59 protein-coding genes and 1 pseudogene (1 of these 60 only partly in view) are annotated in these 56,298 nt (G+C 54.8%); 32 read left to right on the top strand and 28 right to left on the bottom strand.

The features are described 5' to 3' along the window. From pcaD to Q0816_RS21945, 9 genes are all read left to right on the top strand, one after another. Nucleotides 1–216, top strand: partial view of a 3-oxoadipate enol-lactonase gene (gene pcaD, locus Q0816_RS21985; RefSeq protein ID WP_298854670.1) — the 3' end only. The gene continues 573 nt to the left of window position 1, outside the view; 216 of the gene's 789 nt are visible here — the last part of the coding sequence; the start codon falls outside the window, past its left edge; the stop codon is at nt 214–216. Continuing rightward, a complete protein-coding gene (gene pcaC, locus Q0816_RS21980; protein ID WP_298854667.1) occupies nt 209–586 on the top strand; it encodes a 4-carboxymuconolactone decarboxylase in 378 nt (125 codons plus the stop codon). The genes pcaD and pcaC overlap by 8 nt, the downstream gene beginning before the upstream one ends. A 47-nt stretch (nt 587–633) precedes the next feature. Continuing rightward, complete coding sequence (gene pcaH, locus Q0816_RS21975; RefSeq protein ID WP_298854665.1) at nt 634–1,362, top strand: protocatechuate 3,4-dioxygenase subunit beta; 729 nt, start codon at nt 634–636, stop codon at nt 1,360–1,362. Further along, nucleotides 1,362–1,982 (top strand): protocatechuate 3,4-dioxygenase subunit alpha, encoded by a 621-nt coding sequence (gene pcaG / locus Q0816_RS21970; protein ID WP_298854663.1) that lies wholly within the window; start codon nt 1,362–1,364, stop codon nt 1,980–1,982. Before pcaH ends, pcaG begins: the two co-directional genes overlap by 1 nt. 69 nt (nt 1,983–2,051) lie before the next feature. Next, nucleotides 2,052–2,921, top strand: coding sequence for a 3-keto-5-aminohexanoate cleavage protein (locus tag Q0816_RS21965; protein ID WP_298854661.1), 870 nt, complete (start codon nt 2,052–2,054; stop codon nt 2,919–2,921). Further along, nucleotides 2,918–3,994, top strand: a complete 1,077-nt coding sequence (locus Q0816_RS21960; protein ID WP_298854659.1) for a 3-carboxy-cis,cis-muconate cycloisomerase — start codon at nt 2,918–2,920, stop codon at nt 3,992–3,994. The genes Q0816_RS21965 and Q0816_RS21960 overlap by 4 nt, the downstream gene beginning before the upstream one ends. A 69-nt stretch (nt 3,995–4,063) precedes the next feature. Further along, entirely contained in the window at nt 4,064–5,083 is a 1,020-nt protein-coding gene (locus Q0816_RS21955; protein ID WP_298854657.1) for a TRAP transporter substrate-binding protein, read from the top strand. Nucleotides 5,084–5,136: 53 nt separating this feature from the next. Beyond that, the gene (locus Q0816_RS21950; protein WP_298854655.1) at nt 5,137–5,772 is read left to right on the top strand and encodes a TRAP transporter small permease; all 636 of its coding nucleotides are present in this window, start codon (nt 5,137–5,139) and stop codon (nt 5,770–5,772) included. 3 nt (nt 5,773–5,775) lie between these two features. Then, a complete protein-coding gene (locus tag Q0816_RS21945; protein ID WP_298854653.1) occupies nt 5,776–7,125 on the top strand; it encodes a TRAP transporter large permease in 1,350 nt (449 codons plus the stop codon). Nucleotides 7,126–7,573: 448 nt separating this feature from the next. Here the strand turns inward: Q0816_RS21945 and Q0816_RS21940 are convergent, their stop codons facing one another. The 10 genes from Q0816_RS21940 to Q0816_RS21895 all read right to left on the bottom strand — a co-directional run bounded on the left by Q0816_RS21940 (nt 7,574) and on the right by Q0816_RS21895 (nt 17,242). Next, entirely contained in the window at nt 7,574–8,362 is a 789-nt protein-coding gene (locus Q0816_RS21940; protein WP_298854651.1) for a crotonase/enoyl-CoA hydratase family protein, read from the bottom strand. Beyond that, nucleotides 8,359–9,216 (bottom strand): hydroxymethylglutaryl-CoA lyase, encoded by an 858-nt coding sequence (locus Q0816_RS21935; RefSeq protein ID WP_298854649.1) that lies wholly within the window; start codon nt 9,214–9,216, stop codon nt 8,359–8,361. Before Q0816_RS21935 ends, Q0816_RS21940 begins: the two co-directional genes overlap by 4 nt. Nucleotides 9,217–9,263: 47 nt before the next feature. Further along, a complete protein-coding gene (locus tag Q0816_RS21930; RefSeq protein WP_298854647.1) occupies nt 9,264–11,189 on the bottom strand; it encodes an acyl CoA:acetate/3-ketoacid CoA transferase in 1,926 nt (641 codons plus the stop codon). A gap of 15 nt (nt 11,190–11,204) precedes the next feature. Continuing rightward, on the bottom strand, nt 11,205–11,987 hold the full coding sequence (locus Q0816_RS21925; RefSeq protein WP_298854645.1) for a 3-hydroxybutyrate dehydrogenase: 783 nt from the start codon (nt 11,985–11,987) through the stop codon (nt 11,205–11,207). Nucleotides 11,988–12,002: 15 nt separating this feature from the next. Then, nucleotides 12,003–13,145 (bottom strand): CoA transferase, encoded by a 1,143-nt coding sequence (locus Q0816_RS21920; protein WP_298854643.1) that lies wholly within the window; start codon nt 13,143–13,145, stop codon nt 12,003–12,005. Nucleotides 13,146–13,170: 25 nt separating this feature from the next. Next, a complete protein-coding gene (locus tag Q0816_RS21915; protein ID WP_298854641.1) occupies nt 13,171–14,457 on the bottom strand; it encodes a TRAP transporter large permease in 1,287 nt (428 codons plus the stop codon). A gap of 12 nt (nt 14,458–14,469) precedes the next feature. After that, entirely contained in the window at nt 14,470–14,985 is a 516-nt protein-coding gene (locus tag Q0816_RS21910) for a TRAP transporter small permease (RefSeq protein WP_298854639.1), read from the bottom strand. 67 nt (nt 14,986–15,052) lie between these two features. Beyond that, nucleotides 15,053–16,072 carry a TRAP transporter substrate-binding protein DctP gene (gene dctP, locus Q0816_RS21905; protein ID WP_298854637.1) on the bottom strand — a complete coding sequence of 340 codons (1,020 nt, stop codon included), beginning with the start codon at nt 16,070–16,072 and terminating at the stop codon, nt 15,053–15,055. Nucleotides 16,073–16,125: 53 nt separating this feature from the next. Then, on the bottom strand, nt 16,126–16,506 hold the full coding sequence (locus Q0816_RS21900; RefSeq protein ID WP_298854635.1) for a cupin domain-containing protein: 381 nt from the start codon (nt 16,504–16,506) through the stop codon (nt 16,126–16,128). Between the two features lie 25 nt (nt 16,507–16,531). Then, complete coding sequence (locus Q0816_RS21895) at nt 16,532–17,242, bottom strand: IclR family transcriptional regulator (protein WP_298854633.1); 711 nt, start codon at nt 17,240–17,242, stop codon at nt 16,532–16,534. A gap of 42 nt (nt 17,243–17,284) precedes the next feature. Here Q0816_RS21895 and Q0816_RS21890 point away from each other — a divergent pair, with 42 nt between their 5' ends. Next, a complete protein-coding gene (locus Q0816_RS21890; protein WP_298854631.1) occupies nt 17,285–17,710 on the top strand; it encodes a hypothetical protein in 426 nt (141 codons plus the stop codon). 133 nt (nt 17,711–17,843) lie between these two features. Here the strand turns inward: Q0816_RS21890 and Q0816_RS21885 are convergent, their stop codons facing one another. After that, nucleotides 17,844–18,020 carry a hypothetical protein gene (locus Q0816_RS21885; protein ID WP_298854629.1) on the bottom strand — a complete coding sequence of 59 codons (177 nt, stop codon included), beginning with the start codon at nt 18,018–18,020 and terminating at the stop codon, nt 17,844–17,846. On the opposite strand from Q0816_RS21885, the gene Q0816_RS21880 reads away from it, so the two are divergent. The 5 genes from Q0816_RS21880 to Q0816_RS21860 all read left to right on the top strand — a co-directional run bounded on the left by Q0816_RS21880 (nt 17,937) and on the right by Q0816_RS21860 (nt 22,576). Then, nucleotides 17,937–18,602 carry a VOC family protein gene (locus Q0816_RS21880; RefSeq protein ID WP_367180560.1) on the top strand — a complete coding sequence of 222 codons (666 nt, stop codon included), beginning with the start codon at nt 17,937–17,939 and terminating at the stop codon, nt 18,600–18,602. The genes Q0816_RS21885 and Q0816_RS21880 overlap by 84 nt on opposite strands. A gap of 33 nt (nt 18,603–18,635) precedes the next feature. Beyond that, a complete protein-coding gene (locus Q0816_RS21875; protein WP_298854625.1) occupies nt 18,636–19,406 on the top strand; it encodes a nuclear transport factor 2 family protein in 771 nt (256 codons plus the stop codon). Between the two features lie 60 nt (nt 19,407–19,466). Continuing rightward, nucleotides 19,467–20,330, top strand: a complete 864-nt coding sequence (locus Q0816_RS21870; RefSeq protein WP_298854623.1) for a protein-ADP-ribose hydrolase — start codon at nt 19,467–19,469, stop codon at nt 20,328–20,330. Then, nucleotides 20,321–21,175 carry a hypothetical protein gene (locus Q0816_RS21865; protein WP_298854621.1) on the top strand — a complete coding sequence of 285 codons (855 nt, stop codon included), beginning with the start codon at nt 20,321–20,323 and terminating at the stop codon, nt 21,173–21,175. The genes Q0816_RS21870 and Q0816_RS21865 overlap by 10 nt, the downstream gene beginning before the upstream one ends. A 186-nt stretch (nt 21,176–21,361) precedes the next feature. Beyond that, a complete protein-coding gene (locus tag Q0816_RS21860) occupies nt 21,362–22,576 on the top strand; it encodes a cytochrome P450 (RefSeq protein ID WP_298854619.1) in 1,215 nt (404 codons plus the stop codon). An 84-nt stretch (nt 22,577–22,660) separates the two neighbouring features. Here the strand turns inward: Q0816_RS21860 and Q0816_RS21855 are convergent, their stop codons facing one another. Genes Q0816_RS21855 through Q0816_RS21815 form a run of 9 tightly spaced genes read right to left on the bottom strand, consistent with a single transcriptional unit; the run spans nt 22,661 to nt 31,423 of the window. Continuing rightward, complete coding sequence (locus Q0816_RS21855; protein ID WP_298854616.1) at nt 22,661–23,047, bottom strand: nuclear transport factor 2 family protein; 387 nt, start codon at nt 23,045–23,047, stop codon at nt 22,661–22,663. 9 nt (nt 23,048–23,056) lie between these two features. Then, on the bottom strand, nt 23,057–24,502 hold the full coding sequence (locus Q0816_RS21850; RefSeq protein ID WP_298854614.1) for an aldehyde dehydrogenase: 1,446 nt from the start codon (nt 24,500–24,502) through the stop codon (nt 23,057–23,059). Nucleotides 24,503–24,535: 33 nt separating this feature from the next. Then, the gene (locus Q0816_RS21845) at nt 24,536–25,315 is read right to left on the bottom strand and encodes a coniferyl-alcohol dehydrogenase (RefSeq protein WP_298854612.1); all 780 of its coding nucleotides are present in this window, start codon (nt 25,313–25,315) and stop codon (nt 24,536–24,538) included. A gap of 13 nt (nt 25,316–25,328) precedes the next feature. Further along, nucleotides 25,329–26,330 (bottom strand): branched-chain amino acid ABC transporter permease, encoded by a 1,002-nt coding sequence (locus Q0816_RS21840; protein WP_298854610.1) that lies wholly within the window; start codon nt 26,328–26,330, stop codon nt 25,329–25,331. Further along, nucleotides 26,327–27,217, bottom strand: a complete 891-nt coding sequence (locus Q0816_RS21835; RefSeq protein ID WP_298854608.1) for a branched-chain amino acid ABC transporter permease — start codon at nt 27,215–27,217, stop codon at nt 26,327–26,329. Before Q0816_RS21835 ends, Q0816_RS21840 begins: the two co-directional genes overlap by 4 nt. After that, the gene (locus Q0816_RS21830) at nt 27,218–27,928 is read right to left on the bottom strand and encodes an ABC transporter ATP-binding protein (protein WP_298854606.1); all 711 of its coding nucleotides are present in this window, start codon (nt 27,926–27,928) and stop codon (nt 27,218–27,220) included. After that, a complete protein-coding gene (locus tag Q0816_RS21825) occupies nt 27,925–28,656 on the bottom strand; it encodes an ABC transporter ATP-binding protein (RefSeq protein WP_298854604.1) in 732 nt (243 codons plus the stop codon). Before Q0816_RS21825 ends, Q0816_RS21830 begins: the two co-directional genes overlap by 4 nt. 8 nt (nt 28,657–28,664) lie before the next feature. Beyond that, the gene (locus tag Q0816_RS21820) at nt 28,665–29,951 is read right to left on the bottom strand and encodes an ABC transporter substrate-binding protein (protein WP_298854602.1); all 1,287 of its coding nucleotides are present in this window, start codon (nt 29,949–29,951) and stop codon (nt 28,665–28,667) included. A gap of 26 nt (nt 29,952–29,977) precedes the next feature. Next, on the bottom strand, nt 29,978–31,423 hold the full coding sequence (locus tag Q0816_RS21815) for an aldehyde dehydrogenase (RefSeq protein ID WP_298854601.1): 1,446 nt from the start codon (nt 31,421–31,423) through the stop codon (nt 29,978–29,980). A 140-nt stretch (nt 31,424–31,563) separates the two neighbouring features. On the opposite strand from Q0816_RS21815, the gene Q0816_RS21810 reads away from it, so the two are divergent. Further along, the gene (locus Q0816_RS21810; RefSeq protein ID WP_282153373.1) at nt 31,564–32,379 is read left to right on the top strand and encodes an AraC family transcriptional regulator; all 816 of its coding nucleotides are present in this window, start codon (nt 31,564–31,566) and stop codon (nt 32,377–32,379) included. Nucleotides 32,380–32,390: 11 nt separating this feature from the next. On the opposite strand, the gene Q0816_RS21805 is transcribed toward Q0816_RS21810, so the two are convergent. Next, a complete protein-coding gene (locus Q0816_RS21805; RefSeq protein WP_298854591.1) occupies nt 32,391–33,278 on the bottom strand; it encodes a LysR family transcriptional regulator in 888 nt (295 codons plus the stop codon). A gap of 234 nt (nt 33,279–33,512) precedes the next feature. On the opposite strand from Q0816_RS21805, the gene Q0816_RS21800 reads away from it, so the two are divergent. Continuing rightward, nucleotides 33,513–33,947: a recombinase family protein gene (locus Q0816_RS21800; protein ID WP_298854589.1), complete on the top strand. Its 435-nt coding sequence runs from the start codon at nt 33,513–33,515 to the stop codon at nt 33,945–33,947. After that, a complete protein-coding gene (locus Q0816_RS21795) occupies nt 33,944–34,624 on the top strand; it encodes an IS6 family transposase (RefSeq protein WP_298854587.1) in 681 nt (226 codons plus the stop codon). The genes Q0816_RS21800 and Q0816_RS21795 overlap by 4 nt, the downstream gene beginning before the upstream one ends. A 203-nt stretch (nt 34,625–34,827) precedes the next feature. Here Q0816_RS21795 and Q0816_RS21790 read toward each other — a convergent pair whose 3' ends face one another. Then, the gene (locus tag Q0816_RS21790) at nt 34,828–35,910 is read right to left on the bottom strand and encodes an AraC family transcriptional regulator (RefSeq protein WP_298854585.1); all 1,083 of its coding nucleotides are present in this window, start codon (nt 35,908–35,910) and stop codon (nt 34,828–34,830) included. Nucleotides 35,911–36,350: 440 nt separating this feature from the next. Between Q0816_RS21790 and Q0816_RS21785 the strand changes: the two genes are divergently transcribed. The 3 genes from Q0816_RS21785 to Q0816_RS21775 are packed head-to-tail and all read left to right on the top strand — an operon-like array spanning nt 36,351 to nt 39,298. After that, complete coding sequence (locus tag Q0816_RS21785; protein WP_298854583.1) at nt 36,351–37,442, top strand: DUF1214 domain-containing protein; 1,092 nt, start codon at nt 36,351–36,353, stop codon at nt 37,440–37,442. Nucleotides 37,443–37,458: 16 nt separating this feature from the next. Then, nucleotides 37,459–38,469 carry a DUF1254 domain-containing protein gene (locus Q0816_RS21780; RefSeq protein WP_298854581.1) on the top strand — a complete coding sequence of 337 codons (1,011 nt, stop codon included), beginning with the start codon at nt 37,459–37,461 and terminating at the stop codon, nt 38,467–38,469. Nucleotides 38,470–38,509: 40 nt separating this feature from the next. Beyond that, nucleotides 38,510–39,298, top strand: a complete 789-nt coding sequence (locus Q0816_RS21775; protein WP_298854579.1) for a transporter — start codon at nt 38,510–38,512, stop codon at nt 39,296–39,298. A 255-nt stretch (nt 39,299–39,553) separates the two neighbouring features. Here Q0816_RS21775 and Q0816_RS21770 read toward each other — a convergent pair whose 3' ends face one another. Next, complete coding sequence (locus Q0816_RS21770) at nt 39,554–40,351, bottom strand: alpha/beta hydrolase (RefSeq protein ID WP_298854577.1); 798 nt, start codon at nt 40,349–40,351, stop codon at nt 39,554–39,556. A gap of 678 nt (nt 40,352–41,029) precedes the next feature. Between Q0816_RS21770 and Q0816_RS21765 the strand changes: the two genes are divergently transcribed. The 4 genes from Q0816_RS21765 to Q0816_RS21750 all read left to right on the top strand — a co-directional run bounded on the left by Q0816_RS21765 (nt 41,030) and on the right by Q0816_RS21750 (nt 43,946). Continuing rightward, on the top strand, nt 41,030–41,710 hold the full coding sequence (locus tag Q0816_RS21765) for an IS6 family transposase (protein ID WP_298854574.1): 681 nt from the start codon (nt 41,030–41,032) through the stop codon (nt 41,708–41,710). A 169-nt stretch (nt 41,711–41,879) separates the two neighbouring features. Continuing rightward, nucleotides 41,880–42,554, top strand: a complete 675-nt coding sequence (locus Q0816_RS21760; protein ID WP_298854572.1) for a phosphatidylserine decarboxylase — start codon at nt 41,880–41,882, stop codon at nt 42,552–42,554. A 12-nt stretch (nt 42,555–42,566) separates the two neighbouring features. Then, on the top strand, nt 42,567–43,313 hold the full coding sequence (pssA, locus tag Q0816_RS21755) for a CDP-diacylglycerol--serine O-phosphatidyltransferase (protein WP_298854570.1): 747 nt from the start codon (nt 42,567–42,569) through the stop codon (nt 43,311–43,313). Nucleotides 43,314–43,322: 9 nt separating this feature from the next. After that, complete coding sequence (locus Q0816_RS21750) at nt 43,323–43,946, top strand: methyltransferase domain-containing protein (protein WP_298854568.1); 624 nt, start codon at nt 43,323–43,325, stop codon at nt 43,944–43,946. A 44-nt stretch (nt 43,947–43,990) separates the two neighbouring features. Here the strand turns inward: Q0816_RS21750 and Q0816_RS21745 are convergent. From Q0816_RS21745 to Q0816_RS21725, 5 genes and pseudogenes are all read right to left on the bottom strand, one after another. Beyond that, nucleotides 43,991–44,080, bottom strand: a pseudogene (locus Q0816_RS21745) (IS6 family transposase); the annotation flags it as partial. Between the two features lie 9 nt (nt 44,081–44,089). Further along, a complete protein-coding gene (locus Q0816_RS21740; RefSeq protein ID WP_298854566.1) occupies nt 44,090–44,335 on the bottom strand; it encodes a hypothetical protein in 246 nt (81 codons plus the stop codon). Nucleotides 44,336–44,425: 90 nt separating this feature from the next. Continuing rightward, nucleotides 44,426–44,965 (bottom strand): GNAT family N-acetyltransferase, encoded by a 540-nt coding sequence (locus tag Q0816_RS21735; RefSeq protein WP_298854564.1) that lies wholly within the window; start codon nt 44,963–44,965, stop codon nt 44,426–44,428. A gap of 4 nt (nt 44,966–44,969) precedes the next feature. After that, nucleotides 44,970–45,416 carry a hypothetical protein gene (locus tag Q0816_RS21730; protein ID WP_298854562.1) on the bottom strand — a complete coding sequence of 149 codons (447 nt, stop codon included), beginning with the start codon at nt 45,414–45,416 and terminating at the stop codon, nt 44,970–44,972. 129 nt (nt 45,417–45,545) lie between these two features. Beyond that, nucleotides 45,546–48,089, bottom strand: coding sequence for a serine hydrolase (locus Q0816_RS21725; protein WP_298854560.1), 2,544 nt, complete (start codon nt 48,087–48,089; stop codon nt 45,546–45,548). 765 nt (nt 48,090–48,854) lie between these two features. Between Q0816_RS21725 and Q0816_RS21720 the strand changes: the two genes are divergently transcribed. The 7 genes from Q0816_RS21720 to Q0816_RS21690 all read left to right on the top strand — a co-directional run bounded on the left by Q0816_RS21720 (nt 48,855) and on the right by Q0816_RS21690 (nt 56,261). Next, a complete protein-coding gene (locus Q0816_RS21720; protein ID WP_298854558.1) occupies nt 48,855–49,910 on the top strand; it encodes a tyrosine-type recombinase/integrase in 1,056 nt (351 codons plus the stop codon). A gap of 428 nt (nt 49,911–50,338) precedes the next feature. Beyond that, nucleotides 50,339–51,523: a plasmid partitioning protein RepA gene (gene repA / locus Q0816_RS21715; protein WP_298854556.1), complete on the top strand. Its 1,185-nt coding sequence runs from the start codon at nt 50,339–50,341 to the stop codon at nt 51,521–51,523. Next, nucleotides 51,523–52,536, top strand: a complete 1,014-nt coding sequence (gene repB / locus Q0816_RS21710; protein WP_298854555.1) for a plasmid partitioning protein RepB — start codon at nt 51,523–51,525, stop codon at nt 52,534–52,536. Before repA ends, repB begins: the two co-directional genes overlap by 1 nt. A gap of 194 nt (nt 52,537–52,730) precedes the next feature. Then, nucleotides 52,731–53,813: a helix-turn-helix domain-containing protein gene (locus Q0816_RS21705; RefSeq protein WP_298854553.1), complete on the top strand. Its 1,083-nt coding sequence runs from the start codon at nt 52,731–52,733 to the stop codon at nt 53,811–53,813. 320 nt (nt 53,814–54,133) lie between these two features. After that, a complete protein-coding gene (locus Q0816_RS21700) occupies nt 54,134–54,484 on the top strand; it encodes a hypothetical protein (RefSeq protein WP_298854551.1) in 351 nt (116 codons plus the stop codon). Further along, nucleotides 54,481–55,023, top strand: a complete 543-nt coding sequence (locus Q0816_RS21695; RefSeq protein ID WP_298854549.1) for an RES domain-containing protein — start codon at nt 54,481–54,483, stop codon at nt 55,021–55,023. Before Q0816_RS21700 ends, Q0816_RS21695 begins: the two co-directional genes overlap by 4 nt. A gap of 491 nt (nt 55,024–55,514) precedes the next feature. Then, complete coding sequence (locus tag Q0816_RS21690) at nt 55,515–56,261, top strand: DEAD/DEAH box helicase (RefSeq protein ID WP_298854547.1); 747 nt, start codon at nt 55,515–55,517, stop codon at nt 56,259–56,261. Nucleotides 56,262–56,298: the final 37 nt, after the last annotated feature.

The raw sequence follows: 56,298 nt of genomic DNA, 5'->3' as shown, positions 1-56,298 counted from the left end.
AGCGATGCCAGCGCAGACCTGCGTCTTCCCGTTCTCGCGATTTGTGGATCGGAAGATCTGGCAAGCCCGCCAGAGATTGTTCGCGGTACCGCTTCGCTGATCCCGGGGGCGCGGTATAGTGAGATTGCAGGGGTAGGACATCTGCCCTGTGTTGAAGCCCCTGAACAGTTTGCTACTTTGATCGGCAATTTCATCAAGGAGACATTGCATGGCTGACCGGTATCAACGAGGAATGGAAGTCCGGCGATCGGTTCTTGGCGATGCCCATGTTGACCGCGCCGAAGCCAGCAAAACTCCGTTTGATGAGCCATTTCAGGCCTTAATCACCGAAGGAGCCTGGGGTATGGTCTGGGCATCGGACGGAATTTCGGACCGGGAGCGGTCGATGCTGACGCTGGCATTGCTGGCAGCGCTGGGAAATTTCGAAGAGATACCAATGCATATTCGCGCCACCGCCACTACCGGCGCCAGCAAACAGGATGTGTTGGAGGCGTTCCAGCACGTGGCTGTTTACGCGGGTGTGCCACGCGCAAACCACGCGCTGAAGTTGGCCAAACAGACCTATGACGAAATGGAACAAAACTGATCCGGAAGACGCGCGAACGTTTCCGCAGCTATATGGAGAAGGCAGACATGGTGAAACCAGGCGAATTCTACCAGCGTGATCGTGAATGGCAGCCCCCTGCCTATGTTCAGCACTACAAAACCTCGGTCGCACGCTCCCCGAAACAGGCGCTGATCAGCCTGCAGAATTCGATGAGCGAGATCACCGGCCCGGTCTTCGGCCATGACGACGTTGATCCGATCGACAACGATCTGCTGTCGAACTATGCCAAACCCGATGAAAGCCCGATTGGCGAGCGGATCGTCCTTCACGGGCGGGTTCTGGATGAAAACGGACGACCGCTGCCCAATACGCTGGTCGAGATGTGGCAGGCAAACGCAGGTGGACGGTATCGGCACAAGAAAGACACCTATCTTGCGCCTATCGACCCGAATTTTGGTGGCTGCGGGCGCACGATCACGGATGAAAACGGCTACTACTATTTCCGGACCGTCAAACCGGGTGCTTATCCGTGGCGCAACTGGGTCAACAACTGGCGGCCCGCTCATATCCACATGTCGATCTTTGGAACAGCATTCGCACAGCGCCTGATTACGCAATGCTACTTCGAGGGCGACCCGCTGATCCATCAATGCCCGATCGTCAAAACCATACCCGACCCGGATGCAATTGAGCGCCTGATCGCGCCGCTGGATCTGAATGCGACGATCCCGCTGGATACCATCGTCTACAAGTTCGACATCGTTTTGCGTGGACGCCGCTCAACCCTGTTTGAAAACCGTCTGGAGGGAAACTGATGCCGCAAGAGCTGAACTATCTCAAGGAAACCCCATCCCAGACTGCCGGTCCCTATGTTCATATCGGGCTTGCCCCCGGCGCGGCAGGGTTTGACATCTACAAAAGTGAGTTGGGCTGGGACATTGCAGGCCCCAACGCCAGGGGTGAGCGTATCCGCATTGAGGGCGTGGTCATCGACGGTACTGGCAGCCCGGTCAAGGATGTACTGATCGAGGCGTGGCAGGCCAATGCTGATGGTATCTATGCCCATCCTGAACATCCCGGGGAGGTGGAAGACGGGTTTCGCGGCTGGGGCCGTGTGATCACGGACTTCGAAACCGGCGAATGGGGTTTTGATACAGTAAAACCCGGTCCGGTTGCTGGACGCTCGGGCACGAAGATGGCCCCGCACATCAATCTCTGGATTGTAGCGCGAGGCATCAATATCGGCCTCAATACCCGCCTGTATTTCAACGACGAGGTTGAGGCCAATGCCGCTGATCCCGTAATCAACCTGGTTGAATGGGAAAAACGCCGCAAAACACTAATTGCTCAACGAATCGATCGGGATGGGCAGACCGTTTACCGGTTTGATGTTTGCTTGCAGGGCGAGAACGAGACCGTCTTCTTCGACATCTGAGCAATCGGCCTGCCCCTGCTCTCTCCCCTCATGCTTCGGGGCAGGCCACTTTTCACAAGGGAAGTGAACATGAGCAAACCCTGTATCATCTGCGTTGCGATTACTGGTTCATTGCCAACCAAGGCCAATAATCCCGCTGTTCCAATCTCGATTGAAGAGCAGATCGAAAGCACGCATGCAGCTTTTGAGGCGGGCGCCACCATCGCCCATTGCCATGTCCGAAACGACGATGGCACGCCTACAAGTGACCCGGAACGGTTTGCCAGATTGGTCGAAGGTCTTAACCAGCACTGTCCTGGCCTGATCATCCAGCTATCCACCGGTGGCCGGTCTGGAGCTGGTCAGGAACGTGGTGGGATGCTTCCGCTGCGCCCTGACATGGCATCTCTTTCTGTCGGCTCGAACAATTTTCCGACGCGCGTTTATGAAAACGCCCCTGATCTGGTGAACTGGCTGGCGTCTGAAATGCAGACCTACGGCGTAACGCCCGAAGTCGAGGCGTTCGATCTGTCGCATATCGTCCAGGCCATAAAGTTGCATCAGGATGGCAATCTATATGGAAAGTTGTACGTTCAGTTCGTCATGGGCGTGAAGAATGCGATGCCTGCGGACAAGGACGTCTTTGATTTCTACGTTAAAACCATGCAGGACCGGGCACCGGATGCGGAGTGGTGTGCGGCCGGTATTGGGCCCAACCAGATCATCGTCAACGAATGGGCCATTGCAGCGGGAGGGCATACCCGCACGGGTCTCGAGGACAACGTCCGCATCGACAAGTCCACTCTTGCGCCTTCGAACGCCGCTCTGGTGGAAAGAGCGGTTGACCTGTGCAACAAGTATGAACGTCCAGTTGCGACCTGGCGGCAGGCCCGAGACATACTGAACGTCCCTTTGCGATCTGAATTCAACTCGTCAGTAGCCAACTCGAGTCAAACATGACCCAGAGCGCCAGTATATTTGACCATTCTTGGTTGAGCGCATTGTTTGCCGACGCCGAGATAGATGCGGCACTTGGTGCCGATGCGCAACTGGGCACAATGCGCGAAATCGAGGCCGCTTATTCCCGGGCACTCGGTGAATGCGGTCTGCGTGACGCGAAACTGGCCGAGCGTGCAGCGCAGCACGTTCTGTCGGCGGAACTTGATGAGGCCGGACTAAAAGAGGGCACCGCACGCGACGGGCTTGTGATCCCTGAGCTTGTACACCAACTCAAGGCAGATGCGCCGGACGATATCAAGCCAGTCATTCACAGCGGATTGACGTCACAAGATGTGATCGACACCGCGCTGGTACTGAACCTCCGGGACGCCATTGCAATTCTGGCAGACCGCTTGCAATCGGTCTCTTCGGCGATTGAGGAACTGGAAGTGACCTTCGGTGAGAATCCGTTGGCCGGGCGAACACGAATGCAATTGGCGCTGGAAATAACCGTGTCCGACAGGCTGAAAACCTGGAGGACACCGATTGAAACCCATCTGAAACGTTTGGCGGAAATCGAAACGCGCCTGATCCGATTGCAGCTCGGCGGCGCCGTAGGCGACCGAGCCTCCTGGGCCGAACATTCTCAGCAGATCGCCGACAGCATGGCGCGCGCCCTGCATCTGCCCTCGCCCGGCCGATCATGGCACACCGACCGTACTGCAATTGCGGAGTTTTCCGGCTGGCTGTCCCTGATAACGGGCACATTGGGAAAAATGGGGCAGGACATTGTGCTTATGGCGCAGCAAGGCGTTGACGACATCCGTCTCAAAAGCGGTGGCAGTTCGTCTGTCATGCCGCACAAGCACAACCCTGTCTTAGCCGAATTGCTGGTAACTCTGGCGCGTTTCAATGCCACGCTGTTGCCGGGCATGCACCACGCCGTGGTTCACGAGCAAGAACGTTCCGGCACCGCTTGGGCGTTGGAATGGATGTTGTTGCCGCAAATGGTTGTGGCAACTGGCCGTGCCTTGTTGGTCGCAGCCGAAGTTGTGCGGGACATCACTGAAATGGGATCCAAGCCGAAAAGCTGATCCTGTGTAACCAGCCGTAGCTCTGACACAAGCTGCGCAGACGCAAACTGTAAGAAATAGGAGGAGCCAATGAACCGAGTTCTGAAAACGACAATTGCGGCACTGGTGCTGGCGAGTGCAGCGACCACGGCGATGTCGCAAGAAGTAACAATCCGAGTTCATCACTTCATGTCACAGAAAGCACCGCTTCATTCGAAGTTTCTGGTGCCTTTCTCGGAACAAGTCGCAGAAGCGAGCGATGGCCGGATCAAGGTAGAGATCTTTGACAGCATGTCGCTGGGCGGGCGTCCGGGGGATCTTTATGATCAGGCAGTTGACGGCGCAGTTGAAGCGGTTCTGACCCTGCCCGGCTATACTTCGGGCCGGTTCAATCGGGCCGAAGTATTCGAATTGCCATTCATCATGCAGGATTCAGTCGCGACATCGAAAGCGTTCTACGATTTGATCGAGACTGAATTACAGGACGGCGAATTCGAAGAGGCGAAAATCCTGGCTGGCTGGGTCCATGGGCCGGGGGTCATTCACAGCGAAGAGCCCATAGCCAAACTGGAAGATCTGGCAGGGAAGGAGATGCGAGGACCAACCCGGCTGGTCACAGATCTGTTGGGAGAACTGGGCGCAACACCGGTCGGAATGCCATTGCCCAAAATACCCGAGAACATGTCCAAAGGCGTGATTTCAGGTGCCGTTATCCCTTGGGAAGTAGTGCCATCCATCAAACTACAGGAACTGGTACCGAACCACACCGAATTGTCAGGAGATCGGGCGCTTTACACTGCGGTTTTTGTTCTGGCGATGAACTGGGATGTTTACGAGGGATTGCCCGACGATCTGCGTGCAATCCTGGATGAGCAAACTGGCAAAGCGCTGTCCGAATTTGCCGGCCAGGTCATGGTCGACGCGGATGCAGGAGGCCGGGGTACAGCTGAAGCCAACAACATCATCAAACTGGATGAGGCTGAAGTCGCGCGTTGGATCGAAGCAGCGCAGCCTGTTTATGATCGTTGGGTCGAGCGGGCCTCAGGCGAAGGATTCGATGGGCAGGCCGCCATTGATCAGGCCAGAGATCTGATCTCTGACAACCAATAGAACACTGATCGGCCCTGCCCGGCAGGGCCGCTGTTTCCTACCGGAAATTTCTTATGACACTCTTTGAACGCACAGAGCATGGTATGACGAAACTCGCAGCAGGGTTGGCTCTGCTGGGGGGCATGGGCCTGATCTTTGCCACCGTTGCCACTTGTCTGAGTATCCTGCTCAAGCTTCTGCGCAGGGCATTGGATTCTGTTGCAGGTTCTACTGTGATTGGAGAGAACCTGCCTTGGCTGCGTCCGATCCTTGGCGAAGAGGAGCTTGTGACATATGGTGTGGGTTTTGCGCTGTTTGCCGCCCTGCCCTGGGTGATGATCCGCAAGGGGCACATCAAGGTAGATCTGTTCGAGCCGGTTTTTGGCAAGCGATTCAACAAGGTGCTGGATCTTTTGGGGGATACCCTTCTGGCAGCGATAGCATATCTCATTCTGACGCGACAATGGTTTTTGATCTTCAAAAAAGCACGAGGCTCAAAGGAGTCGCTGGCTGAGCTTTTGGTTCAGGGCAATTTCTCTGAAATCGCGGAACGGGTGCGCAGCAGCCAGGAATCTCAGATATTGGGATTGCCGCTCTGGCCCACGTATGTGGTGGCCGAGATATGTATCCTGATCTTTTTCATAGTCGCGCTATTCTGCGTCTGGCGCAGTTTTCGGGCGTTATTTAACTCACACGCGGCGAGGGTCTGAGGCATGCTGGAGCTCCTGACCGCCACGTTCACCGATCTGCAGATCGGCCTGCTGAGCTTTGGGGTTTTGCTTGTCCTGATCGCATTTCGAATTCCATTGGCTGCAGCCATGTTTGCGGTCGGCTTGCTTGGAACCTATCTGGTCGCTGGCAACATGCGGATGATGGACAGCCAGCTCAAGACTTTCGCCTATGGCACGTTGACCAATTACTCGCTTTCTATCATTCCGCTGTTCCTGTTGATGAGCGAGTTTGCCATGCGCGGGGGTATGTCGTCCGCCTTGTTCAAAGCCGCAGAGGCCTGGCTGGGTCACAAGAAAGGAGGCCTTGCGATGGCAGCAATCGGCGCGTCAGCCGGGTTTGGTGCCGTCTGCGGATCTTCTCTTGCCACGGCGTCGTCAATGGGTCGCGTTGCGCTGCCCGAACTACATCGCGCCGGGTATTCCGGCGCACTGTCAACTGGTGCGCTGGCTGCGGGTGGAACGCTTGGCATTTTGATCCCGCCCTCGGTCGTGCTGGTCGTCTATGCGATTTTGGCGGAAGAGAATATCGAGAAGCTCTTTACCGCCGCATTTGTCCCCGGCATCCTCGCCATGCTGGGTTACATGCTGACGGTCGCCATTTACACGAGGATGGTTCCGGGCTCGGCAGGTAGTATCGAAAGGTTGCCGTACAAAGACCGGTTTCGGGCGTTGATACCTGTCTGGCCGGTGATCGTTATTTTTACCCTGGTGATCGGTGGGATTTACACCGGGGCTTTTTCGCCGACCGCCGCGGCGGCCGTCGGAGTTGCCGGCACCGCATTGGTTGCGTGGTTCAAGCGGGCCCTGACATGGGAAGCGGTAAGAGACTCCTTGCTTTCAACGGCCCAGACCTCGGCAATGATCTTCTTCATCATTTTGGCGGCAGGTGTATTCAATTCCTTCCTGTCTTCCGCGCAGGTGCCACAAACGCTTGCGGCATACTTCTTCGAAGCGCAGGTCAGTCCCTGGACAATCCTGATCGGAATGCTTTTGCTCTATCTTGTGTTGGGCACGGTGATGGACTCGCTTGCGATGATCTTCCTCACGGTTCCAATATTCATTCCGATCATAACGCAGCTGGATTTTGGCATCCCTCCGGCAGAAGTGGGAATCTGGTTCGGAATTCTGGTTCTGATGTCGGCGGAAATCGGGTTGATCACACCACCTGTTGGCATGAACCTGTTTGTGATCAATGCGATGTCAAAAGGCGTCGGGATCGGACAGACGTATCGTGGTGCACTGCCTTTTGTTTTGTCGGATATTATTCGGATCACAGTTCTGGTGGCGTTCCCGTCGATTACGATGTTTATGGTCCGCTTGTTCTTTTCCTAAACGCGTGAATGTGAAAATCTCATGATACCCAAGGGGGAACTCTGAACGGGTGACTCTGACGATGATCAGGTTTCGAAATGGTTAACGCCAGTCGCACGGGCCAGATTATCCAGCGCACGTTTTATCGAACATCTGCGGCCCAAGAACTATGTAGCTTCTAACCCGGCGATGCTGCAACATAGTCGAAAACAAGTTTCACTTTCCTGACGTCATCCGGTTGGCAGCTTGCATTCCTGCTGACGTATTCACCTTCGAGAGTGTGCGTTGTGCGAGAATCGAAGTGCCGCGTACGACGATCGCCCGAAAGATTTTTCAATTCCATGCTAAAGCGTTCTTTGAATGAATGACCTTTTGGCAAGAAAATGGAAACTATTTTTGGGTTGTCATTACCAGACCGGCACCAGAAATGTCTGCACCTTCGCAACCCCATCATTGCTCGACTGGGCGATCAGTTGACCCAGCGCGCGTTGCGCTTTTCGAGGAAGGCGTCGATTCCCTCCGCAGCCTCCTCGGTTTCCCAAGTGTCAGCAAGCCGCCGAATGGTGTCGTCTATTACCCTATCGTCAATACGCGGGCCGAGTGCACGGGCCAGATTCTTGGCTGCGCCCACCGCCCCGGGTGCCACCGATAGATACGGTTTGACTTGCGCTTCGACTGCCGCATCCAGTTCATCGGCATTCACTGACGCAGCCACCACCCCCAGTGCGACCGCTTCGTCCGCTTTGAATATCCGGGCTGACATGAATACACGGCGGGCCATGCCTTCACCCAGTCGAGCAAGTACATATGGCCCGATCGTGGCAGGTATCAGGCCCAGCCGCGTTTCTGTCAGGCCGAATTTCGTGGCGGCATCGGTGATGGCAACATCACAAACACAAACCATGCCGATACCGCCGCCAAACGCGCCACCGTGGATCCGGCCAATCAGGGGTTTGGGCATTACATTCAGGGCATTCAGCATTTCGGCAAGCTTGCGTGCCTCGTGCATACGGGTTTCGCGATCCGCCTTGATCTGATCCATCATCCACCCAAGATCGCCACCTGCACAAAACACGTTGCCCTCGCCCGACAGCACGACCGCGCGAATATCCGGGTCAGAGCCAGTGTTTTGCGCCAGTATGGTCAACTCAGCGATCATCTGTGCTGACAGGGCGTTGCGCTTGTCCGGCCGGTTCATCCTGACATACAGAACATTCCGCTCGTCCCGTTCGACGTTCAGAGTTTCGAAATCGTTCATGTGCTGCTCCTCAGTGTCTTTGCGAATGTTGCGGCTTCGGTCAGTCGTGCCCTATCAAGCCCGGTTTCAAATCCGCGCCGCGCCATCAGATCGGCCACAAGCTCGGTCGCCACATTGCCCTTTGCGCCAGGCGCGTATGGGCAGCCACCAAGCCCACCGACCGCCGCGTCGAACACCCTGAGGCCGCGCTCAAGACACAGATCAATATTGTCCAGCGCCCGCCCCTTGGTATCGTGGAAATGACCGGCCAGTCGCCCTGCCGACACCGCGTCCAGAACGCGCGTTAGCATCGCATCGGTGGTTTCCGGTCTTGCCGCTCCGATGGTGTCACCCAGACTGATCTCATAACATCCCATGTCAGCGAGCGATTTTGCCACCCGCGCCACTTTGGCCGGGTCAACCGGACCGTCATAGGGGCAATCGGTCACACACGAGACATAGCCGCGCACGGGAATTCCGGCATCCTTTGCCGTGTCGACAACCGGTGCGAACCGTTCCAGGCTTTCGGCAATCGAACAATTGATATTCTTCTGGCTAAAGCCTTCGGACGCAGATGCAAAAATAGCAATTTCATCGGCATTGGCATCCAGCGCGACGGCCATGCCGCGCATGTTCGGGGTGAGAACCGCATAGGAAACGCCTGACTTGCGCGAGATACCTGCCATGACCTCGGCGGCATCGCCCATCTGAGGCACCCATTTCGGGCTGACAAAGCTTGTCACCTCAATCTTGCTTAAACCACAATCGGAAAGGGCATTGACCAGTTTGATCTTGTCCGCCGTGGAAATCTGCTTTTTCTCGTTTTGCAGCCCGTCACGCGGCCCCATTTCAAAAATAGTGACTGGTTCTGACATGAACGCGCGCTCCGTCTATTTGGTATGATCCGGGATGCGACCGAAGCTTATCCGCCGGTCTTCAGGTGTTTCTTGGCCTGATCCTGATTTTGAAAAATGTGCGGTTTCGCATCCCGGAACAGTTTTTCGCCAAGCTTCATTCGCATGAATGCTGAGCTCGAATACCGGGTGACCGAGCGATAGTATTTCTCTTCCAGCGCTCGCACCATGTCAGCGTACTCGCTTTCGATATCCTCATCGATGACGGTGCCGTCATAGCTTACGATGGTATCAACCTGTTGCAGCAACCCTTCGCACAATTCAGTGACCCGGCCGCGGATCGCCTGCACATCCGCAGGCCATTTGATCCGCAACTTGCCGAGGTTGATAAACAGGCGATTGTCCGCCTCCAGCACGATCCGTTGGGGCATATCGAGATGCAGCAAATCTTCACGCAATTTCATTGGATCGGGAGCGAAGATGCGTTCGTCCATCTGGACCAATTCGCCTATCTCGGGACAAAAATCCATATGAGCCAGAATGTCCCGCTCCAGATCGATGCCAGGAGCGATTTCGGTCAAGGTCAGCGCGCCTTTGCGCAGCTCGAACACGCAGCGTTCGGTTACATAGAACACCGTCCTGCGCCCATCCGAGGCCTGTCGGCCCGAAAAGGTAATCTGACCGACGTCGCCGCGAAACTTGCGTGCCTTGCCTTCCTGGAGGATCGCAAGCTTGCCGTCTTCCAGTGCGATCTGCAGCCCACCTGCGGTAAAGGTTCCGGCGAATACCACTTTGTGAGCATTCTGGCTTATGTTGATGAACCCACCGGCGCCGGCCAAACGCGGGCCAAAACGGGACACGTTGACGTTGCCCGCCGCGTCCGCCTCGGCCATGCCAAGCACCGCCAGATCCAGACCACCGCCATCGTAGAAATCGAACTGTGTGTTCTGCGGGATGATCGCATCAGTGTTGACGGCGGCGCCGAAATCCAGCCCCGAGGCTGGCTGGCCGCCAATTACCCCCGGCTCGGCGGTCAGCGTTACATGCCGCAGCAGATTCTCCTCGCCGGCCACCGCCGCCACGCCCTCTGGCATACCGATGCCCAGATTGACAACACCGCCGATCGGAAGCTCGAATGCGCAGCGCCGGGCAATGATTTTGCGCGCATCCTGCGGCATCGTCTCTACCGCGCCCGCAGGGGCCCGCAATTGCCCGGCAAATTGCGGCGAATAGTCGGTTGCATAGGTCTGCACATGGTTTTCGGGTCGCGCCACAACCACCGCATCGACAAGAGCCGAAGGCAGCACCACCTTGCGCGGTTCCAGCGAGTTGTCTTCTGCCAGACGTTCGACCTGAACGATCACGACGCCCCCTGAGTTGCGCACGGCCATGGCCTGCGACAACGAGTCGATGGTTAACGCCTCACGTTCGAGCGTGACGTTGCCAAGCGAATCCGCTGTGGTGCCGCGCAGGAACGCAACGTCGATCGGCATACCGTGGTAGAACAACAACTCGCGCCCGGCGATCCTGATGCGTTCGACCAGAGCCTCGGTGGTTGTTGCGTTAATCTGGCCACCTTCCAATTCGGGGTCGACAAAGGTGCCCAGACCGACATGGGTCAGCGTACCGGGCTTGCCCGCCGCAATGTCCCGGAACAGGTGGCTGATCACCCCCTGGGGAAGATTGTATGCTTCAATCCGGTTTTCGACCGCAAGCCTGGCCACTTTCGGGATCAACCCCCAGTGACCTCCGATGACCCGTTTGAGCAGCCCCTCATGGCCCAAGCGGTTCAATCCCCGATCACGTCCGTCGCCCTGACCAGCCGCAAACAGCAGCGTCAGATCGCGCGGTGCGCCATCGTCAAGGAACCGCTGCTCGAGCGCCAGCAAAAGCTCGTCCGGGACCCCAATCCCGACAAACCCCGAAGTCGTGACCACATCGCCCGAATTCACCAACGCTGCGGCTGCTTTTGGAGTGATGACCTTGTCTACCAATGGCTTTCTCCAGATTTAATGTGCCGTCCAGCCTCCATCGACCGGCAGGGCAGCGCCAGTTAGCGAACGGGCTGCGTCAGAGCACAGGAATACCGTCAATGCGCCCAGCTCGGCCGTGCCGACAAATTTCTTGGTGGGTTGTGCAGCCAGCATCACATCGCGGATCACCTCGTCTTCACTGATCCCTCTTGCCTCAGCCGTGGCAGGTATCTGTTTTTCGACAAGCGGAGTACGCACGTAGCCCGGGCAAATCGCATTGCAGGTGATGCCCATCTCGGCCACTTCCAGCGCAACGGTCTTGGTCAGGCCGACTACGCCGTGTTTGGCCGTCACATAGGCCGATTTGTAGGGCGAGGCGACAAGCCCGTGGGCCGACGCCAGATTCACGATCCGGCCCCAGCCACGTTTCTTCATGCCAGGCAGTGCAGCACGGGTCGTGTGAAAGGCAGAAGACATGTTGATTGCGATAATCGCATTCCATTTGGCGATTGGGAACTCATCCACGGGGGCAACGTACTGGATGCCCGCGTTGTTGACCACGATATCGACGGACCCGAATGCCCGTTCAGCGCCGACAACCATAGCTTCGATCTGTGTCGGATTGGTCATATCGGCGCCATCGAACAGGACGCGCACGCCCCATTTTTCCTGCAGCTCCTGTACGACAGGATCAACCTGTTCTGCGGGTTCGATACCGTTCAGAACGATGTTTGCGCCCGCTTCGGCAAGACTCCCTGCGATAGCAAGCCCGATGCCACTGGTCGATCCTGTTACGATAGCAGTTTTTCCATTTAGCATGCTTGTCACTCCAAATTATCCTCCTTGCCACCAGGAGATATTTTCGTCCGGCGCGGCGAGCCCCGGAGCAGGCGCATCGGGGTATTCATCGACCCCCCCGATCCAGAACGGCGAACGGATCGAGCGAAGCGCACCTTCGGTCGGATGATCTATCTCGCGGAACAGTCCGACGTCCTCCAGATGGTCGTCCGCCAGCAGATCGGTCAGTGAATTGATCGGTGTGCAGGGAATGTCGAGGCCGCGCAGAATTTCTAACCAGTCGTCCGTTGTTCGCTCGGGCATCTTTTCGGCAACCACGGCGTAGAGCTTGCCAATGTTTTCGCTGCGCGCGGCGGAATCCTGAACCCAATCCGCCTGGGCCAGATCGTCACGCCCGACGAATTTCAGAAAGCTTGCCCAGTGCTTGCTATTATATGGCAGCACACCGACAAAGCCGTCCTTGGTCGGAAACGGCTTGCGATGGGGAGACAAGAGCCTTTCGTAACCCACGTTGCCCTTTGCCGGTCGAAAGGTTTCTCCGGACAGTTGTTCCGACATCAAAAACGCAACCAGCCCTTCGAACATGGGGGCCTCAATTACGCAGCCCTCACCAGTCTTTGCCTGATGGGCAACCCCGGCAAGAACCGCCATAGCGAGGTGCATTCCGCCGACCTTGTCACAAATGATGGTGGGTAGAAACCGTGGCTCGTCATTCTGATTGCGGTTTAGATGTGCAACGCCGGACGCTGCCTGAATGATATCATCATATGCCGGATGCTCGGCGTTGCGTCCGTTGCTGCCGTAACCGGCAGCAACGCAATAGACTAAACCCGGATAGGCCTTGCGGATGGTCTCGGGATCAAACCCCAGGCGTTTTGCTGCACCCGGTCGCATATTGTGAACCAGAACATCTGCATCCGCCAGCAATTCCATGAACTGCTCACGGTCAGTGTCTTTCTTGAGATTCAGCGACACTGCCCGCTTGTTCCTGTTGTAATTTAAGTAACCGGCGCCCATTCCATCGGATCGGGCGGGGCGAACATGCCGAAAGATGTCGCCCGAAGGTGGTTCGACCTTGATCACATCGGCTCCGAAATCGCCCAGATACTGCGTGGCAAGCGGACCCAGAACTACTGCTGTCAGGTCCAGTACCCGAACGCCTTTTAGAAGATCATACATTTACTTCACTCCTGTCTTCAGCAGCTCAGCCCATCAGACCGGGCAGGAACAACGAGATTTGCGGGAAAGCGAGAAGCAGCACGAGAATGATGATCTCGACCAGAATAAATGGAGCGACCCCTTTGAAGCACTCTCCGACCGGAACTTTAGTCAGGCTTGAGGCGACAAAGATGTTCAGCCCCAGGGGCGGTGTGACCAATCCGATTTCGACGGTTTTGGTGATGATGATGCCATACCAGATACCATCGAAGCCAAGCTGAGAGATCAGTGCGAATGTCACTGGTACTGTCAGAACGAGAATGGCCAGCTGGTCCATCAGCATCCCCAGGATCAGATAGACAAAAACCAGGATGATCATTACGGTCCAAGGCTGCATGCCGGCGTCGCGGATCGCATCAAGCAGGTTTTGCGTTGCCTGGGTCAATGTCAGGAAATAGCCGAACATCAGCGCACCGGAAATGATCGCAATGATCATCACAGTTGTACGCACGGTTTCCGTGAGCGAGTTGAGGAAATCTTTCCCCTGAAGGCGCTGCATCAGGATGACGATGACAAGGGCTGACAGCGACCCGATTGCTCCAACCTCTGTCGGTGTCGCAATTCCGCTGTAAAGCGCGCCAATCACGATGGTCATCAGCAGGAAAACAGGCCAAACCGTACGGATCGACGCGACCGCCGCAGGGCGGTCGAAGTTTGGCCGCGCCGGAACTGCATCAGGCTTGATCGCGCCCATTACCATGATCGCGGTCGTGTATCCGACCACGGTCAGCAGGCCGGGGCCAACACCCGCAATCAGCAGTTTGCCGATCGAAACCTCAGTCAAAATGCCGTAGATGATCAGGATGATCGACGGCGGGATCATGATGGCCAGGGTTCCCGAGATTGCGATGACGCCAACCGCAAGCCGGTCGGAATATCCCACTTCGCGCATGGTCGGGTAGGCCGCAGTGGACATGGTAGCGGTGGATGCGGTGCTTGAGCCAATCACGGCGGCCATGAATGCGCTTGCCATGACGCAGGCGACGGCCAGACCACCGCGAATTCGACCCAACCACAGGTCACAGCAAACGACAATGTCGCGTGCCATGCCGGACTTGGCCATGAATTGCGACATCAGCACGAACATCGGAACAGTCAGCAGAACATAGTTAGCGCTTTCTTCGTGCAGAACGTCCCCGAGGAAGCTGGTGACCAGGGCACCTCCTCCTGTGATCCACAAGCCCAGAACCGCCGATGTCATCAGTGCAAACGCGATCGGCATTTCCAGAATGATCAGCAGGATCAGGGTTGCTACTCCGATAAAGATCTCCATGAAATCTTCTCCTTACATCTCGTCTTCATGGCCGCTGGCCGGTACAACCGGGCGCCCAAGAAAGCCGTATTGAATGGCATTGATCAATAGACGCACTGTCAGGACACCAGCACCGATGGGGACCCAAACCAGTGACAGCCAGACCGGCCAGTCGATGACACCGAAAATCACGTCACCTTCATGAAGGGTTTCCAGCGTGCGTTTGAGGGACGCTTGCGTCATCACGGCAAAAACAAGTGCGGCCAGTAAATTGTTGAGGGCGTAAAGCAGTCCCTTAAGGCCGTCGGGCAGAAACCGCGACACAACGTTGATACGGATCATGGCGCCATTTCGTTCGCCCCAGGACAGGGCCAGGACTCCGACGATGACCATCAGGTAATATGTCGTGAAATCGAACTGAAAGGTCAGCGGCGATTTGAACGCATAGCGTCCAATGGCGTCGCAGCTAACGAGAACCATCATCGCAAAAACCGAAATTCCTGCAATCCAGCTCAGTAGATTTTCAAGTTTTTCAAATGCTCTGAGCATTTTCCACCCTTCCGTCATCGCTTAAAAAAAGATGCCGTTCAGGTCGAACGGCATCAGTTGGGGAGGATCAGTTGCCCTCGGCCTCGGCGACCGCTGCTTCGAACTCAGCCACCACCTCGGCTGCGTTCAGACCGCGTTCTTCCATTCGCGCGACCCACGCGTCCTTGACCGTCGCCATCAGCGGGTTCAGCGTGTCCAGAGTTGCCTGGTCGAGTTCGTAAACTGCGATGCCAAGATCGCGAAATTCCTGCAGGGCTTCGGCAACTTTTTCGTCCTGATACTGCCCCAGATGAATAACCGTCTCATCCCCGGCCTGAATCAGCGCCGCTTGCTGATCTTCGCTCAGCGCGTTGAAGGCATCCGCATTCATCACCGCCGTGATGGCGAAGGTTCCAAACGAGCCGTTGGTGCTGGTTGAACCAATTACTTCCTGAAGGTTGTAAGGTTTGACACTGCCCGGCGGCAGCAACGATCCATCAAGAGTGCCACGCTGAATTCCCAGGTAAATGTCGGGCGCCGGCAACGAAACCGGCGTGCCTTCGAAAGCTTCGACAGCCAGGTTCAAGGTGCCTGACGAGCGGATTTTCATGCCTTTCAGCTCATCCACCGATTTGATCGGATTACCGGCCAGAACCAGCTGATACGCAGGGAGCACAGCTGCAAACAACGGCACGACCCCGTTGTCGTCAAATTCGTGGCGCAACGCCCCTTCCTTGACCAGCTTCCAATAGGCCTGGCTGCCTGGTAGGGACTCGCCGGTCATGCCCGCAATCATCGACGCGCCGTTCAACGGCATCCGGTCGCTGGCGTAGCCTATTCCAACATATCCGGCCTGCACCGCGCCATCGCGCACTTTTTGCAGAATACCCTTTGCCTTCGCCAACTGACCCGCCGGGAAGTGGCGGAAATTAACCTCACCCCCGGTCAGTTCTTCGGCCCGGTTCATCCAGAACACCATGCCTTCTTTAGAAAGGTAATGTTCCAGTGGGAAACTGTCCGCAAAGGAAATGGTCTCAGCTTTTGCCTGCGATGAGGCCGCAAAAAGCAGGGCCACTGCCGCAGCCTTGAAGGTAGATTTGATTTTCATGGTGTACGGGGCCTCCTCACCCCGGGTTGTGGATCAATTCATCTCCATATTGATCAGAGGTCGACGCGGGCACCCTCACCGTATGGGGGACCGTACGCGACAAGAACACGGATGGGCTTTTCGCCCTTGGCGACAAAAACGTGGGAAACTTCAGCAGGAAAAAAGCATGCTTCTCCTGGCCCAATCACACGGGTGATTTTGCCGATTGTGACCTCTGCTTCGCCATCAAGCATATAACAGAACTGATCTATGCCAGGGTGGAAATGGGGGGTTGCACCTTCGCCCGGATCGATTGTTCCGATCACTATTTCAAGATGCTTGGCCCCCTGCTCCTGACCAACTAAACGACGGTTAACTGTCCCGGTGTGGCCCGAAGGCTCGTAGGGAATTACATCGCTTTCGCGAATAAACAATTTGTTCGTGTCAACGGTCATTTTGAGTTTCCTCTGGCGGGATGGTTCAACTTGATTTGTGATAGAGGTCGGCACTAAGGCCAGCGGCATGCAGTGCACGAATTATTTCTTCAGAAGTTCTGTGCAGGCAGTCGGCAAACTCGGAATATCGATCTTCCATCCGATAATTCGGACCGGCAATTGACAGTCCCAATGGACGTCCTTCTATTTTTACCGGGATCCCTATGCCGGTGACGTCCGGAGTGTATTCGGAAAGATTCAGGAAAAATCCGCGTGCATTCCCTTCCCTAATTCTCGTTTTCAGTGTCTCGGGATTGCTGATTGTATTTTCGCGCAGGTCAGCAAAGGCGATGCCGCCCAACTCTTTTTCCAATGCAGCGTCGTGATAAGTCGATAGGATCGCTTTACCCCCTGATGTCGCATAAACCGGTCTGCGGCTGCCCACTTCGGCGTGGTAGCGGATCGATTGCCGTGACTCTGCAACCGCCAAATAGATGACATCGTCTCCAGCTCTTGACGCCAGCAAGGCCGTTTCCCCGGTTTCGTATGCCATTCTGCCGAGGTATTCACTGATCAGTGTTGTCACCTGATCTCCATCAGCGATGGCTTCGCCCGTCGCCAGCAACTTGCGACTTGGATAAAACCCTCCTCGCTGCCGGACCTCATAAAGGTATCCGCGGACACTCAATGTCTCGATCAAATTGTGCGTGCTGGACTTCGGTAGTCCCATAGCATCAGAGATTTGAGTCATTGTCATTGGCCTCTTCTCCTGCGCGAAGAGCTCGAGCAGCGTTAGCAGGTGGTCTACCTGTTTCACAATCATGAACTTTTTTTCACACTCCTGAACTTATTTTTCAAGGATTTTCTTTCCAAAATGAGCATAAGGCGTGATTTCCCTGCGATTTCATTCAGATGCCACTTTGAGCCATTTGGGATTACAGAGCTTAGTTTATCGGTAGAACGGGCACTTCTAAAGCCGAATCAAAATCTGACGCCAATTTCGATTCCGGTAATTGTGGTCACAATCCGGCAAAACGCCTTGCACCAGATGTTCCACCCATTACCCGAACGGATCACCAGCAATTCGCGGTCTGACATAAGGGGGTTGGATCAAGCTTCCGATGATGCGTTTGGTGACTTGGAGGCAGAAAACTCCGCTGCAACGGTATGCAGTCGCGAACAACAAGTTAAGCCGATTAGGCGGTTTTCCAAAGATTTATTATGAACGCTACGGGGATTGTTACTCTACATAATCGCCATTTTAACCCACAATACTTCTCCCTATCTGTCTTTCATCAAAACAAAGAACGAGGGCAGACATGGCGAGCTCTGATGCACCTATTTCTATTGGTCAGGTATCACTGGTCGTAAATGACCTTGAACTTGCGACGAACTTTTACAGCTAGATAATCGGCCTCCACGTTCTGACTCAGGATGGCGAAAGCGCAAAACTGGGTGCCGGCAACAAACCTCTGATCGCCCTTGAAAAAGACGCGGCCGCGCGAAGTTACCCAAACGAAGCGGGCCTGTTTCACACAGCTTTCCTATTGCCCAATCGTTCTGACCTGGGAAGCTGGCTCTTGTATGTCGAAGAACTGGGAATTCGGCTTGATGGTGCTTCTGATCATCTGGTCAGCGAAGCACTCTATCTTCAGGATCCTGAGGGGAATGGGGTCGAGGTCTATTGGGACAGACCACGCTCTGACTGGCAGCGATCCGGCGATCACATTCAGATGGATACGCGCCGCCTTGATCTTGAAAACCTGGTGCACACGGCCTCGAGCGCCTGGACACATGTCCCGACCGACACCGTCATAGGCCACGTTCATCTTCAAGTGGGCGACGTATCCAAAGCGGATGCCTTTATGACTGAACATTTAGGTATGACCAAGACATTCGGAGTCCCGTCAGCCGGCTGGTATGGGTCAGGGGATTATCACCATCACCTTGCTGCAAATGTCTGGAAATCTCCAGGCGTGGCAACGCGCCCGGCAAACGCCACCGGATTGTCTGAGATCGAGTTGCTATCCGACACCAATGCGCTGCAGACGGGCTTCGTGAACGATCCCTGGGGCAACCGTTTCTCCGTCAAGAAGGCGCAGATGCGCGCAACCTGACAAACATCTTCCAAAACCAAGAGGAACTATCAAATGTCCACAAAAGAAATCGTAATCAATGCGGTGACAGCTATTTTCACCAACTTCGACCCGGATGCAGCACAACAGTTGCTGGCTGAAAACTACATTCAACACAATCCTGCTGTTCCCACCGGTGCGGCGGCAATTCTGGGTTTTATACCCGCATTGCAGGAAAGCGGTCTGAAAACCGAGACACACCGCGTCATTGCAGAAGGCGACCTGGTTGTCCTGCATAGTACGTACCATAACGCTCAGGCCTTCGGAGCTGAAACTATCGTCGGCTTCGATGTATTCCGTGTCGAGGACGGCAAAGTGGCCGAACATTGGGATAACCTACAAGTACCAGGTGAACCGAACCCATCGGGGCACACCATGACAGACGGTGCGACCGAGGTCTCCGATCCCGACAAAACGGCGGACAACAAAGCGCTGGTAACGGACTTTGTTGAAACCGTCCTGAAAGGTGGCGACGCCTCGAACATTACGGACTTCATCTCTGCTGAAACCTACATCCAGCATAACCCGGCCATCGCCGACGGGCTGGACGGGCTGGGATCGGCATTGGCCGCAATGGCCGAAAACGGCATCACAATGGTTTACACCGATACACCAATTGTCGTGGCCGAGGGCAATTTCGTATTCACGGCCTCAGAGGGCACTCTGGGCGGTGCACCGACAGCATTCTTTGACCTGTTCCGAGTTGAAGACGGCAAGATCGTAGAGCACTGGGACACGATCTCTGAGATCCCGTCCGAAATGGCCCACGACAACGGAAAATTCTGACATCCGATCCTTATGCCTCCTGGCGACATTCGCCGGGAGGCACCATCAGGGAACAAAGCAATGCTGCAATATGCTGATCTGATCAAACTAAGAGTGCCCTTTATGCCGGCAACCGGCGCTGCCGATCTGACAGGTGCCGTGTCAGCGATCAAAGCAGACCCAGCTTCCCGCGAATTCTGCAGCCGCCATCATGTCCCCTATTCTCCGGCAGATCAAAGGCGATGGGTGCAGGCTGCTCTTACAATGCGAGCGACCGCAGCTCTGTCGGATGAATTGACAAACTCAGTTGATCGTTTGCTGCAATCTGAATTGGCCCAAAAGGACATTGTGGATGCGGCGTCTCTGCCACGTGCTGCCGGCCCCCACTCTTTTGGCGAAATGATCAGCATCTGGGACGGCGACATCACAACACTAAAGATTGATGCGATAACCAACGCTGCAAACGCGCAGATGCTGGGATGTTTCCAACCTTTTCATGCGTGCATCGACAACGCCATACAATGTGCCGCCGGGCCTCAGCTGCGCGAAGATTGCGCCATGATCATGTCCCAACAAGGTCGGGATGAACGGACAGGTGAAGCTAAAATCACTCGCGGTTATAACTTGCCATCAAAACTCGTTCTGCACACGGTTGGCCCCATCGTTCCAAACCATCGACCCACCACCGAGCAAGCACAGCAATTAGCGAGTTGTTACACGTCTTGCCTTTCTCTGGCGGCACGAGCCGGGGTAAAATCGCTTGCCTTTTGTGCAATTTCGACAGGCGTTTTTGGATACCCGCCTGAAGAAGCCGCTGACGTCGCCTTGCGAACGGTTTCGGGTTGGCTGCAAGCCCATCAGAGACCTTTTGAACACGTCGTTTTCAATACATTCGGCGATGCAGCCACTGAGATCTACGAAAGGAAAGTTGCGTCATGGATGTGATAACGCAAGCGGCGCAGTTTGTGGCGGAAGCGGACACGATTTTGATAGGTGCAGGCGCAGGTTTGTCAGCCGCAGCGGGGCTTGATTATACGAGCGAAGCTGACTTCGCTGAACGCTTTCCAGGCATGTTGCAATACGGAGCCCGGTACCAATATCAGCTGATGGGATATCCCTTTCCTAACGAAGCGTTGAAATGGGGATATTATTCGGTGGCGCTGGACTATGTATACAGGGCGCAAACGACTGAGGTTTATCAAAATTTGCGCGCCATTGTAGGTGGCAAAACACATTTCGTCATGACCTCAAATGTTGATCAGTATTTCCACAAGAACGGATTTGCCGAAGAGCAGATTTTCACGCCCCAGGGTGACTATGAACGGTTCCAGTGTTTCAACCGTTGCCATGACGGCACGTGGGATGGAAAGCCTTTCGTCGCTGCAATGCTCCCGCACGTGAACCGGAAAACGCAGATGGTCGAAGATCCGAATACGCTGCCGACCTGCCCCCGATGTGGTGGGCGGGTATTCATGAACGTGCGGGGCGGCAACTGGTTCGTGGAAGACCCTTACAGGCCGCAGGCGCGACGGCTTCCTGAATGGCTTTCAGAACGGGAAGGAAAGAAGCTTGCCCTGATCGAAATTGGCTCAGGTTTCAACACGCCTGGTGTGATACGGGTGCCGATGGAAACGATATCATCGCAACTTCCAAATGCAACGCTTATCCGCATCAACCGCGACCACGCCAACGGCCCCAAAGGCACAGTTTCAATTCGAGCAACAGCGGATCAGGCGCTGGCTCAAATTTTGGAAGTGCTCGAACGGACCATGGAACCTGAGCTCCGATGAGGACGAGTGCCGCCTCCATGAAAAATTGGTATTTTATTGCCGCTGAAAGGAAATCGTTGTGGATTTTTTGACAACACCAATATTGAAAAAACAGGCGCGTCCCGACAGGATTTCAGGATTTCCTGACGTCAAGTTGCGCCGGCTAACCCTTCACGAATACGATTCCATAGATGCGGAGGTACACAGATGCCAGACTCTCCCATGACCGTGGCTCTTGATGCGGAAGAGTTCAAACAGGACAGATACGGGTTTATCGAACATTTGAGGGCACAGTCCTTTTACGCACGCACACCCGATGGAGGGATGATTTTCTACAATCAGGAAGACGTTGCAGAGATATTCAAATGCAGGGATTTCCGGTTCCATTTTGAGGGGATTGACGAAACAAAGAGCCCCTACCTGAAAAAAGCGATTGATCACGAACTTCTTAACATGCACGGGGTAAGCCATGATCGCTTGTCACGACTGGTGAAAATCGCTCTGCGGGAACGGATCGTGGGCGGGATGCGCCAATCCATCGAAGCGATTTCCAGGGATCTGACGGCGGCCTTTCCGGACACAGGCGAGGTTGAGTTTTGCGCGGATTTCGCCGACCCGTTGCCTTCACGGGTGCTGGGGCCAATGTTTGACGTACCTTACGTGGAAACAGAAGGCCTGAACGACTGGATCAAGGTGGGTGGCCGCAAGCTGGATGCCCTTCAAACCGGTGTCGGGATAGAAAAAGTCGAAGAGGCCAATCGCCGAATTCACACCTACTTGCGCGATCTGCTGTCTGAACGCCGCGAAAATCCAGGCGAGGATCTGTTCAGCGAACTTATTCAGGCTGAAATTGACGGCGACCGAATGTCTGAAGATGAGATTGTCTACTTGTCCGCCGAGTTGGCCTCGGCCGGGGTAGACACAACGCGGACACAGCTTCCCCTGATCCTTCTGGCGTTGCTTCAGCACCCTGATGAACTTGAAAAGCTCCGAGCGGATCCCGGTCTTGCGCTGCGCGCTGTTGACGAGGGTATGCGTTTCGCGCCGCTTCCATGGGCCATTCCACATCAGGCAACCGGGGAATTTGAGTTCAAAGGCCTGAAGTTCCGTAAAGGGGATGTCGCCTATGCGCTTGTGCCGGGTGCCAATCGGGACCCGTCGGCCGTCAAAGATCCTCAAAACTTCAATATCACCCGCGAGGGGCGCACACGCAATTTCTCGTTCGGAGCGGGCATGCATGCGTGTCCCGGAGCGCAACTGGCAAGGATGGAAATGTCTGTGGCGCTTCATGGCCTGGTATCAGAGTTTTCAACCATCCGCCTGCTTGAGCGACCGGATTGGGAACCGGGTCATGAGGGCCGCGGGCTGAGGACGCTGAAACTCCATGTCGAGCGCGGGGCAGAGCACCACCGCCCACAATAGCGCGTATCTCTTATAGCAGAGCCAGACCCGGAGCCTTTCATTTCAAAAGACAACCGGGTCCGGTTGGCGGTTCAGGAATTAAGTTCAGAACATCCCGTTATCGTTTTTGGAGTGGTCCGGGATCACTTGCAGGACGTCCCAATGCTCGACGATCTTGCCTTTTTCATCCAGACGAAAAATGTCCATTCCCGCGTATTCCAGACCTTCGGGCCAGATCTGGTGGCAATGAAGCACGACGTGATTACCCTCGGCTATGGCGCGTTTTACGACGACTGACTTCACCGGATACTCATCCGCCATCTTGATGAAGTAATCGATAAATCCCTGCTTTCCGTCTTCAACATCCGGGTTATGCTGGATGTAATCATCTCCAACATATTGTTCGATGGCTTTAGCCGGTTCGCAATCGTTGAACATCATCTCATAGAACGCGATGACATTCTTCTTGTTTTGCTCCAGATCGTTTGTCATTTCTGCTCCTCAGAATGGGAAATGCTGATTTGGGTTTTCGATTGTCACCCAACGAACCGAGGTGAATGCGTCGATCCCGGAACGGCCTCCAAATCGACCATATCCGCTGTCTTTTACACCACCAAACGGCATCTGCGCCTCATCTGATACGGTTGGTCCATTGATATGGCAGATTCCAGACTCGATGCGGTCAGCAACAGACATGACACGTGTGATATCGCTGCCATAAACGGCGGCTGACAAACCATATTCCGTGTCATTGGCAATACGGATGGCTTCTTCGTCGTCCTTGACGCGGATGATGGATTTCACCGGGCCAAAGCTCTCTTCGCTGTAAATCCGCATCTCCGGCGTAACATTGTCGATCAATGTCGCTTCGACGATGGTTCCGTTGCGGTTGCCGCCGGCAACGACTTTACCGCCCTTGCCGGTAGCATCAGCGATGAGGTCATCCATCTTCTCTGCAGCCTGTGAGCTTACCAACGAGCCCAGCACGACCTTTTCGCGCGGGTTGCCCGCCGGAAGGTTGGAAGCTTTGGTTGCCAGAGCTTTGACAAATGCATCTGCGATCCGGTCCTGAACGATGATCCGCTCGGTCGACATACAGATCTGGCCCTGGTTCATAAAAGCCCCGAACGCCGCCCCGTTTACAGCCGCGTTCACATCAGCATCATCAAGGATGATCAACGGCGCCTTTCCTCCCAATTCCAGCAGCGCTGGTTTGAGGTTGCGGGCAGCACGTTCCCCGATGATCCGACCAACTTGGGTTGAACCCGTAAAGTTCACATGTCGCACCCGCGCATCGTCAATCAGGGCACCAACAATTTCGGGCGCATCCTCTGGTGCGTTGGTGATCACGTTCAACACGCCGGGTGGAAAGCCTGCGTCCTTAAAGGCCTGACCGATGGCAAGCTGGACAGCCGGGCACAGCTCCGAAGCTTTCAGAATGGCAGTGTTGCCGCAGGCAATCGCGGTGGATACAGCACGCGTGCCCAGAATGACCGGCGCGTTCCAGGGTGCAATTCCGACGCAGACGCCCAATGGCTTGCGCTGCGCCATTGCCAACGTTCCGGGTTTGTTTGCCGGGATGACCTCGCCGGAAATCTGCGTTGTCAGGGACGCAGCCTCGCGCAGCATACCTGCAGCCAGCATGCAGTTGAATCCAGCCCAAATAGACGTGGCACCGGTTTCGGCAACCATAGCGTCAACGATCTCACCGGTATTGGCTTCCATGGCTTCGGCAGCTTTCAACAACAGGCCGCGCCTTTCAGCCGGGCTTGTCTTTGACCATACCGGGAACGCGTCTGCCGCCGCCTGTACCGCCTTTTCGACATCCTTCACACCCGCTGCCGGAGCAACGGTGGCAACCTCACCAGTGACCGGGTCAGCGCGCTCAAATGTTTGGCCGCTTTCCGCAGGCACATCTTCTCCGTTGATCAACATTGAAATGTTCATCTTACTCTCCTGAAATCAGATTGGTTGTAGCGCTCAGTTCAGCCCGTTGCTCGTCGCGTCGATATTGGCCCGCATACCACCATCACTTGCGATATTGGTGCCGCGCAGCCAGACGGAACCGTCGGACAGCAGAAAAGCTACAATCGGTGCAATGTCTTTGGCCGTACCCGGACGGTCCATGATACGCATATCTTCTTCCGCGCGTTCCCCAAGTGTCTCAAGAAAATCACCCAGAATTGGTGTATCTACAGGCCCCGGACTGACTGCGTTCATACGGATACCCCGATCACGCCACGTCCAGCGGTTTTCATGCGTCCAGGCAACAAGCGCCTGTTTGCCAAAGAAATAGCTGTTTTCAGCGGTGATGCCATGGGTTTTGCAGAATGCCTCGACACCGTCGAAATCCAAATCATCGGCCACCCTGATCTTGGCAACCTCGCCTTCCCAGCCGATCCCGGCCAATGACGCCAGATTCACAATCGAAGCATTGTCGGCCAAACTGTCGACCAGACCCAAGGTCAGTTTTTTCAAGGCCACAAGGTTTACAGTTACGACAACTTCGGGCGGTGCCGTGGGCGGAACCCCTGCAATGTTGGCCAGACCATTGGCGTTATAGCCCTTCAGCGTTTCGATCAGATCAGCCACGCCGGCTGCATCCATCAAATCCACCTGATGAAAGATATCCAGTTCCACCGAAGGTTCGTTCCGGTCGACGCCGATGACTTTTGCACCATGCTGTTTCAGTTGCACCGCAGTTTCGGCACCAATACCCGAGGCGACACCCGTTACAATAATAGTTTTGTCCTTCAACATGTCTTACTCCTCATCATGTGTTTGATTTTTCGACGATATAGCCGGTTGGAATTGCCTCTCCCGGCAGGCGCGGACCGATCCAGCCCCACACCCCTTTGGGCAGGAACAAAGCGAAAAACACGGCCACTGCCCCAAGCCCGACAAGGTACCAGGCGCCATAGGCGGCAAAGAAGGTTTCGATCACAAAGAACAACACAGCCCCAATGATGGCGCCTTCGATCCGGCCAAGCCCGCCAACAAGCACCATGAAAAGCATGTACGCGGTCCACTGCACTCCGAAGAAGGCGCGTGGCTGAAAGTTCGATGCTGAGGCCAGCCATAAGGCACCGGCTGCTGCCGTTCCTGCTGCGGCCAGAACAAAGACGATGCGTTTCGTCTTCATCACGTTCACACCGATCGAGCGTGCCCCGATTTCGTCATCGCGAATGGCCGTAATGGCTGCGCCTGTGCGGCTGCGTAGGAGCACAACAAGAATGACGAAAACAGCAATTGTAATTCCCAAAGCCATCCACAGGGTGATCATGCTGCGGGTCTGAATGTCATATGCGTTTAGTGAAATCAGCGATGTGCCGGTCTCGCCCTGAATGAGCGGGTCAAGATTCACACACAGATGCGCCAGAGAAGACAGAACCCACATACCGATTGCAAACTCACCATCCTTCAACGAAAGCATGAACAGCGAGGTTATCCATCCAAGTGCGGCTCCGAATGCTATGGCAATCAGAATGGCGAGATAGGGATCAACCCCGGCATCCGCCAATCGAATGGTGGCATAGGCCGCTGTGCCAAAGAACAGTGTCTGACCGATCGAAACCAGCCCGGCGAACCCGGCAAGTGCATTCCACATCACCGCCAGCAAAACATAGACCAGCAGCGCCACAGCCCGGCCGCTTCCCCCTACACCGAAAACCCATGGTGTTGCGGCCAGCGCAACCACAGCAATAATAATTGCGATCATGGTCATATTTGCGGTGGCACCACCGCGCGTAACAGTCAATTTGGCGGTTGTGTTCATGTCTGTGCTCCTTTCCCAAGAAGTCCGGGCAAGCTGAAACCGTTGCCGCCGAGACGGATGAATACAGCTGCAAGGAATGCCAAGTGCCCGCAAATCAGAAAGCCCTGAGGGTGGATCATCGCGCCGATGGATTGAGCAATCGCAAGGATCATCGCTCCCGCCATCACGCGCCACATGGACCCAAGCCCGCCAATCACCACGGCTTCGAAAGCGAATAGCAGCTGCGCGGAACCATCATATGGGCCCCATGCGCTGCGCAAGCCAAGTGCTGCTGCCGCCAGAACCCCGGTCGCAAGTGCAATGCCTGTGGCGATGGCCAGCGTGCGGCCTGTATCAATACCCAAGAGCGATGCGGTTGCCCGGTCTTGGCTGGTCGCCTGAATGCGCCGCCCAAGATCGGTTCGGTTCAGCAACCATTCCAAAGCGATAATCGTCGCAATCGCTGCCATCAGAATGTAAACGCTGATCTGTCCGATATAGATATTCCCTGGCAGTTCGAATGACGCCCAGGACAGATCGCCGACCAAAGGCGCAAGCGAATTGCTATCCGCGCCAAACGCCTGAAACATCAGGTTATCCAGAATGATCGCCATGCCGAAAGTTGCCAGAAGGGGCAACAGTTCACCCCCCTGAGAGGCTTTGGACAGAACAAACCGGTGCAGAAACAGCCCGAGCCCGAACATCACGCAAATCATGATGACGATAGCGAGATAAAGCGGGATCGCGAAAATTGAACTCAGGACCAGCAGGCCAAACGCCGCCAGAATGATGAGCGCACCATGGGCCAGGTTGATTACATTCATCACCGAGTACATGAAGGCCAATCCGATAGCCAAAACGGTGTAATATCCGCCGAGCAATATGGCGTTGATCAGTTGCGAAGTCATTTAGTGGCCCTCCTCATGCCCAAACGACGCCGAGGCCATTTGCTCCAGAGATGTTTCGGAAGGCTTCGCATGCAGGGTCACGTTGCCTTCGCACATGACGATGATGTCATCCGCTGTATTGAGAGTTCGGGAGAGATCCTGTTCGACCACGACAATGGCAAGTCCCATGTCGCGCACTTGTTTCAGCGCGTCATAGGCCAACTCAACCGCAGCGGGTGAAAGTCCGAGTGAAACTTCGTCCAACATGACGGCAACGGGATCGCCCATCAGGGCTCTGCCAATGGCAACCGCCTGTTGTTCGCCGCCCGAAAGTTTGCCAGCCGGGGAATTGTCCAGCTTGGCCAGGTTCGGGAAGGCTTCATAGATTGCTTCGACGGTCCATGGCCCTTCGCGGCTGGTGGACATGCCCAGCATTAGGTTTTCCCGCACGGTCATATGCGGGAACAAACGCCGGCCTTCCGGCACAAGGGACAAGCCCGAACGAGCGCGATGATGCGCCGGCAACTCCGAGATATCGACTCCGGACAGCACCACTTTCCCCGAGGTTGCCATGTGATCTCCGGCAATACTGCGCAACAGCGTCGTCTTTCCTGCGCCGTTGGCACCGGCGACAAAGATCATCTCACCCGGTCTGGCGGTCAGGGAAACACCGTGTACGGCCTGCAACTGCCCATGTCCGGCCACGATATCGGAAACTTCGAGCGTACTCATGCTGCTGCTCCAAAATAGGCGGCCTGCACTTCCGGAGAGTCGATGACAGCCTGTGGTTCCCCATCCGCTATCACTTCACCACCAGCCATGCAGACCAATCGGCTGCAGGTTTCCATCAGCAAGCGCATGATATGTTCGATCCAGATGATGGTAACGCCGCGCCCATGAATTTTGCGGACCAAGGCGACCAGGTCGTCTCCTTCAGTGTCCGTCAACCCGCCTCCGATCTCATCAAGCAACAGGACCTTTGGGTCTGTCGCCAGAGCGCGCGACAGTTCCAGTCGTTTGCGATCGAGAAGGCCCAAAGTCTCACCACGGCGGTTCGCGACATGGGACAGGCCGGTTTCCTCCAGAGCCTCCCACGCTGCCGCTACCGGATCATCGGGCATCTCGTTACGGCCGTGCTCAACCGCAACAAGAACGTTTTCAAACACGGTCATCCCCAGAAAAGGGCGGGGTACCTGATGGGTGCGCCCCAGCCCGCGATGGCAGCGTTCCGCCGTATCAAAGGCGGTGACGTCTTCGTTCATCAGATGAACCGAACCGTCGGTTGGCCGAAGGGCTCCCGTCAGAAGGTTCATATAGGTTGTTTTCCCGGCCCCGTTTGGACCCAGAACACCCACAATTTCACCCGGATAGAAGTCCAGCGAAATTTCCCTAAGAACTTTATATTCCCCGAACGACATAGAAATACCGCCCGAACGAAGTACGGTGGATGAAGACGTCATGACTGACCTCACCCGTTGTATGGAATCAACGTGCCGGTAACCGGAACGTTGGTGTCCGTCGCATTTTCGGTGATGACGTAGTCAAATTGGTGTTTGTCACCCTTAGATTTCTGCCACTGGGTGCCAATGATCGGGCCAGAGGCAACATTCGGAACCGGCCCGGAATTGAAGTCAACCACACCACCGATTGTATCGGCCTTCAGGGTCGGCATGACTGCGGCTACTGCCTCTTTGTCCTTTGGGCTGCCCGATGCGCTCAAGGCCGCGATGGCCACATCAAATGCGGACAGGGTTGCTCCCAATTGTTGTGTCCACTGTCGGCCTGTTGCCGCTTCGTACCCATCACACAAAGCCGCCCCGTTCAGACCGGTGACCGGCGAAGTGTACGGGAAATCACGGTGCCAGTAAGCCGCACTGGCAATGTTTTCGCCCAGCCCGCCAAGCACCTCGATGTCAGACGGGAACAGACCCGTCTTTGCAACCTGAACAATCTTGATCTGCCGATGCAGTCCTTGCTGTGCTGCCTGACGCCAGAAGGCCGCGAAATCCGGCGGGATCGGGAAGGTATTGAAGATTTCGACGCCGGCATCTCGGAACATACGGATCTGCTGCGAATAATCCGAAGTACCTGTTTCATAGGCACCGGGATCGACAATTTCATACCCCGCTGCGGCAAGCTGCGGTGCCAAAGCCGCGCGAATGGCATTTCCGTCTGCATCGTTGGGATACATAACACCAACTTTTTTGTTGGTTTCGATCAGATTCCATTGAGAGACGTAGGCTTCGTAGAACTCGTTCACACCGAAACCGAAATGGTAACCGTATTTGAACGGCGAAGGTTCGCCGGGTTTAGCACCGCGGCCAAAATACCAGGCTTCCCAGGGCATAACGGTGGAAATGCAGGGCACCCCGGCAGCCTCGCAGGCATCCGAAACCGGGTTGATCGTTTCCGGCGTCGAAACTGCGATCATGATGTCAACGTTTTCGTTGTTGATCAGGTCTCGGGCAAGCTGTCCGGCGCGTGCAGGGTCGGACTGTGTATCGCGATCCAGAATTTCGACTGCATATCCGGCACCATCAATCGTCACACCGCTTGCCAAGGCTTCACGTGCTTTTTCCAAAACATATCCATCAGTTTGGCCAAATCCGGCCAGAGGGCCGGAAATCGGGCTGATAAAACCGATTTTCAAAGTTTCGCCTGACTGGGCTAACGCCGTTGTTCGGCCAAGGGTAAAAGTGCCGATGGCGGCCCCGGCTCCGATCAATAGACCTCGGCGTGAAAGATGAACGGACATTTTCCTCTCCTTTGGGTGACAGAGCCCTATCCCGGCTCGGTAGTGGTGCTGGTGATCCAGCGCAGTTCGGTGAATTCCTGAATGGCCCATCGACCGCCGAAGCGACCAAATCCGCTGGCTTTCACACCGCCAAAAGGCGCATGCGGGTTGTCGCGGACGGTGGTGCGGTTGATGTGGCAAATGCCCGTGTGCAATTGACTGGCTACGTCAAGGGCGCGCTTTTCGTCGGAAGAGAACACCGACGAAGCCAGCCCATATTCGCTGTCATTTGCAACAGTGATTGCTTCTGCGTCATCGCTCACGCGTGTGACCGACAAAATGGGTCCAAAAACCTCTTCGTTGTATAGACGCATGTCAGCTTCGACGGCGTCTATCAACGTAGGCTCTACAAACGATCCGCGAATGCCGCCGCCACCAACCAACTGGGCACCTTTTGAAACCGCGTCACTGATCAACAGGGAAAGGCGCTCGGCAGCCGCCATAGTGATGACAGGGCCGACATCCGTGCTGTCCTTGAGCGGATCTCCGACTTCAAGCTTTTTGCGCCCGGCTTCGATTTTTTCGATCAGCTCATCCGCAACACTTTCCGTGACAATGACACGCTCTGTCGACATGCAGATCTGGCCTTGGTTGTTGAAGGCACCAATCAGGGCCGCTTCGGCCGCTGCATCAATGTCTGCATCGTCAAGGACGACCTGATTTGCCTGGCCACCCAACTCCAGCAACGAGCGCTTCAGGTTGGTTGCACAAAGTTCGGCAACCCGGCGCCCTACCCGTGTTGATCCTGTAAAATTGACCCGACGCACGACCGGCGATCGGATCAGTGCCTCGACAGCCGTTTCGCTGTCTTCGGGCAAAGTCAGAACAACTTGCAGTACGTCATCAGGTATACCGGCGGAGTGAAACACATCTCCCAACCTGCGAAAGGTTTCGGGTGCGAATTCGTTGCCTTTGAGAATAACGGTATTGCCGCACAAAAGCGGGGCAGCGATGGCGCGCACCCCCAGAATAATGGGTGCATTCCAAGGGGCTATTCCCAAGCATACGCCACAAGGTTCCTTATAGGCCCGGCTGGTTATTCCCTCCTGATCAGGAATGTCTTCTACGCGGTCGACTTCTTCCGCATAGCTAGCTACATCCCGCAACATTGAAGCAGCAAAGCTGACATTGTGACGGGCCCAGGTGATAGGTGCTCCGATTTCATCGCACTGGGAAGCGACAAACTCATCCACCTTTTCCTGCAAAATATCCGCCGCCGCGACAAGAATTTGGGCGCGTTCCGAAGTCGGACGTGACGACCAGCCGGGGAATGCGGCGGCAGCTCGGCTCGCAATAGTCTGGCAATGTTCAACGCTGATGGCCGATTCACGGCTCACCGTTTCGCCGGTGGACGGACTGTGCCGCTCCAAAACGCGAGATTTGCGCGCAAATGCAATATCAGTTGGTGAATTCATACCCTGTTTGCTGGACATACCAGCCCTCCTATTGACAATTATGCGGAATAGATTATCGCATAATATGCTAATTTATGGGCATTCATTGTTAAATTCTGAGGGTAATGATGCAAATTCAGGACTACGCGGTACTCGATCATCAGAAAGAGGCGCTTCACATGCGGACGATTCGTACCCGTCACCCGCGTAATTTCGCCACGCTTCTAATGCTCGATTCCGGTGTACTGAGCTGGAAGGATACTGAGCGTGAAATAGAAGGACCGGCACTTTGCTTTTGGCCAGCGCACGACCGGCCTCGTCTGCAAACCGGGGCTGGCGCACAGATGAAAATCCTGGGTTTGAGTGAATCGCTTCTGGCTGACGCACTTGGGGCCAAGGCGGAATCCGTCCACTTACGCATGCTGGTTGAGCATCCGTTCGACGTTGGGCTTTCTGATGCTAACAGGGTTCTGAAAGTTAACGCTCTGCTGGATTGGTTTCAAACCGAGTTGACCGATCCTGAGGCCCGATCCCCGATGTCCCTGGCCGCCTATTTGCGGATCGTCCTCATTCAGGCACTTCGGGTGCATCGCCCCGACCCTGCGGATGGAGCATTGGAGAAAACCAGCATTCTGAGGCGGTTCCGACATCTGGTCGAATTGCACTACCGTGACCACTGGCTTGTTCCCCAATACGCCGAAGAACTTGGCGTCGATTATGACCGCCTTCATCGGATCTGCAAACGCGAGACAAGGCGCAGCCCCGCTGAGCTGGTACATGAGCGACTCACGGCCGAGGCGAAAGCGCGTCTGGAGAAAACCGGTCACCCGCTCAAGAAAATTGCATCGGATCTCGGATTTGCCGACGCGACACGTTTCAGCCATTTCTTCAAACGGCGAACTGAAATGTCACCGGGTGCGTACCGGGCAGTAGTTTCCCGTCCCGAAGGCGACAACCTCGCTGAGCTTAAACAAGGATTTTCCGACTGGCCTTAATCGGGTCAGGCTTACAAATGGTGACTCAAATCGGCCCGTAGTGTTTCAATAAACGCCACCACCTTGCGGTTCCGATACGCTGTCGGAAGATACACAGCATGCACATCAATCTTTCTCGATTGGAAACCTTCCAAAACGCGCACCAACTTTCCTGAAACCAGATCGTCCCCCAGAAAAACCTCCGGACAATGGTAAATCCCCTTGCCCGCATAAGCCGGGGCAAGGCAGGCAGGCGGGCTGTTGGCTATATAAGGCCCGTTGACGGGCACCTGTATCATCTGACCTTCAATAAAAAATGGCCATCTGTTGGGATGTGGATTGTTAGTATCACGGATGCATGAATGAGATTTCAGGTCGTCGGGATGGGCAGGCGACCCGAATTCCTCAATATATGAAGATGAGGCGACAGCCAGATATTCTGAGCTCGCCAATTTTTGCGCAATCAGACTCGAGTCCTTCAAAGGCCCCATTCGTATCGCAAGATCGAACGCGCCTTCAGCCAGGTCTGCATGCCTGTCGGACATGTCGATTTCGACGGTTACATCCGGGTAAGTTGTCATAAACTTGATTGCAGCATCGACAACAAAAGTCTCTCCGAATGTCAAAGGTGCAGTGACTCTCAATAACCCTGAAAAACCGCCGCTTTGATCCATCGTTAGATCCAGCGCGTCGCATTCACTTAGCACTTTCCGGCAACCTTCCAGATAGGTCCGGCCTTCGTTGGTTAACGAAAGGCTTCTGGTCGTTCGATGAAGAAGAGTAACTTCAAGTTGCCCTTCGAGTACGCCGATGTACTTGCTTACAAGCTTGTTGGAAATGCCGAGCCTTTTTCCGGCAGCAATAAACGAACCAGTCTCGACCACTGCGACGAACGCCCGCATTCCGTCAATCTTGTCCAAACCAGTTCTCCACTCGATCGAATTTCACCAGCTGATTTTTGGTAATGTCAAAACGGTTTCGATACCAGATCAACCTCGATCACTGTGCCTGCCTCACGACCACGAAAGCAAAGATCAAACACCTTCACGGTGGGGGCACATTCATTGCTTGTTTGGGTGGGCTTTGTCGCAAAGCTCTGAACGCGCAAATTTGTTCTGAGGGTCACACCGAAGTTTGGCAGCCGGTTCAGCGAATTGCCTGAAAAGACAGATTCCAGGTTTGACCTTGCCCTCAAAGCCCGTGTCAGTTCAGTCGGGCAATCACTGGATGTCCAATGCGAGAGGCTCACCAGTTGCGACAAGTTCTTCGAGGAAAAACGCAGCGGCGCGACAGACGCACGGCCGCAACTGAATGAATGCCTGAATTACGTTAGTGACAGCGATCAGCTTATCGTCAACCGTATCGACAGACTGGCGCGGTCTACACATCATCTCTGCCAGATCGCGGAGACCCTGCGCCAGCGGGGTAGTCTCATCGTGTCGGGAAAACCAAAAACGCTTATGAGAAAGCCCTATTCTGCACTCAGCCGGAATCGACCCCTGGCTCGGTTGCAAACTTTTGACATTGACGATTGTTGGGTTAGCGCGCGAGTGATCAGCAGCAATAATCAGTCGAAAGCCAGCTCATGATCTCCTTCAAAGGCGCGCAATATCCGAAGGATGTGATCCTGTTCGCGGTCTTTTTCTACGTTCGATACGGCGTCTCCTATCGCGACTTAGAAGAAATCATGGGAGAGCGAGGTGTTTTCGTGGATCACACCACGCTGAACCGATGGGTAACGCGATATTCTGGCGCCATTGCCGAAGCAGCGCGTAGACGCAAAGTACCATGCGACTGCTCCTGGAGAATGGACGAGACATACATCAAGGCTAAGGGCGCGTGGGTCTATCTATACCGCGCCGTCGACAAACACGGAAAGACACTTGATTTCATGTTATCTGAGCGGCGCAACAAGCCAGCTGCCACTAAATTCTTTGCCCGGATGCTGGAAGTTAATGGGTTACCACGGAAGATTGTCATCGACAAAAGCGGCGCCAATACTGCGGGCCTGAAGGCCATCAACAAAATGCTCAAAGGCTTTGGATGTCCCATTCCCATCGAGAAGGTCAGACGAAAATACCTCAATAACATCGTAGAACAAGATCACAGGTTCATCAAAAGGCGAACCCGTCCGATGCTTGGTTTCAAATCCTTCAATTCAGCATCAGCAACTCTAGCTGGAATCGAAACTGCGCACATGATCAGGAAAGGTCAACTCACACCAGGAGTCTGTCCATTCAAACAATTCGCCGAACTAGCCGGTTAACACCGATGCGATCGCTCAATCAGCTCACCATGCTCAAAAGTTTGCAACAGAGCCCGAAGGTCGTCCCCATTTTACCCATTCACAAGATGAGCATAGGAACAATATCCCACGCAAAAACTTTGCGACACAACCGTATTCACTCCATGGCCTGCTCCACTTTTTACTTATCCCAAGTTTGAAGCGCGGCAAAAGTATGCTGAACCTTATTCCTGGTACGTTTCACAATCGCATTCGACCGGGTCGAGTATCGGAACAGATGCCTCGTGGCGATTCAGTTCGTGGGTGCGAAAATCGGAAGGTGTATGACCGGTCCATTTCTTGAATGCCCGTGTCATGGCGGTTGCGTCAGAGTACCCTAGCTGATCGGCGATACCGCCCACTGACGTCTCAGACCTGGAAAGCAGGTGTTTAGCACGGTCGCATTTGGCTTCTATGACTATACGCGACAGTGATGTCCCATAAGCCGCAAGTCGGCGATTGAGAACAGCACCACGAGCGCCGCATGCCCTGGCAAGCGTCGTAACTGAAAAGTCATTTCGCCCAACCATTGATTTGGCAACGCTCTGGATCGAACTCAGTAAGTCTGTTGGTACTGGGTTTTTGTCGTCCTGGCCTGCAGGAATGCCCTCGGCGGCGATCCGGTTAACCAGTTCATGCAGAAGCCAGGCGCTTGGGAAGCGGAAGGAATACCCGTCTGGGCCGGCACCGACTGCCCTGATACCGTAGAAGTATGACGGGAGCAGATCAGGACGGTTCACCCGAACGAGAACCTTGTTCGCTTCCCAATGCTGACCAGCGGTTTCATGCAGCAAAGTGGCCCACCGGCTGATCTGAAACGCATCCATATAGGCAGGAGAGCAGCGCGGCGTGAACCTGCGTTTAGCAGAAAGCACGGCGTAATCTCCGGATACATCGAGTGTCATCGTGACCGCATTTGTGTTGTTTCCCGCATGAACGCAGAACTTGCCGATGAAATCAGCCAAGGAATTGGCGGTCCGAAAGGCCTGCCCGAATGGGGATGAAACGGTCGGATCTGAAGTCTGGCCAACAAGTGCTGGAAAATCTGGTGATGTGTTCTGCGCGACGGCTTCGAATACGGCGTAGATCGTATCGTGTGGAATGAAGCAATTTGGTGCGCTTAACTCCGAAAACGAAAGATCGAAACCCGCAAGGAAGTCTTCTACGGATCGACCGGATTCCCGATAAGCCATCAAGAGCGGCAAGAGAACCCGCCCACGCGCCAGCGGCGGTGTCCTATGCTGAGCATTTCCGTCCTGGCCCGTCATCATACATCCTACAATTGCAGCAATGGAACGATTGAACACACCAAACATAGCCCGGCGCTGCTTGGTGTCCCTGACCTGTGTCAAAGCCAAAGTCACTTATTGAAGTGAAAAAGCCAGGTTTCCACTGGTTGGGGCTGACTAAAACTGAGCCTCACCATCCGCTGATCGCAGTCCAAAGAATTGACATCCCTACAGGAATGATCGGTCAGCTGCATGGCCGAAAAGTAGAAAAAGCTCTGACTGGCTGGTTAAAGCATTTTCGCAATCTGTCATTTTGAACCAGTTTTCCGACGCGATTATTCCAATCTGTCAGGGCATACATTCGAGTTCTGTGTTTTGTTGGAAAGCGATGGCCACGGTTCCAATTGTAGAATTTCTGCACACCGCAAAGTGAGGGGCGTGAGTATGCGCGCCTGATCAGGTGCCGGGACCATCAAGCAATGCATTTTTATAGTTGGTTAGTGGAGAGGCAAATGATCAATCACACGCACAAACGCTGGAAGCTGGCGGCCTTGGCTGCAGCGTTAGGGAACTCCGCGACGGCTCAGAGCTTTGATACCACAGTCGATGCACTTGCCGAGACATACGAGGTGCCGGTCACCATAAGTAACTTTGTTCGGGCTGCGACTGACAATGAATTGAAAACGTATGACAGGTTGGCCGGAGGCGTAAACCAGTTCTTCCACTTCAAAGAACCGACTCCAATCGACAATCAGCCCACTATCCGGATGAACAGGGACACGCTCTATAGCGTTGCGGTTATCGACATCAGCAAAGGCGCGACCTTAACACTGCCTGATGTGGGCGACCGGTACATGACGACGATGGTGGTCAATCAGAACCACTTCATCAATGAAGTATTTGCTGGTGGTGGTGTGTTTCAGCTCGACATGGACACATTCGACACCCCCTACGTACTTGTTTTTATGAGAATACTGGTGGATGCGGAGTGTCCGGAGGACATCGCGGTGGTCAACACAATTCAGGACGGGTTCACTATCGAGGCTGCCTCGGCAAAGCCCTTCGAAATGCCCAATTATGACACCGAAAGCTTCGCGGCCGTGCGCCAGGCCGCGATTGACTTGGGCAGGTTCGCCACAGATAGCGTTCGGACCTTTGGCACGGCAAATCACGTCGACCCGTTGCGCCATTTCCTGGGCACAGCAGTCGGCTTTGGAGGTCTACCGGAAGAGGAAGCCTTCTATCTCAATATCGAGCCCGGCCTGCCGCTCGGCGAATACAATATCCAGGTGCCGGCGGATGTGCCCGTAAACGCATTCTGGTCTGTGAGCCTGTACAATGCAGACGGATTCTTTGAACTCAATTCCCTCGACGCCTACGTGATCAATTCGGTTTCGGGCACCAGGAATGACGACGGCAGCGTGACCGTGCATTTCGGCGGCTGCGACGACGGTCGCGCCAACTGCCTTCCGATCATGGATGGCTGGAACTATGCGGTACGCCTTTATCAGCCCGGCCCCGAAGTAATCGACGGAAACTGGGCCTTCCCGACCGTGCAACCCGTGAACTGAAAAACAGGATGCTGAGATGAAGATTCTTTTTCTGACAGTCGCTCTTACACTCCCGACAGGGGTCTGGGCTGAGGATGTTGTCGATGTGAACGTGGACAATCTCGTGCGCGCTGAAACGGACCATATGTTCCGCACCAACATGAATAATCTCGGCTTGGCCGTTGGCGAGTTAGGGCATATGCGCGAAGCCACCACACCTGACAATCAGCCAGTGATCCGCATGAACCAGGACACGCTCTATTCCGCCGTTCTATTGGATTTGAGCGAACCAGTCGAAGTAACGCTTCCCGAAGCGGATGGCCGTTACATCTCGATGCATGTCATCAACCAGGATCATTTCATGTACGCCGAGGCAACGCCTGGCTCTTACCTGATCACCGAAGAAGACCTTGGTACGCCATTCGGATTCATCGCCTTCCGCACTTTTGCAGACGTAACCGACCCAGATGACATCGCCGCAGCACGGGTGGCGCAGGATCAGATTGTCGTCAGTGGCGGTGGAACTGGTCCGTTTGATGCGCCCAACTGGAATACCGAACAACTCGCCGTAGCGCGTCAGGCAATCAGCGATTTGTCCCTGCTTGGCATCGATACGTCGCGTGCCTTTGGTAGAACCAAAGAGGACGTTGACCCGGTTCAGTTTCTGGTTGGGGCGCTTTCGGGTTGGGGCGGCCTGCCGCCTGAGACAGCAATTTACCTGCTGGGCGCGGTCGATAAGAATGACGGAGAAACGCCACATGTGGTTACAGTTAAGGATGTCCCGGTTCGGGCGTTCTGGTCAGTGACCGTCTATAATGGCGAGGGTTTCCTGGCTGCTAATGATCTGGGTGTTAACAGCTACAACGGCTACACAGCCGAAGCCGCGGATGACGGATCAGTCACGCTCCATTTCGGTGGGTGCGAGGACGGTCGCGTGAACTGCCTTCCGATCACTCCGGGGTGGAACTACGCGGTCCGCCTTTACGAGCCAGAGGATGCAATCCTGAGCGGTAGGTGGTCGTTCCCGACGGTGGAACCGATCAACTAGGCCACTCACCCATCCCGCCTTTCAAAAGGAGTACGCGGCTATGCGTCGATTCCATGTACTTGTCGGGCTGTTTTTTGCAGCCAGCGCAGGAACCTCAACCGTTGCAGACGAGGCCGCCGATTTGGCCCAGGAACTGGCCAACCCGCTTGCTGCCATCATCTCGGTTCCGTTTCAGTTGAACTATGATGATAACCTGGGTGTCTCTGATCAGGGGTCGCGCACCACGTTGAACTTTCAGCCGGTCGTGCCCTTTAAACTTAACAATGACCTTAACCTGATCACCCGTACGATCATTCCTTACATCTGGCAGGAAGACGTTGTCCCGGGGACGCGTCAGGAAGGAGTCGGCGATATTCTGTTCTCCGCATGGTTTTCTCCTACAAGAACAGGGGATCTGACATGGGGCATTGGTCCGGTCGTGCGGTTACCAACCTTTAGTGACGTGTCAAGCGACACATGGGCAGCCGGGATCACCGGCATTGCCCTGCGTCAGACCGGGCCGTGGACCTATGGTGCGCTGGCCAATCATCTGTGGGATCTGGAGAGCAATCCCGAAACCCCCACGAATGTGAGTTTTCTCCAGCCTTTTCTTGCTTATTCCACTGAAGGTGCCTGGACCTATTCGCTTCAAAGCGAAAGCACCTATGACTGGGAGGCTAAAACTTGGGCCGTGCCGATAAATGCCTCGGTCTCGCGCCTAGTGCAATGGGGGGCGGTGCCGGTCAATCTGCAAGCCGGGGTCGGTTTTTGGCTGGAGGCACCCGAGGTGGGTGCGGAGGGCGTTCGTTTTCGCCTCCAAGCCCAAGTCGTCTTGCCCAGGAGGCGCTGACGTTTAGCATAGGCTTTGTTTGTTAACAGCAGAAGTCAGGGAGTCTTGATGGCAGAACATATGCAACGGAATGGTCAAGCGCATGTCGAGCTCGCACCTGATCTTCAGAAGTTGCAATCGCGTCAAACTCGACTGCCTACATTAGTGCTTTGATAACGCGGTGGTTGTTTTGAGATGGTCAAACTCACAGATTGCGGACAAAGCAGATGTTAATACTCGATCAGCGTGGTTGCTCAATTCGGCGACTAACAAAAATTATCGCTGGATCGTCCGCTCAATTAGCTCATTCACCTGCTCTGGCGTCTCTATCGATGAAGAGTGACCCGCACGTTTGAAAATCTGCAGTTCTGCGCCCGTTATCGCCGCACGTATGCGTTGGGATTTCGCCGGAACAGTTGCAACGTCTTCATCGCCGACACCAATGCCAACGGGAATTTCGATCTTGCTCAAGAGATCCGCGCATCCCTCGCGGTCTATTACCCCCATAACAGCGCGGGTAATACCAACACGGTGATTGTTGATGATTACCTTCGCCCATCTGTTCTTTTCGTCTGTACGAGAGGCATCGTTCAAAAAAGATTGACCGAACATTATTGGCATGACGCGCCCGATTACAGCCCATAGTCCGATCCAGCGGGCCACGAAATTTAGCTTCCTGTATTTCAGAGCATTTTCATGTGGTTCAGGGTCTGCGGAGGTCTCGAGCAGAGTCAGTGTATTGAGTAATTCTGGGTGTTGTGCTGCCAATCGAATGCCAACAAATCCTCCCATGCTCAATCCAACGAAATGACAGCCTTCAATACCCAGATGTCGGATGAGAGCCACTGCATCAGCCGTTAGGGTGTCAATATCGTACCCACACTCGGTTACACTGCTTTGCCCCTGTCCACGGTGATCGAATGCGATACAACGATATCGTTTTTGGAAATGGTCAATTTGCGCCGCGAACATCGCTCCACTGAAAAGGAGACCATGCGAAAACACGATGGTCTCTCCGGCCCCTTTTGTATCGGTGAAGTGAATGCGCGCGCCATTCAGATCAGCATACGGCATGTTACGTCCACAGTATGAAATGTGGGTAGCATATCATGGCTTTGTCTACACTCGACCGCCCTAGTGAGGGCTAGACCAACTTGAGTGGCTGTGGGCTCACGGCGGACCTCGGAGGCAGCGCAGCATCGGGACCTGCCTATACCCTATCGATGCCAAGGACGGCCCAGAGCCGACATCCAACCCGTTGTTTCGATGCTGCGGTCGCAGCCCGCATTGCAGACCTTCGCCGCGAGCGCAAAATCCTGTTCAAACCGAACTCACACAACGCGGAGAAGCTGTGTGAAAACTCTGACTGTCCGGCGAAATATGTCGAAAACAGCCTCTATGTGCGTTCTCTTGCACTTCTGAGTGAGCTTTTGCACAGGTGCCGAACACGAGCGCGACGAGAGAGCTCGTGGGTCGAAGTTTTCACACAACCTCCGGACAAACCTGCCATTGGCGCGAAACTCTGAAGATCCGATTTGATTGCATTGCCGACGTTGGGGCTATGTCGGCGTTGTGCCATAAGCGGAAGTCGGCTTTGGTCAGCTGTGCCTCAAAACTCTAGCAGATTGTTTAGCCTATTCAGGCATGCCGCCCGCACGCAGGCCGTCGGGCTCTGTTGCAAACTTTTGACTATTGACGCGCTCGAATTCAGACGGTGAATGATCGCCGGTGTATTCAGTCGGGAACCAGTTCATGATCTCTTTCAAAGGTGCGCAATATCCGAAGGACGTGATCTTGTTCGCCGTGTTCTTCTATGTTCGATACGGCGTGTCCTACCGTGACCTTGAGGAGATCATGCGAGAGAGAGGTGTTTCGGTCGATCACACCACGCTGAACCGTTGGGTTGCTCGATACTCTGGCGCGATCGCTGAGTACGCGCGTCGCCGCAAAGGATCTTGCGACCGCTCTTGGAGAATGGACGAGACTTACATCAAGGTGAAAGGTGCGTGGGTTTATCTCTATCGAGCCGTCGACAAGCATGGCAAGACGCTTGATTTCATGCTCTCGCAACGTCGAAACAAACCCGCTGCCACAAAGTTCTTCGCCCGGATGCTGGAGGTCAACGGCCTTCCGAGAAAGATTGTCATCGACAAAAGCGGCGCTAACACCGCTGGCATCAAGGCCATTAACAAGATGCTAAAGGGCTTTGGATGCCCGATACTAATTGAGATGGTCAGGCGGAAATATTTGAACAACATTGTGGAACAGGATCACCATTTCATCAAAAGACGAACCCGCCCGATGCTCGGCTTCAAGTCCTTTGCTTCAGCTTCAGCCACTCTGGCCGGCATCGAAGTCGCGCACATGATCCGTAAAGGTCAATTCACACCTGGACTCTGTCCATTTCAACAATTCAATGAACTGGCTGCTTAACACCGCAGGTTAGATGCATTTCTCCGAACTGCAGGAAACTTCGCAACAGAACCATCAGCAGGTGTGCATCAGATATCTCAAAGAATGAACTGTCTGCACCCGTCGCACTTGCGTTCCCCACCAATCCACTTATGAAAGTTCCGTCAATTGACCTAAGGGAAAGTTTGCGATGCGCATGCGCGATACGTTCATCAAACCGATGCACCCGGAAGGTATTCGGTTTGTCGCAATCTTTGCCGCCGTAACCGTCGGTCTGTTTCTGTTGTCAGACATTCTGGGTTGGATTGGTGTCGGCCTAACAATCTGGTGCTACTATTTCTTTCGCGACCCGGACCGCGTATCCCCCACAGGAGAAGGGCTGATCGTCAGCCCCGCGGATGGGGTGGTTTCGCTGATCGAACCGGCGATACCGCCGAGCGAGCTTGGGATGCCCGACGCGCCCCTCACCCGCGTCAGTGTGTTCATGAGTGTCTTCAACTGTCATGTTAATCGGTCTCCCATTGAGGGTGAGATAAGCGCCGTTGCCTATCGCCCCGGCAAGTTTTTCAACGCATCCCTGGACAAGGCCAGTGCCGACAACGAGCGCAACAGTCTGCGTATTTGCATGACAAACGGTCAGGATCTGGCTGTTGTCCAGATTGCCGGCCTTGTGGCCAGACGGATTGTCTGTTTCGTGAAACCGAGAGATTCACTGCAAACCGGAGAGCGATTTGGATTGATCCGTTTCGGGTCTCGGCTGGATGTCTACCTTCCAGATGGCGTGGAGCCGCAGGTACGTGTCGGGCAAACGATGATTGCTGGCGAAACCATCCTTGCCAGTTTGCATACACCCAAAGAAACGTAGGTGGCGGGATCAGTGGCAGAACCATCCAAGCAGGAAGAGACTGGGTTTGCGCTGATCCATTTGGTGCCAAATGCGCTGACCATAACGGCCATTTGCGCGGGCCTGTCTGCAATCAGATTTGGCGTTCAGGGCAACTACGTGCTCGCTGTGCAGCTCATTATTGCAGCCTGTGTGCTGGATGGGCTGGATGGCCGCATTGCCCGCCTTCTCAGCAGTGACAGCAAACTGGGGGCCGAGCTCGATTCACTTGCAGATTTCCTGAACTTCGGGGTCGCGCCACCGATCGTTCTCTATTTCTGGGCCTTGCAGGATATACGCAGCGCGGCGTGGATTGCCGTTCTGTTTTTTGCAGTGTGCTGTGTCATGCGTCTGGCGCGGTTTAACGTGGGTGGCAAATCCGAGACCTGCGATCATGACAATGCCTATTTCGAAGGGGTCCCGGCTCCTGCAGGGGCGCTGCTGGTTATGTTGCCAATGTATCTGTCCTTCGCTTTCGCGGATGCCCCATTGCTGCCCAGTATTTTGATTTGCCTCTACATGCTGATGATTGGCCTTTTGCTCATCAGCCGGATACCAACCTGGTCTTTCAAGACGACGCGGATCTCCCGCGAGAACGCGAAGTACTTTCTCATCGGTGTTGCTGTTGCGGGGGCCGCACTGCTGACCTTTGCATGGGCGACGCTGATCGCGCTGTGTGTCGGTTATGTGGGAATGGTTGCCTGGGCGTGGGTCGACAGGGAAATACCTTCTAACCGTTAAGGACTCGATATGGACATCAAAGCCGTTCAAACCTCCTACGCTCGCTGGGCCCCCGTCTATGACATGACGTTTGGGGCGGTTACTAATGTCGGCCGGCAGCACGCGGTTGATTATATCAATAGACACCCAGGTAAGGTACTGGAGGTTGGCGTGGGAACCGGGTTGTCACTGGAACACTACGGGCCAGAGACACAGGTAACAGGAATCGACTTCAGCGAAGACATGCTGCAAAAGGCACGCGACAAGGTGAAAGATCTATCGCTGAACCATGTTGCGGAGCTACGGCAAATGGACGCTCGCATGCTTGATTTTCCGGATAACCATTTCGATACGGTTGCAGCGATGCATGTGTTATCCGTTGTTCCTGAACCGGAAAGTGTGATGGCGGAAATAGCAAGGGTCTGTAAACCGGGCGGCAGAGTGGTAATTACCAACCACTTCCAACGAACGCGCGGGCTGCTCGCAACTCTGGAACGCGTTTTTGCCCCACTTGCAAATACAATCGGCTGGCATTCTGATTTCAATATCGAAACGGTGCTGCAAGAGGAAGCCCTTGCTGTTGATGAGCAAAGACCTCTTCCGCCGATGGGTATGATGACGTTTCTGGTTCTGAGGAAATCAGTGGTCGCGTAGTGGTCTTGTAAATGAGCTTGAAGCACCCCCAAACGACGTGCTTAAAACCGATGGTATGCCCAAACCGCGTAGGCAATGACTTCACGAGGGTCGCGAAAGCCCTTCAGGCGCGGCATGCTGGATGGAATGTTCATTCAATGCCTTTAGTCGCCGTCGAAACGCCAGACAACTTGGCAATACCTTTGCGACAGATCCGGATGAACCAGATCGCCGGTGTGAACGACAAATTCCGCAGGTTGCTGGTTCAGTTCCCGAACGACGTGGCGAAACCGGCGGTTGGCCTGCCGATTCACCGGAAAGGGTGAGTTGCACACATCCTCATCCGGGTTCACATGAGTATCTGATATGAGGGCCAAGCAACCAAGCTTCGCCCCAAGTGTTCCAGTCATGTCAGCCTTCAGTCGTCAGGGTCGACGCCTTACCCGTGCGAGAGGCCTCGGTACGGCTGCGGATCCCCCAACTTCGGAACAGTCCCGTGCTTAACGACAGAGCTCTAATGTGTAGCGGTGCAGCAGCGTTTCCCGGTTGGTTCCGGCTGCAAACCGGCGCAGCTTGCGGGGTTCGCGCCGAAACCCCAGAGCTCCGGTCAGTGCGATTGACCGGGCGTTGTTGGGCGCGATCAGAAAGCGAATCCGTGCCAGACCCAGCCGATCACGTGCGATATCAAAAACCAAACGCATGGCACCGCTCATCAGACCGCAGCCTTCGTGGGCGAAATCGACCACCCCCGCTGCCTCTGCCACCCGCGCGTCCGGGTCGATGGCGTTCAGGAAAATTAGGCCCGCAAGCCCCTCGTCAGATGCGGGGATGCCGAACATGAAACCGCGCCCTGCCCGCTCCATCTCCTCTTGGTGATCGATGTAGCGACGAGTTTTTTCGAGCGAAGCGCCCGCGTGCAGAAGACCGGGGAAGAAAAGCGCCAAACGATCTTCGTTTCGCCGAATCATGGCATGCAGTGCCGAAGCGTCAAGCCGGGAAACCGGAACAAGCGACTCCGCATCACCAGTTTGGCGTTGCATGCCATCAACCGTCCGTATCTCCGCCGGTTCCTCCGCCTCCTTTGTCATCGTCGGTGTCCGTTCCGTTGCTGCCGCAATCGGAATCCGTCTCATTGCAGCATGCAGAGACCAACAGAGCGGCACCGACAAGTAGGACGACGCCCCAGAATGCCACCGGATCGTCATCATCTTGGGCTATCCCAAGCTTCGAGGCCCGCTCCAGGGCAGATTCCCGGTCCTCCCGATCACCTGATGGCCCAAAGGCATTGGCGATCGCCCGCAATTCTTCGGCGGAAGATTGCGCCGCTGCCGACAGTGCTTTGGCGACCCGCTCGGTGCCATCGAGATCTTCATAGGCTAGTTCCGTCATCCCGAGATCGATCATCAGAAAGCGTTTACTGAATGCGGCGTCAACATCGTTGCCGCTATCCTTCCATTGTGGGAGGAACTGCGCTTTGAACGAGTCTTTCATGCCATTCGATCGGAGACCAAGAAGACGGCCGACTGACAAGAAGGGGCCGTACCGTGAACCCCGGACAGGGATTTTAGCAATCATTGGCATTGCAATATCCTTTCTTGAACTAACCTCCAAAAAAGGCGCTCACCAGGTGGCGAGCGCCTCCTGTATCGGCCCGCGGTAGAGTTCACGGGCAAATGCGCTTCGTGTTGTCACTGGTGAACTTGGTGCGTAAAGTAATCTGCTTCCGCCGATCATTCTACCAACCGCATCTCCAACCTTCGTCCAAGAGAGGGGCATGCCATCGTAGCGGAAGATAGCACCTTTACCCGGCGTGAGACCGTAGAGCCTGCCACCGGCCACTGCGAGGCTGTCTGCTGCATTGCCAATTCGCGTCCACGATTCCGGGGTACCGTTGTAGGACCAAACCTCTTGGCGGTCCGTTGTCATACCAAACAGCAGGCCGCCCTGACCGGCGACAAAGCCGATGCCCGGCCCGCCAATCCGCGTCCAGGAATTTGCGCTCGCATCATGAGAAAGGATGTCGCCGGTCGAACCGTCAATGGCATAGGCTTCATCGCCACCGCCGATTATCGAAACAACGTTATCGCTCACCCGTGTCCAATCATTCGGTATGCCGTTCCATCGGAACAGCCGGTTCCCTGAAGGGGATATTCCATAGACCGTCGCTCCGACGCCCGCAAACGCGGCCCCAGGCCCTCCGATCCGCTCCCATGCCATGGGTGCCCCGCTAAAGTGCCAAATGTCGCTGGTCCCGGGCTCAATGGCGTACAGATCGTGGCCGCCGTCAATCAAAGTCTCAGCCGGACCACCGATTTGTGTCCATTGGCCCGCGGGCCCGTCGTGACGGAACACCGCCTGTCGATCCGGCGTCAGGCCGTACGCCGTGGCTCCGATCCCGACCCATTGGCTGCCGGGACCACCAACGACACTCCAGTTGTCATTAATGTCGAGCATCAGGAGGTCGGCGTCAGGCGGGATGTCGCGTTCCGGGTCGCGGATCTGATTGAGGAACCAGCCAAGCACGTACTTTTCAATTACAGGTCTGCCGCCGCCGCGCCGGAAAGGCAGGCTCAACTCGGCAGCGTCCGCATAGCCGACGTCATCGCCGGACGGCCCGCCCGAGCCTCCCTTTCTGCGGAGAACAACGCTTTGCATGAAGTTCTGAACAATCCCGGGCTTTCCAGCAGCCAATGCCTCTTCCTCAAGCACGCTGAGCAGATTCGAGGCGCTGGCGGGTCCAGAGTCCCGGCCAGTGATGGGGCTGCTATAGGTCGGGTCGGAATCGTCTGCGACGATCATGTTCCCCTCGAACAGCCGCCGCGAGATCCCGAAGTCAAAAAAGTGCATGGCATCCACCCCCTCATAGAGACGTGCCATGTCCTGAAGTGTGGTGATGTTGTCCGCCCAGGGCCGGGTTGCCGTCGGGCAACCTGGATACATCTCGGTTTGCGAAAACCCGAGCTCCTGCTGAGCCCGTCGTGTTATGGTCGTCGTTCCAAACAGGTCCATGACCGCGTCGAGCGACCGGTTGTGGGATTCCCACATCATCGTCGGCAATGCATCTGTCAGCGGCGCCGAGCCCGAGACCGTACCGGGCCCCGCCGTAAGGCAGACAGTGTCCGTCCGCTCAGCGCCTGTGGCACCCGCGGGTTCGAACCATGAAACGCGTGTCGACATCGAGGTGTTCGGGTCGCGGTCGGCATCAATAAGCGCATGCAGATAAGGAAGCAGTTTCAGAACGCTCAGCGGTTGAAAACAGGAGTCCGCCGCGTGTTCGGCAAGGACGCGGCCGGAGGCGTGCTTCACAAGGAAGCCGCGCCGAACGCTCAGGCCGTAATCGGGATGATCGTAGCACCGCAGCATGAACGCGCGGATGCGGCTTGTTTCGGCCAGGTCATCCTCGAAAAGCCAGACTTCCTGCCGGTCTGGTGTGAGTCCGCAAACAAATTCGTCCGCGGCTACGAACTGCGCGCCGGGACCACCGATCCGCTCCCATCGGGATTCTTCGCGGAAATAGCGCCAGATGTCGCCCGTGCTAGGCTCGACGGCACAAAGGCGGTTTCCTCCTCCGATCAATGTTTGTGCGGGTCCGCCAACCCTGTTCCAACGGTCGGCGCGCTCATCATATTCATAGACCGCCTGCCGGTCCGGCGTAAGGCCATAGATCCGTGCACCCACCCCGACCCACTCTGCACCGGCACCGCCGATACGCCGCCAGCTTCCGTCGTACCGCGCCCAAGCCCATATCGCAGCGTCACCCGGTGCCGAGGCCCAAATGCGCGAGCCCCCCTCCACTATGTTTCCAGCAGGGGACGGGCCGATGACTGTCCAGTCGTTTGCCAGCCGATCATAGCGTAGAAGACGGTCGCGGTTGGGCGACAAGGCGTAGAGCGCGTTGCAAACACCGGTGAATTGGGCGCCCGGTCCGCCGACGGCACTCCAGCCGACCCCATTGAAGCGGAAAACGCCGCCGCCGCCAGGTGAGCTTGCGTAGAGATCCCATCCTCCGCCGATGAGCGCCTCGGCCGGTCCACCGATCTGCGACCAATCGCCGGTTCGAGGGTTCCGGGTGAACACCGCCTGCCTGTCCGGCGTAAGCGCTGCAATTCTGCCGCCGTAAACGGCCAAACTGTGAGCGGGTCCTCCGATCTTCGACCAAGGCATCGTGTCACTCCTTTGCATAGAATTCCGACGCCGCCGGCTTGTATTGCTGCGCCAAAAAGAGATTGCCGTCTTCTACGACAATGTAGCCCCGTTGGGGTTAACAACCCATGGTCAGGGGCAGTGTATTATGGAGATGCCGTTATATTTCCGCAGGTCCAGGCGGCGGTCAGAATAAGAAAACAATACAAAAAATTGCAGTTCAACGTTCCACTTCAATGGGCCTCGCTCAAATGCTCTTTCGCATCAGCGCAGTAGTTCCAAACATTTACTGATTGTAACGAGCTACATGCGAGAATTGGCACCAATTTAGCCTTATATTTATACAACAATACCCAGTCGAAAACAACTTGTGTCGAACAAGTTCTATTTCCATTGCCTTGCCTTGCCTTCCCTTCACCGTCCTCACGCGCAAAAACAGGGCTTTTTGCTCATTACATATGCTGCGTCGTCAAATCAAAATCACCTCTGATAAGTATCCCTTATCATGTTTATTGATTTTGCCAGGAAATGAGCTCAGAATAGCACTCATGTGTCGGTTTTCCTTAACCACTGGACTCGCGACGGCTTTGGTCCGTAACCCGTAGACCCCTGCCCCGCTCCGGCGTCAACCTGAGTAGATGCAGCACCTTGATCTGCAATTTTGTAAACAAGTACCGGCACACATTTAGTCCGAGTCTACGCTTAAAGGACCAGCACAGCATAAGGTCAACCATGAAACATGGTGAAAACGAGCAAGAGCAGTCTACAGGTTAGGGAAAATCGACAATGAAGCCCCCTGCCCCATACCTCCCTGCTGCTTCCCCTGCCTTGTCCGCAGCGGATCAAGACGCGTTGACCGACCTTTACGTGCGTGGGACACCAGCAAACACCTTGCGCGCCTATGAGCGCGATCTGCTCTACATCACCGCCTGGAAGACCCTGAGGGTCGGCACCGGCGCGGTTTGGCCAGAAACTGAAGATGTCGCTCTTCGTTTCATTTTGGATCATTCGCGCGATCTTGGTGATGCCCCGCCTGAGGACATTGCCCGGCAAGTGGCAGATGCACTGATCGCGCAAGGGCTGCGCAAATCCCTCGCCTGCCCTGCCCCGTCGACGCTGGACCGGCGCATTGCCTCGTGGCTGGCGTTTCACCGGATGAAGAACCTCACTAGCCCCTTTGGCACGCCGCAAGTCAAACAGGCTCGGTCCAAAGCCCGCCGCGCCGCCGCCAGGCCCCCGACCCCGAAATCGCAGCACCCGATCACCCGCGACATTCTCGAGCAGCTGCTCGCCACCTGTCGGGGCAGCCGTCGCGATTGCCGCGACCGGGCCATCCTGATGCTGGGCTGGGCCAGCGGCGGACGGCGCCGGTCGGAACTGACCGGGCTGATGCGCGAGGATGTGTCGCTCAAGGAGTTTGAGGAAAAAGGTCGGGTCTGGCTGTCCCTGCTAGAGACTAAGACCACGACCAAGGGCGACACGCCTCGACTGGTGCTCAAGGGACGCGCCGCCCAGGCGCTGGTGCATTGGATCGAGGTCGGGCAGATCACGGATGGAGCGTTGTTTCGACCGGTGTCAAAAGCCGATCGAGTGTTGAAACGCCGCCTGTCGCCGGATGCGATCTATCAGATCGTCAAACACCGGCTGAAAATGGCTGGGCTTCCGGAAGATTTCGCATCACCGCATGGGCTGCGCTCAGGGTTTCTGACCCAGGCCGCGCTCGACGGCGCTCCGATCCAGGCCGCGATGCGCCTCTCCCTGCACCGCTCCATGGCCCAGGCGCAAAAGTACTACGACGATGTCGACATCGCCGAAAACCCGGCGACCGATCTGTTAGGGTGAACACTTACTTAGAGTTCAATGGAATGCCAGCCTGCAGGATTTTCTGACTGCAATGCCGATGTCTTGTTCGCTGTCGCATTCGTCAGGGTAGCCAATGCAGAAACATGTCGCAGTAGACTGCAATAGATCCCCAAGCAAATCGATTAGCTGACGGAGTTACAAACTTGTCCAGAAAATTAGGTGTCACTCTGTACTCCGCTGGAACAATTCCCGACAGGCTCCCAAGTGCACGGGATACGAAGCACTCATACAAAAAGCGTGCGCTTTGTCTCAGTGCATAAAGTTCACAGCTGTGAACTTTTTTCCCAACATGTAGTAGAGCTCATAGCCCACTACCCTACATGTAAAAAAAGGTTGACTTGAATCACTTCATCAGGTCTCAGTGATGGTAGAGCGTAAATCGCCAATTCGAGCATACAGATGTAACCATGATCCCAACCACACCTATCGCATCAACCTCCCCAGTTGATATCAGTAGTGAGATCAGTAGTCGACTGAATCTCGCAATCAAAGAACACCTACTTGCCGCGTATGCTCCAGACTCGATAAAGCAGCTGCGGCTTTTCCCGGCTCAAGAAGTTTGTGACCTGATTGGCATCAGCCATCAGTATCTTCGCAAAGCGACTGTTGAGGGCGCCATTCCCGAGGCTAGTGAAATCAAGCACGGTCGCAGGTATTATACAGGTCAGGAAGTTTGGGAATTGCGGCAGCTTCTGGACGCCCGCAGTAAAACTCCAGGACGATATCTCCCCAGTCGGCGCGAGGGTGAGCCACTACAACGAATTCAGGTGATGAATTTCAAGGGCGGCTCCAGCAAATCCACGACATGTATTCACCTTGCACATTACCTCGCACTACAAGGCTTCAGGGTGCTTTGTGTTGACCTTGATCCTCAAGCTTCGCTTTCGGCAATGTGCGGCCTTCAAACCGAGCTGGATGAGAGTATTGATACCGTCTACGACGCGATCACTTACCATGATCCGATTTCGATGAAGGATGTCATCCGAGAAACGTACTTTCCTGGCCTTTCGATCGCGCCAGGCGGGCTGATGCTGTCTGAGTTTGAGGCAGAGTCGGCAAAGCTAAACAGCAAGCAGCAACCCTTCTTTGCGCGCCTTCACGACGCCATCATGTCGGTGGAGGCTGATTACGATGTGGTTCTGATCGATAGCCCCCCCAGCCTTGGCTTTATCACAATGGGTGGTATGGCGGCCGCAACGTCGGTGATTGTACCACTAACTCCTTCGATGCTCGATGTCGCATCCACCGCGCAGTTTCTCAAAATGACTTCGTCGTACATGGAGGTAATTGAAAGAAGCGGAGCAAAACTTGTTTATGATAACTACCGCCTCTTGGTTACACGGGACGAGCCGGTCGATACACCATCTCAGACAATTGTCGCGTTCATGCGAGCCCTCTTCCAAGAGCGGGTAATGACCGCGACCAGCCTAAAAAGCACCGCCATCAGTGATGCAGCCATGCTTCAGCAATCAATCTATGAGTTGAATAGGTCTGACCTGACACGGGCAACTTACGACCGAGCCAAGGTATCAATGGATGCCGTCGGTAAAGAAGTAGAAAACATGGTTCTTGAAGCGTGGGGGCGCATCTGATGGCAAAGGAGCGCAGAGCAAGAAAGCGTCATTCCAGCATGATGGAGATCGCAGAGCAAGCAACTATGGAGGTCAAGGACACGGCCCCTTCCCCTGCCCGACCAATCACTCCGGGTCTTCAATTCATTGAGGACACCTATAACGCTATTGATGAGATCGACCCCGATCTTGTTGATGATTGGGGCGTGGAGGATCGGCTCGAGAAGTTCACAGCTGTGAACTCCGGAGCTGACGAAGACACAGACGTCCCCAACCATTCACTTGAACAACTGGCGGACAGTATTCGAGAGAATGGTCAGCAGGTGCCAATTCAGGTGCGCCATGAGCCTGGTCGAACCGGGCGTTATCAAATCATTTATGGTCGTCGTAGACTGGCTGCCTGCCGCTATCTGAAAGAAAACTACCCGGATGAAAACATTAAGATTAAAGCTAACGTTGTCGACCTCGATGATGACAAGGCTCTGATCGCCAAAGCTCTCGAAAATGCGTCCAGGAAGGACCTCACATTCTATGAGCGCGCACGCTTTGCTACAGACATCATTGCTTCAGGTAAGAACAGGTCAGAGGTCATAACAATAATGTCTCTGACAAAGTCCGGGTTGTCCAACTTGGAGCGCATCACGAAGTCAATACCGCGCGAACTGGGTGATGCCATTGGAGCTGCACCAGGCTTCGGTCGCACCAAGTGGATGATCTTGGTAGACGCTTTGGATCAAAAGGTGATCACACCTCGCAACGCACTCCGAGAACTGGAGAAGCTGCCTCCCAGCTCTTCTTCAGATGAACGACTCTTGGCACTGCTTGATGAGATAAAAAGGAAATCCGAAACACCTAGACCGAACCCCAGAATCGTCGGAGAAGGCCTAGCAACTGTTAAACAAGGGGCCTCCGGACTAAACATCAGCATTAATGACAGTGCGGCCCCTGGCTTCTCTGATTGGCTGGATGAGCACATTGAAACTTTAATGAAGGAATTCCGAGACCGCTTTGAGGCAGTGAGCGGCCGGAAGTAAGAAGTTCACAGCTGTGAACTAAATCAAAGGCAAGCGAGCAAAGGAGAAAGGTAGAAAGAAATAGCCCCCGAAAGCGGTGATGCTCCCGAGGACCAAATCTTGTCTAGCAACTTGAATTTAGCTCCTCTCGAATCACCACACAAGAAAAAACACCCTTGGGTGGGCGATATTTCTGTGTCTGCTGACAAAAAACCATGAGGACAGTAACAAATTGCGCTCCAATAGGAGCAGTCAGGTCATTAACCGGGCAGGGGAGTAGTGCGCCCAAATGGATGCAGCTCCGTGCTATCGAAGAAGCCCGTGAACCACTTGGGCTGAAAGCGACGAGCATCTCAATTATGCGAGCTATGCTATCATTTATGTCAGCTGATCGTGTCAGCGAATTAGCCGATGACCATCACATCGTCTATGCTAGCAACGCTACAATAGCTGGGCGCGCCCACGTGAGCATTCAGACAGTGGAGCGTCACATCTCGAAGCTGATCAAGTTGGGCATCATTCAACGCGTTGCCGCTGCAAACGGCAAAAGATGGTGCAGACGAGATGAAGCAGGGAAGGTGGCACTGGTCAGCGGCTTGTCACTACTACCACTGGCAACCCGTCATGCAGAATTCACAGCCCTTGCCAGTGAGTATCGACGCACACAAGAGGCCCTTCGGACACTGCGGGATGAGTGCACACTGGCGCTGACCCGGCTTCAGGATGCCATCTCAGATGGTGTTCAGGATCTACTCGTTCGGGCGCGACTGATCCTGCGCCGTCGGCCGCAATATGACGTTCTTGTGGAGCTGCTGGACGAGATCAATGAGAGCGCATCTGTGGACAACCACCCATCACAACCCTGCAAGGCCATCAATTTGAGGGATGGCGACGGTGAAATTGAGGGGCACAAAGAACATTCACTGAATCATAATTGTAAAAAAGAAGATCATTCTCAGATTAAGGTGACCCAGGATCAAATGGAACATGCATTCCCTCGGCTATGTTCAGAATTGAGGTTTGCCCGAGACCAAGCGCATTGTGATCAACTGATGGACCAGTTGGCTGACCATATGCTGCTTGGAGAGGCTTGGTATGCAATGAAATTATCACATGGCCCAGCGATACGCTTCATGGCCTTAGGTTATATCTTGCAACGTGTTGAGAGGATTCAAAGCCATAGATCCTACCTGACATCGATCATGGGCAAGATTGATCGGGGTGACATGGAGCCAACGGCACTGTTAATACCTCAGGTAACTACGCAGGGTGGGCTGGAAAATCTCAAGAATACTTAGCGTGCTGTACAGGACATTTTTCCATCATCTGCTTTGGATTTGCGAAGAGCTGCGCAACCACATTTACGATGGCAATTATGGCGCGGTGCATCGGAATGTGGCCAGTTGCTCGAAGGCGACTCCGGAAGCCTCGGCATTGGCTTATCTCCGAGGAATGATTGGGAATACGAGGGCAGGGAAGTTGCATCTTGGACGCAGCTTTTTTGGAGAAATTTCAGGTAGGCGCTTTGAGTTTTCTACACGAGGCACGGCGCAAAGGATCGAACCGCCTTGATTGTCAAGAATTTGGTCCATATATTGTGGCAACAGGAGTGATCGATATGGAATTACGTGATCTTGTAGAAAACCGGCTGATCTCACCGGATCGTCTGGCCCGACATCTTAAAACCACCAAGCGCGAGATTGGTGAGACCTTAGGCATTGCTCCGGAATCCTTGTCTCGGCGGCAGCGTGTAGCTTCCGTATCGGTCCAGACATCCTTGCGTCATCTTGTCGAGATTCTGAATGCCGTTGCACCGGCTGTTGGAAACTCGCTCATGGCCTATGCCTGGTATCGGTCTGAACCCATTGTGGGTTTTGGCGGACGCACGCCCGAGGAAATCGTAAAGGATGGAGAAAACGCGGCGTTGAAGTCCCATATTCTGCGGCGTCTAGAAGGCGGTTACGCTTGAAGCATGCCATCAGGGTGCAGCGTACTGTCATCCGTGCCGCCAAGCCGCGCTGGTCGTATCTGCCAACATCGGGGGAGGGGGCTGCGCGCCGGGGTGGGCGGTTCAACCCGATCGGGGACCCTGCGCTCTATACGTCGCTTTCTCATGAATCAGCCGCGCGTGAGGTGCGTTTCAGCCTGAATCAAGAACCCTATACGTTTTATTTTCTGGCGGTTGATTGCCATCATATCGTTGATCTGACCAGCCGGGAAACCAGACAGGCATTGGGCATCACTTGGGAAGACATCGCCAATGACAACTGGGAATCCGAGATGCACCAGGGACTGGTTCCATCAACCCATGTTGTTGCAGAAAGGCTGAAAGGCGAAAACTACGCCGGTTTCCTGGTGAATAGTTTCGCAACGGGGGCCACTCCTGATGACATCAATCTGGTTCTTTGGGACTGGGATGCAGTTGACTATTTACCGTCCAGTAGACCAAATGCGGTGATGGTTCTGCACAGGGATGACTTACCGAACAGTGATGTATCCTGGCAATAAATCTGAGTCCCTGATTTCAAGAGCTTCGCTATTGCCCGAATACCCGCCATTTCTATCAACAAACTGAAAAGAGCTTGGCGCCGAAAAACTGGCGCAGATCGCACTGGAAGATCTGAAAGGTACACGCGCTGCATTCATCAGATCACTTTCTGCGTCCGTAACACACTGTTTTTCAACAGAATAGGCGGAAAGCGGTCATTGGCCGGACCCGCAAACTTTCAAAGGCAATTCATGAAAGCTGACCTTCCGAAGTGCTTTGCAGTACTTTCCCAGCGCATATTCCAGATTTTACGAGTCAGCGATTGGACCAACAATTTTCTAAGGGGTGCGGCAATTGACGATTACTTTGCCCGAGGTTGCCACGAACACTACCATCTTGATCCTCATTGAAAGAAATCTTCCGACAACCACTTTAGGTTGCAGATTCGAGTTTACTTCACCGAAACCTTTGACCTACTGTTCGAGGAATTTGTGTGATCAGGATTTTCTTAATGGCTTTTAAAACTGGTACTTCCACTACGATTGCGACTGCGACCCCGGCGGACCATTTTAAGACCCTAACGAAGCGGCAGTACCCAGACGTAATGCCTCATCAAAAGGACATTCTTGAAACCTATGCTTCGGAATTTTCAGAGAAGGCCGACGTCGCCTTGCAACTGCCTACTGGGAGCGGGAAAACTCTTGTTGGCCTCTTGATCGCCGATTGGAGGCGGCAAAAATTTGGCGAACGCGCGGTATACCTCTGCCCGACCAAGCAATTAGTCAATCAAACAGTCAGCCAAGCTCTCTACCGATACGGGATCGATGTTGTCGATCTTTCAGGAAGCAAAAAGAACTTTGCACCTGCTGACAAAACAGCGTTTCTGACGGGGGAAAAAGTAGCAATCAGTACATATTCTGGTCTATTTAACACGCACCCTTTCTTTGAAGACCCTGATTTGATTATCGTTGATGACGCACACGCGGCAGAGAATTACATCGCAAACATGTGGTCTCTAGAAATCGCAGCAGGCACCCCTCTGCATTCAGCTATTGCCGAGTTTCTAAGCTCACATATTGATCCGCAAGATCATTCGCGACTTACAGGAGACTGGATAGGGTCAGCCGATAGCAACTGGATAGAAAAGCTCTCCTCCCCCTTGATCACAAAACTGGAGGCGAGTGTTTCTGATATAATAGATGGTCATGCGGACATTGATAGTGACCTGCCCCCCGAAACTTCCCTCGCTCTGATGTAGAGTTTGCTCAACTTTTCGAAGGAGCAAACGAATGCGA

This window comes from uncultured Ruegeria sp., assembly GCF_947497005.1.
GTDB lineage: Bacteria > Pseudomonadota > Alphaproteobacteria > Rhodobacterales > Rhodobacteraceae > Ruegeria.
This window is presented reverse-complemented; position numbering and strand designations above follow the sequence as displayed.

What these genes read in the sequence shown, in the direction of transcription:
- pcaC (WP_298854667.1), top strand. Translation starts at nt 209, where the DNA reads ATGGCTGACCGGTATCAACGAGGAATGGAAGTCCGGCGATCGGTTCTT.
- pcaH (WP_298854665.1), top strand. Translation starts at nt 634, where the DNA reads ATGGTGAAACCAGGCGAATTCTACCAGCGTGATCGTGAATGGCAGCCC.
- pcaG (WP_298854663.1), top strand. Translation starts at nt 1,362, where the DNA reads ATGCCGCAAGAGCTGAACTATCTCAAGGAAACCCCATCCCAGACTGCC.
- Q0816_RS21965 (WP_298854661.1), top strand. Translation starts at nt 2,052, where the DNA reads ATGAGCAAACCCTGTATCATCTGCGTTGCGATTACTGGTTCATTGCCA.
- Q0816_RS21960 (WP_298854659.1), top strand. Translation starts at nt 2,918, where the DNA reads ATGACCCAGAGCGCCAGTATATTTGACCATTCTTGGTTGAGCGCATTG.
- Q0816_RS21955 (WP_298854657.1), top strand. Translation starts at nt 4,064, where the DNA reads ATGAACCGAGTTCTGAAAACGACAATTGCGGCACTGGTGCTGGCGAGT.
- Q0816_RS21950 (WP_298854655.1), top strand. Translation starts at nt 5,137, where the DNA reads ATGACACTCTTTGAACGCACAGAGCATGGTATGACGAAACTCGCAGCA.
- Q0816_RS21945 (WP_298854653.1), top strand. Translation starts at nt 5,776, where the DNA reads ATGCTGGAGCTCCTGACCGCCACGTTCACCGATCTGCAGATCGGCCTG.
- Q0816_RS21940 (WP_298854651.1), bottom strand. Translation starts at nt 8,362, where the DNA reads ATGAACGATTTCGAAACTCTGAACGTCGAACGGGACGAGCGGAATGTT.
- Q0816_RS21935 (WP_298854649.1), bottom strand. Translation starts at nt 9,216, where the DNA reads ATGTCAGAACCAGTCACTATTTTTGAAATGGGGCCGCGTGACGGGCTG.
- Q0816_RS21925 (WP_298854645.1), bottom strand. Translation starts at nt 11,987, where the DNA reads ATGCTAAATGGAAAAACTGCTATCGTAACAGGATCGACCAGTGGCATC.
- Q0816_RS21920 (WP_298854643.1), bottom strand. Translation starts at nt 13,145, where the DNA reads ATGTATGATCTTCTAAAAGGCGTTCGGGTACTGGACCTGACAGCAGTA.
- Q0816_RS21915 (WP_298854641.1), bottom strand. Translation starts at nt 14,457, where the DNA reads ATGGAGATCTTTATCGGAGTAGCAACCCTGATCCTGCTGATCATTCTG.
- Q0816_RS21910 (WP_298854639.1), bottom strand. Translation starts at nt 14,985, where the DNA reads ATGCTCAGAGCATTTGAAAAACTTGAAAATCTACTGAGCTGGATTGCA.
- dctP (WP_298854637.1), bottom strand. Translation starts at nt 16,072, where the DNA reads ATGAAAATCAAATCTACCTTCAAGGCTGCGGCAGTGGCCCTGCTTTTT.
- Q0816_RS21900 (WP_298854635.1), bottom strand. Translation starts at nt 16,506, where the DNA reads ATGACCGTTGACACGAACAAATTGTTTATTCGCGAAAGCGATGTAATT.
- Q0816_RS21895 (WP_298854633.1), bottom strand. Translation starts at nt 17,242, where the DNA reads ATGACAATGACTCAAATCTCTGATGCTATGGGACTACCGAAGTCCAGC.
- Q0816_RS21875 (WP_298854625.1), top strand. Translation starts at nt 18,636, where the DNA reads ATGTCCACAAAAGAAATCGTAATCAATGCGGTGACAGCTATTTTCACC.
- Q0816_RS21870 (WP_298854623.1), top strand. Translation starts at nt 19,467, where the DNA reads ATGCTGCAATATGCTGATCTGATCAAACTAAGAGTGCCCTTTATGCCG.
- Q0816_RS21865 (WP_298854621.1), top strand. Translation starts at nt 20,321, where the DNA reads ATGGATGTGATAACGCAAGCGGCGCAGTTTGTGGCGGAAGCGGACACG.
- Q0816_RS21860 (WP_298854619.1), top strand. Translation starts at nt 21,362, where the DNA reads ATGCCAGACTCTCCCATGACCGTGGCTCTTGATGCGGAAGAGTTCAAA.
- Q0816_RS21855 (WP_298854616.1), bottom strand. Translation starts at nt 23,047, where the DNA reads ATGACAAACGATCTGGAGCAAAACAAGAAGAATGTCATCGCGTTCTAT.
- Q0816_RS21850 (WP_298854614.1), bottom strand. Translation starts at nt 24,502, where the DNA reads ATGAACATTTCAATGTTGATCAACGGAGAAGATGTGCCTGCGGAAAGC.
- Q0816_RS21845 (WP_298854612.1), bottom strand. Translation starts at nt 25,315, where the DNA reads ATGTTGAAGGACAAAACTATTATTGTAACGGGTGTCGCCTCGGGTATT.
- Q0816_RS21840 (WP_298854610.1), bottom strand. Translation starts at nt 26,330, where the DNA reads ATGAACACAACCGCCAAATTGACTGTTACGCGCGGTGGTGCCACCGCA.
- Q0816_RS21835 (WP_298854608.1), bottom strand. Translation starts at nt 27,217, where the DNA reads ATGACTTCGCAACTGATCAACGCCATATTGCTCGGCGGATATTACACC.
- Q0816_RS21830 (WP_298854606.1), bottom strand. Translation starts at nt 27,928, where the DNA reads ATGAGTACGCTCGAAGTTTCCGATATCGTGGCCGGACATGGGCAGTTG.
- Q0816_RS21825 (WP_298854604.1), bottom strand. Translation starts at nt 28,656, where the DNA reads ATGACGTCTTCATCCACCGTACTTCGTTCGGGCGGTATTTCTATGTCG.
- Q0816_RS21820 (WP_298854602.1), bottom strand. Translation starts at nt 29,951, where the DNA reads ATGTCCGTTCATCTTTCACGCCGAGGTCTATTGATCGGAGCCGGGGCC.
- Q0816_RS21815 (WP_298854601.1), bottom strand. Translation starts at nt 31,423, where the DNA reads ATGTCCAGCAAACAGGGTATGAATTCACCAACTGATATTGCATTTGCG.
- Q0816_RS21810 (WP_282153373.1), top strand. Translation starts at nt 31,564, where the DNA reads ATGCGGACGATTCGTACCCGTCACCCGCGTAATTTCGCCACGCTTCTA.
- Q0816_RS21795 (WP_298854587.1), top strand. Translation starts at nt 33,944, where the DNA reads ATGATCTCCTTCAAAGGCGCGCAATATCCGAAGGATGTGATCCTGTTC.
- Q0816_RS21790 (WP_298854585.1), bottom strand. Translation starts at nt 35,910, where the DNA reads ATGACGGGCCAGGACGGAAATGCTCAGCATAGGACACCGCCGCTGGCG.
- Q0816_RS21785 (WP_298854583.1), top strand. Translation starts at nt 36,351, where the DNA reads ATGCATTTTTATAGTTGGTTAGTGGAGAGGCAAATGATCAATCACACG.
- Q0816_RS21780 (WP_298854581.1), top strand. Translation starts at nt 37,459, where the DNA reads ATGAAGATTCTTTTTCTGACAGTCGCTCTTACACTCCCGACAGGGGTC.
- Q0816_RS21775 (WP_298854579.1), top strand. Translation starts at nt 38,510, where the DNA reads ATGCGTCGATTCCATGTACTTGTCGGGCTGTTTTTTGCAGCCAGCGCA.
- Q0816_RS21770 (WP_298854577.1), bottom strand. Translation starts at nt 40,351, where the DNA reads ATGCCGTATGCTGATCTGAATGGCGCGCGCATTCACTTCACCGATACA.
- Q0816_RS21765 (WP_298854574.1), top strand. Translation starts at nt 41,030, where the DNA reads ATGATCTCTTTCAAAGGTGCGCAATATCCGAAGGACGTGATCTTGTTC.
- Q0816_RS21760 (WP_298854572.1), top strand. Translation starts at nt 41,880, where the DNA reads ATGCGCATGCGCGATACGTTCATCAAACCGATGCACCCGGAAGGTATT.
- Q0816_RS21750 (WP_298854568.1), top strand. Translation starts at nt 43,323, where the DNA reads ATGGACATCAAAGCCGTTCAAACCTCCTACGCTCGCTGGGCCCCCGTC.
- Q0816_RS21740 (WP_298854566.1), bottom strand. Translation starts at nt 44,335, where the DNA reads ATGACTGGAACACTTGGGGCGAAGCTTGGTTGCTTGGCCCTCATATCA.
- Q0816_RS21735 (WP_298854564.1), bottom strand. Translation starts at nt 44,965, where the DNA reads ATGCAACGCCAAACTGGTGATGCGGAGTCGCTTGTTCCGGTTTCCCGG.
- Q0816_RS21730 (WP_298854562.1), bottom strand. Translation starts at nt 45,416, where the DNA reads ATGAAAGACTCGTTCAAAGCGCAGTTCCTCCCACAATGGAAGGATAGC.
- Q0816_RS21725 (WP_298854560.1), bottom strand. Translation starts at nt 48,089, where the DNA reads ATGCCTTGGTCGAAGATCGGAGGACCCGCTCACAGTTTGGCCGTTTAC.
- Q0816_RS21720 (WP_298854558.1), top strand. Translation starts at nt 48,855, where the DNA reads ATGAAGCCCCCTGCCCCATACCTCCCTGCTGCTTCCCCTGCCTTGTCC.
- repA (WP_298854556.1), top strand. Translation starts at nt 50,339, where the DNA reads ATGATCCCAACCACACCTATCGCATCAACCTCCCCAGTTGATATCAGT.
- repB (WP_298854555.1), top strand. Translation starts at nt 51,523, where the DNA reads ATGGCAAAGGAGCGCAGAGCAAGAAAGCGTCATTCCAGCATGATGGAG.
- Q0816_RS21705 (WP_298854553.1), top strand. Translation starts at nt 52,731, where the DNA reads ATGAGGACAGTAACAAATTGCGCTCCAATAGGAGCAGTCAGGTCATTA.
- Q0816_RS21700 (WP_298854551.1), top strand. Translation starts at nt 54,134, where the DNA reads ATGGAATTACGTGATCTTGTAGAAAACCGGCTGATCTCACCGGATCGT.
- Q0816_RS21690 (WP_298854547.1), top strand. Translation starts at nt 55,515, where the DNA reads ATGGCTTTTAAAACTGGTACTTCCACTACGATTGCGACTGCGACCCCG.